A 57671-nucleotide genomic window follows, 5' to 3' on the forward strand; every position below is an offset into this window, starting at 1 on the left:
AGCTGATAGCTGATAGCTGATAGCTGATAGCTGATAGCTGATAGCTGATAGCTGATAGCTGATAGCTGATAGCTGATTTTTTAACCCCCCACCTAAAGCTAAAAAACCTGCTTGCTTAATTTTCCAACTAAGCGTAAAATGCGCGCTCATTTCGGCCTATTTAATATTAATTCCTTGCCTTAAACCGACTGGCTGAAACGGTAGAAGGCTCTATTAACCGTAAGGAATATCCATGCGTCATTACGAAATCGTATTCATGGTTCACCCTGATCAGAGTGAGCAAGTTGCTGGTATGATCGAACGTTATACTGGTTCTATCACTGAAGCGGGTGGTACTATCCACCGTCTTGAAGACTGGGGCCGTCGTCAACTGGCTTACCCAATCAACAAGCTTCACAAAGCTCATTATGTTCTTATGAACGTTGAAGCACCTACTGAAGTAATCAGCGAGCTAGAAACTACTTTCCGCTACAACGATGCAGTGCTTCGTAACTTAGTTATGCGTACTAAAAACGCTGTAACTGAAGCGTCTCCTCTTGTAAGAGAAGAGAAGAAAGAAGCACCAGCTGCTTAATTGTTTTGAGTCCAAGCATGGCGCTTGTTCAGTTGAGTTATTAAGATGAGCCAAAAGCTTAACCCTTACATGAATCAACTGACACTATCTGGAGTTGTTTGTAAAACACCCAAATATAGCCAAAGCCCTGCTGGTATACCGCATTGTATTTTTGTTATTGAACATAAATCAATGCAAATTGAAGCAGATCTTAACCGTAATAGTTATGTGAAACTTCAAGTGGTTGCTAGTGGTAAGCAAATGCAACAACAGACTCAACATTTGCACGTTGGGCAGGCATTGCAAGTGAGTGGTTTTTTAAATCGCCACGAAGGTCGTAACGGCCTTAGCCAATTGGTTTTGCATGCTCAGCATATAGAAAGAATTAATTGAGGAATTTATCTCATGGCACGTTATTTCAGACGTCGTAAGTTCTGCCGCTTTAAAGCGGAAGGCGTACAACAAATCGATTACAAAGATCTAGCTACTCTTAGAAACTATGTTACAGAAAGTGGCAAAATCGTACCTAGCCGTATTACAGGTACTAGCGCTAAATACCAGCGCCAGCTAGCAACTGCTATCAAGCGCGCTCGCTACTTAGCCCTTCTTCCATACACTGACTTACATAAGTAAGCAGCGGATTAACAGTTTTTAAAAGGTGTAGAAACATGCAAGTTATTCTACTAGATAAGATCGCTAACCTAGGTAGCCTAGGTGAACAGGTTGTAGTTAAATCTGGTTTCGCACGTAACTTCCTTTTCCCGCAAGGTAAGGCAGTTCCTGCGACTAAAGCTAACATTGAAACTTTTGACGCACGTCGCGCAGAACTTGAAGCGAAAATCGCTGAACAGTTAGTTGCTGCACAAGCACGCGCTGACAAACTAGAAGCATTAGCTGAAGTTACATTAGTATCTAAAGCGGGTGACGAAGGTAAGTTATTCGGTTCAATCGGTACTCGTGACATCGCTGACGCTATCTCAGCTGTTGGTGTTGAAGTTGCTAAATCAGAAGTTCGTTTACCTCTAGGTACTATCCGTGAGACTGGCGAATTTGACGTTGCAATCGCAGTACACTCAGACGTAACGGCTACTATTAAAGTAATCGTAATCGCTGAAGCTTAATTTTTAATTAAGCCAAAAAAGCCGTGCTCATTGAGCACGGCTTTTTGTTACCCAACAGAATGAACTAACTACTTATATTGTTCGTATATGTAAGTTGTTGTTAGTTATAATGTATTAGAGTAAAAAATGTTTTCGGTGTAGCTTTTTTTCACCGAGCCAAGTCGAAGAAAAACCATCGAGTAGTAGATATACTTTTATTTGTTGTTTTCATTTCGATTACAGTTTGTTGACAGTGACAGCGTTGTCACTGTATATTGTTTGTGCACTGGGCATGGTGTGAAGGAAGTAATTGATGAACAATAAAATGAAAAAAAGTGTATTACAACATGGGTTTACACTCACTGAGTTATTAATAGTTGTTGCAATAATAGGTATTCTTTATAGTGTAGCTTTACCTTCATATACGGAACATATGGAGCGCAGTCGCCGCGCTGATATTCAGCAGGTAATGTTACAATATGGTGCAAGCCTAGAGCGAATATATTCACGTAACGGTGGTTACCCAAATGCATTTAATGCTGCCGTAAATACTGAATTCTATACTTTTTCATATACACCATCAGATAGAGTCCCCGGTGCAGCTGCTGCCGATGATTTTCGTAGTCGAAAGTACACTTTAAAAGCGACTCCTAAAGCAGGGTCAGCTCAAGCGAATGACCGTTGTGGTACCTTAACGTTAACCCATGATGGTTCACAGCTACCTAATTCTAATAGTTGCTGGGGTTAGCCAAATGAACAAAGCCTCAGGTTTTACTCTTGTTGAGTTAATGGTGGTGGTTGGTATCATCGCGATTATGGCTGTGCTTGCATTTCCCTCATTTAGTCAGCAAATAATGCAAGATCGTGTTGTAACAACCGCCAATCAGTTGAACAGTGTATACAAGTTTGCGCGCAGCGAAGCGGTAAAGCGCGACAGTAATGTTAAACTTGTTGTGAGCGGAGATAAATGGCAAGTAAAGGCACCAGTTGATGGAGTCGAAACCTTGTTGCGTGAGTTTGCTATTCAACATCAAGGTATTGATGTTTCATTAGTAGATAAAACGATTATGTCTACTGGTGAGGTTTCGTTAGCAAGTACTATTTTGATTAAAGATGATAACGAAAAAACGACGGACTATTATCTTTGTGTTTTAAAAAGTGGTCAAAATTGGTTAGCTGAAAAATCCACTGGGTGCGCGTAATGAAATCGCAAAATGGTTTTTCATTACTTGAGGTTATGATATCGGTTGTGATTGCGGGTATTGCTTTACTGGGTCTTGCCTCTGCGCAGCTAAAATCTTTGCAGTACGCGACCAATAGCTTCAATTACACTGTTTCTTTAATTCAAGCGCAAAATACCATAGAGCGATTATGGCCTCATATTTGTGAATTGCAAACAACGAACCCTGACCTATTTACGGATGTGAACTTTCGCGCTGCGCTTGAACCACAAATCGCCGACTACACGTTAACCTTACCAGTAGCTTTTGATGATGAAATGCAGGTTATTGTTAGCTGGAATGACGAGCGTATTAAGCAAAATGATCCTTTGGGTTTAGAAAATCAAATCACACTCAATGCCAGTTACCCTGATTTATCGGCCGGGTGCAGTTAATGGTTTATCGTAGAGAAAAGCAATGCGGTTATACATTAGTAGAGTTAATGGTAGCACTTGCCGCAGGGGCGTTTTTACTTGGTGGTGTGAGTTTGGCATATTCAGCCATAAAAGGGACAGTGTTGGTTGGCAAGGAGTTAGAAAACGCGCAAGAAGTTATACGCTACACCAGCAAGGTGTTTACTCGCAGTATTAAGCAAACACCCGTTACACCTGTAGTGAGTGCCGATGGTTCATCGATTACAATAACACAGCCTGCAGGGGTAGTGACTTGTACAGGGAATGTGGCAGCGGCAGATGTGAATGAAGTGTACAGCCTAGACGGTAATAACCTTATGTGCACACTCGGTGCGTTGACGCCTGAGAGGTTATTAACTGGAATAGCGTCGCTAAATTTTAGCATTAACAATGAGCTAGTCACAATCAACGTTAAACCAGAGCAGTTACCAGCCCAATTTGGGAATGCAGTTACTATAGAGCTTGCTGCATCTAATGTTATTCTTGAAAAAGTATACAGTGGTGATTAATGAATAATAAACAGCGTGGCTTTACATTAATAACAGTGCTTATTTTAACAAGTATGGCCAGCATTGTTGTACTTAACTCCTTACGTGAAAACCTTGTGCAAGAACGTTTGACGGGCAACTTTCAAAAGAAGATTAATAGTCGCCTGTTAGCTGAAAAAGGGGTGTTTGAAGAGGCGAAGTTATTAAAACAGGCACTAAACGACAATAAGGCGCTGGATGTCGATGGCTTAATTGCGGCGGCAGGAAATGCGACAGGGAGTGGTTTAATTGGCGATGATGCTATTTATAATGCGACATTAAGTAAAAATGCAGCAGGAGAAATTGAAATTGCTAGTCAAGGCCAGCGATATGGCGGCGATGCGGTAAGTAATCTTGTTGCTCGCTATAAAATGATCCCTGGTGCACCTAAATCTCCCTTTGAGCAAGCCATTGTTGGCTGTGAAGGGGTACTTGTTAATGGCAGTGGTCGTATTGACAGTTACGACTCAGCGGACGGGCCTTATAAAGAAGAAGATGCGGGTACAGATGCACGGGTAGGAACAATTCATCATGACTCCGATGTTTCCTTAAGTGGAGGGTCGCCTATTTGGGGAGATGTGATAGTTACAGGTAATGTGACTTTAAGTGGCAGCTCACCTGTGATGGGGGATATACATGCCAATGGAAGTGTTACTATCAATGGCGGTACTGGTACCGGGGTGCCTGATGGCTACCCAGCTGATACTCGCGTAGCAGGTGATATTTTATCAATGCAAAGCATTGATTTCACTGGAGGCCGTGTTTTAGGTGTATTAAGGGCGATAAAAGATTTAACAATCCGTAATAATGATGACGGTATTGTTGAGAATAGAGAAGCTAATGGTCTCGATATTATGTACGGTGGTAAAGGTAGCTTCCCCAGTGATTTAGGTGCGCACCAGTATCAAGATGGTAAACCTTACTCACATGATGTGTTTAAACAAGTACCAAACATCCAACCAGTCCCTTCGGTTGACCCAAATAACCCAGATCCAAATCATGACTACACAGATCCACGTACTAACTGTGATCCGATTTTGGTTGTTCGTAACAATGAAAGTTTGGCGGGCAGTGATACCCTAAATGGCTTAAATGTTATTGAGTTCTCGGCGTTTAACTTTACAGCAACTCAGGGCACATTTACTAAGTGGCCTAGTTGGAAAAAGCCGATGGGGCAAAACATTACGCCTGTTTCAAGAACGGTTTTTGAGCAACCTAATCAACAAGTTTATGTCTTGGATAGCCTTACAGTTTCTGGTGGGAAACTGACTGTTCAAAGTGGTGATGTAACTTTATATATTAAAAACGACTTTCGGTATAATAACCATCCCAGCAATGGATTTGAGATTGCATCTGGCGCCACACTAACAATTTACATAGAAGGGCGCGTTATTATTGATGATGAAATAACAGCGCATGAGCCTATTTCTTCGGTTGGGCGTGCTGTTTTTAGCATCTTTTCAAGTTACGAAACGCCTGACATGGATCCGCTGGTGTGTCATGGTGTGCCTTCAACAGGCAATAAAGTTGGCGTAGAGCTTTTGTCAAATGCATCTATGTATGCAGCGATTTATGCACCTAGAGCCCATATTCAAGTTAATTCAGATTCTGGTAATGACTTTAATGGCTCCCTGAGAGGTAAAACGGTCTCAACATGCGGTAATGGTGGGATCCATTATGACAAACGTTTAAAAGATATTAGTGCTGGCGGCGGTGGTGCTACAGTACCTAAATTACAGTTTCTAGGTTGGTCATACAAAGCCCCCGAAACTATTGTTGAAGAAACAGAAGAAGAAACAACTCCTTAAGAATATGGCTGCACCCCAATGTAGCCATTCAACACTGGTTATAATGGCGATTTTCTCATTGACCTTTCACTCAGCAAATAAATAATTTAATTTCTTTTAAACCTTTTTAGCCTTGCCTAACGTCTAACTATTCAAGAAACTAAGTAACCTCAACTCTGGGTAATAAATCTATCTCCAGCGGCTACTTTTAACGCTAACTGCGTTGAATTTACTTGCAATAGGCCAGCTATTGACGCGTAAATTCGCCTTGTTATCGCTAAAAGTCTCCGGCTGGAGAATAACGGGAGATTTGTTATTTAATATCAATATGTTATTACATATTTTAACCGGAGTTCAGGTTAAATATGAATAAAACATATTTTTTAATGGCTTGGGTATAAACTCAATTCATAACAACAATTATAAAGGGACAACATCAACGATGTTGATAGATGCTAAAGAGGCTTTTGCACCCCCTTCTGAGGATGCATTAATTGCGCAAGTTAAAATGGGTGATCAACAGGCCTATGCCCAACTGTATACGTTACATGTTAAGCGGGTCTATGCTTTGTGCTTACGTTTACTTGCGGACAAAGAGCATGCAGAAGATGCAACACAAGAGGTCTTTGTTCAGCTGTGGCATAAAATTGCGAGCTTTGAAGGGCAATCACAATTTTCCACATGGTTACATAGTGTAACCAGTAATATTGCGATTAGTTATTTAAGAAAGCATAAAAACTGGCTGCAAAAGGTGGTGAGTTTTGAGCAAAGTGGGATGGATGAACAAAGTGCGACTGATTGCCAAGGGTTAAATGGGCTCGATAAATTAGTGCTGCGATTACCTGAGCGAGCAAGAATGGTGTTCGTATTACATGCTATTGAAGGTTACCGCCATGAAGAAATTGCGACCATGCTTGGAATGGCTGTCGGGTCGAGTAAATCGCAATATCATCGTGCAAAACAGTTATTAAAAGAGTGGTATGAAAATGAGTAAACCAGATTTTGAAACATTCTTAGCTGAGTCAATTAACAACTCAGAGACGCAGATTGCGCCGCAAAAAGATTTATGGCAAGGAATAGAAAAAGCGATTTCGAACCCTGCCACAAAACAGCGTGAATCGTCTATGTGGCCAAAACTTGCTGGAATTGCAGCATGCAGTGTTGCTGCATTATTAAGTGTTCAGCTGGTCTTTAATAGCTCAGCTCAAAACACCAGTGTTGCAATGAGTGACTTTTTTGCAGAGCAAAAACAAACACTATTAGTGCAGTACCAAAACCAGCCTGCGTTAACAGATAACTGGCAACAACAATTAACTGAGCTAGAAGATGCAGAGCGGGCAATTAAGCAAGCATTAGAAAATGAGCCCGAAAATCCCGCATTATTAAAAATGCTGGCGCAAGTTTATCAACAGCAATTAGATCTAATTAATAAGGTGCATGCACCTAAGTGGCAAACAATTTAGGAGTAATAAGTATGAAAGCATTAATCTTAGCGATGAGTATGTTGCCGCTAATGGCAGTTGCAGGGCAAAAAATTGATGAGCAAATTAGCGTACCGGCCAATAAACGTATTTTTATTGATAATCAACGCGGAGATGTGCGCGTTGAAGGCTGGGATAAAGCAGAGCTTAAAATAAGCGGTGAGCTAGATGATAAAGCACAAGGTTATCGTTTAGAAGTTGAGAATGACCGTATTGAATTTATTGTTAAAATGCCACGCAACCAAAACTACGGTTGGAATAGAGGTGATGGGTCAGAGCTTGTAATCTTCATGCCAAAGACCAGTGAACTAGAGCTGTCGGGTGTGAACGTTAATGTTGTGGCTAGAGAGCTTAGTAATGGCACTGATATCGACGTAGTAAATGGTGACATTACATTATCTGCTATTGAAGGGGATATAAGCGTTGAAACGGTTAATGGCGACGTAGATGCGACAAACTTAATTGGTGATATTCGCTATGAAACCGTAAATGGTGAAATTAACGATAGAGACTCACAAGGCAAGTTACGTTTTACAGCTGTAAATGGTGATATTAAATCAACGTCGAAAGCACAAGATGTGCGATTAGAAAATGTTAATGGGGATATCGACTTTACCCTTGATACTATTAAAAAGTTACGTATCAACACCGTTAATGGCGAGGCTGAAGTACGTATTAATCGCTTACTTGATAAAGCTGACATACGCTTTGAGTCAGTTAGTGGTGATGCCGAGTTCTTTTTTCCGGATGATATATCTGCTAAATTTGAAATTGAAGCACATGCAAATGGCAAGATAGTTAATGAGCTCAGCAATGATAAAGTAAAAAAAGCTAAATATGGCCCCTCAAGTGAACTTGAGTTTAGTGTAAATGGCGGCGATGCTGATATTGAAATAGATACAATCAGCGGCCGTATTGAATTACGTAAAAAATAACCTACCACTTTATAGTCAAAGCAGGAAAAGAATTCCTGCTTTGCTATTTTCACAACCTCAGCAAGTCGATAGAATAGAGCTATTCCCTGTTAGTATTGCGAAGTTATGGCTAAACCAGATAAACAAGTCGACACCCTTAAAGTTCCTCCCCATTCCATTGAAGCAGAACAATCTGTTTTAGGTGGCTTAATGCTTGATAACCAAGCCTTTGACCGTGTTGCTGAACTGGTTGTTGCGCAAGATTTTTATACGCGTACTCATAAACTTATCTTTGAGGCGATGGTTGAGCTTGCTGAAATTGGTGATCCGATAGACCTAATCACGATTTCAGAGAGCTTAGAAAAAAAGAACTCACTGAGTAATATTGGTGGTTTTGCTTATTTAGCTGAAATCGCCAAAAATACACCCAGTGCTGCAAATATAGACGCTTATGCAAATATTGTACGTGAGCGTGCAGTGGTTCGTGAAATGATCGGCGTGGCTAACGAAATTGCTGAAGCGGGTTTTAATCCAGAAGGGCGAACCAGTCATGATTTGCTCGACTTTGCAGAAAGCAAAGTATTTAAAATTGCTGAGCAGCGGACAAAAAGCAGTGAAGGCCCGCAGAGTATTCATAATATCTTAGAGAAAACCGTTGATAAAATTGAAGAGCTTTACCAGTCACCGCAAGATGGTGTAACGGGTGTAAGCACCGGGTATGCTGATCTAGATAAAATGACAACAGGTCTACAGCCCTCTGATTTAATCATTGTGGCAGCGCGTCCATCAATGGGTAAAACCACGTTTGCGATGAACTTAGCTGAACACGCCGCAATGACGCAAGATAAGCCTGTACTTATTTATTCATTAGAGATGCCATCTGAGCAAATCATGATGAGAATGCTGGCCTCCCTTGGCCGTATTAACCAAACCAAGGTTCGTACGGGCCAATTAGATGATGATGATTGGGCGCGTTTATCATCCACCATGGGCTTACTGATGGAAAAGGGTAAGATGTACGTGGATGATGCATCAGGTCTAACACCGACTGATGTGCGTTCAAGAGCACGTCGTATTGCTCGAGATCATGGTGGTATTAGTATGATCATGGTCGATTATTTGCAGTTGATGCGGGTACCGAGTTTGTCAGATAATCGTACCTTAGAGATTGCAGAAATATCACGCTCACTTAAGTCATTAGCTAAAGAGCTAAAATGCCCCGTTGTGGCACTTTCTCAGCTTAACCGTACTCTAGAGCAACGTGCTGATAAACGACCAATTAACTCGGATTTACGTGAATCAGGCTCTATCGAGCAGGATGCCGATTTGATCATGTTTATTTATCGTGATGAGGTTTACAACGAAGACAGTACAGAAAAAGGCATCGCTGAAATCATTATCGGTAAACAGCGTAACGGCCCTATCGGTAAAGTACGTTTGACCTTCCAAGGCCAGTTTTCGCGTTTTGATAATTACGCCGGCCCAGCAGTTGATGACGAGTATTAATGCGTTTAGCAGTAGCACAAATAAATTTATCAAACCTTGCGCATAACCTTGCGCAAGTAAAACGATTTGCACCTAATAGCAAGGTGATGGCTGTATTAAAAGCCAATGCCTATGGCCATGGTTTAGTTAAAATTGCACAACATTTAAATGATGCTAATGCCTTTGCCGTTGCTAGAATTGATGAGGCTCTTGCGCTTCGTGCCGGTGGCCTGACAAAACCTATCGTGCTGCTTGAAGGTGTATTTCACCCCGAAGATTTAGCTATCCTGCTTGCTAACAATTTTCAAACTATTATCCATGATGAGAATCAATTAATTGCGCTTGAAGAGGCGCAATTAGAGGCGCCAATTAGTTGTTGGCTGAAAATAAATACCGGTATGCACCGTTTAGGTATTGCGCCATCGCAATTAAATAATTTTTACCAGCGATTAAGCGCAACCAAAAATGCTAACAGCACTATTAATTTAATGACGCACTTTTCGTGTGCAGATGACGTGAGCGATGTAAAAACAGCTGAGCAAATTGCGTTGTTTGACTCTCTCGTTGCTGGTAAGCAACAAGCACATTGCCTAGCTAATTCTGCTGGAATTATTGCATGGCCTGCTGGGCATGGAGATTGGGTACGCCCAGGGCTTATGATGTATGGTGTATCGCCTATGTTGGGGGCTTTAGGCCATCAACACAATTTAAAACCAGTTATGCGCTTAACAACCCGAGTAATAGCTATTCGTGATGTGGATGCAATGCAGTGTGTTGGCTATGGTGGTAGCTGGCACTCTCAAAGCGCAACTAAGTTAGCAGTGGTTGCAATGGGTTATGGTGATGGTTATCCGCGTCATGCGAAGCATGGCACACCTGTAGTGATAGGTAATAAGCGCTATGGTATTGCCGGTAATGTATCTATGGATATGATAAGCGTAGACATTGGTGATAACAGCGAAAATATTAAAGTGGGTGACGAGGTAGTAATGTGGGGCCCTGAATTACCTGTTGAAGAGATCGCGCAATGTGCAACCACGATCCCTTATGAATTATTGTGTAACATTACCCCACGAGTGAGCTATGAGTATCTCGATTAAGGCTATTCTTTAATAAAGTAGATATCAGCAAAGCCCATTCGAGCAAACTCTTGATCGCGAAAGTTACGCACCGCGGCAGATCCTTTCGATGTCATTTCAATTTGTCGTACCATATTTAAATAGTTGGTTAAATCTATACCTTCAGCCGCAGCTATCGCCTGATACATATCTTGATATTTATCTTTGGCGAAGTTAATTTCACGAGGTTGATTTTTAAAAGTGTAGGTAATACGTCGTGCCATGGAATACTCATAATTAAAACTAATAATGCTAATTTTACACCTTCTTTGCCGTCGCCTCTACCATTGAATGACTTGTAAGCAGTAGCGAGTTACAATAAGGTAATTATTTTAATAATGAGTGCGTTAGTAATGAAATTATCTGTTGAGATCAGTAAATACCCACTTCACCAAGACTATATCCCATTTATTAAAGGGTTTATTGACCGTTTAAATACCTACGATGATTTAAAAGTGATCACTAACACGTTATCTACACAAATATTTGGCGACTATGATTTAGTCATGTCTGTTCTTAATACGGAAATTAAGCGCTCGTATGAAGAGTTTGGTAAAGCTATCTTTGTGTGTAAATTTCTCTCTGGTGACCTTTCACCTGAATAAACTTAGTATTTTAGTGAGCCAATAATGGATTTTATTACGCAAACTCTTGCAGGGTTTACTGCAATGTCGCACTGGGAATATATTGCAGTCGCTTTGTCTATGGCCTATCTATTGTTGGCTATAAAAGAAAACTTATGGTGCTGGCCGGCAGCATTCTTTAGCACGCTAATTTATACCATCATGTATTGGAACGGTGCTTTGTTGATGGAGTCATTACTTCATTTTTATTATATGTACATGGCAGTTTATGGTTGGATGGTATGGCGCAAAGGTGGTGCAAATAAGCAAGAGCTGGCCATTACCTCATGGGGTATAAATCAGCATATAGCTATCATTATTGGTACTTCGTTGGTTGCCACTTTACTGGGTTACATAATGACTAATTATACCCATGCAGATTTTGCTTACCTAGATAGTTTTACAACCTGTTTTGCTGTGGTCACCACGTATTTAGTGGCTAAAAAGGTACTTGAAAATTGGCTTTATTGGATAGTGATAGATGCCGCATCAATGTATCTATACTATGAAAAAGGCTATTACCCAACGCTCGCGTTATTCGTATTTTATACAGTAATGGCTGCATGGGGATTTAAAACTTGGTACGAAGAGTACGAACAAGATCAAGCTAAGCCTTTAGCACAACTATAATGAGTAGTGATGAACTTTGATAAAATCAGTGCAGTATTTAGTGCTTTTAATGCTCAGTTAGTTATTACTCATAGTGAACGCTTACATAGTGGTTTAAGCAACGATAATTTTCTCGTTCGCACATCAAGCCGTGGTTATTTGCTCAAGTGTTATCGTGAACACTGGCCTGCAGTCGGTTTAAAGGCTCAAAATAAGTGTGCTGTGTTTGGCGTGTGTTCAACTCCTCTATGGACTGATCAGGCACAACGCATAGCTATATTCGAATATATAGAAGGTTCAACTGCGCAAAGTGAGTTGGATCAGCAGCTAATTAGTAAGCTAGTACACCTTCATCAGTACTGCGTGCTGACTGAACCAATGGATATTAAGTACGAGCTTGATTATTATCAAAGCACAGCACTTTATCAATTTTATCAGCATGACATAGAGCAAGCGTTGGCTAGGATAAAAGCTTTTAAGCGTGATCGTGGGTTTTGTCATAATGATCTGGTTCAAGAAAATATTATAGAGAATGACACTGGAATGTATTTAATTGATTTTGAATACGCCAAAAGCAATGACGTGTACTTTGATCTGGCAGCATTAGCTGTGAGCTTTAAATTAAATCAAAAGCAAAAAGCAGACTTACTTAATGTTTATCAAAACAAGCGCTCAAAAAGCTCTGAGTTTCATCACTCTATAGACAAGCTAGTATGCTATGAAGTGGTTTTTTTAGTGTTGTGTATATGTTGGTACAGCGCACGCAATGTTGATGATAAAGTAACGACTTTACGTGCGCAATTGGATGACTTGATAAGTAAAGTGTAAGTGCCGTCTTTACTGTGAATTAAAGGCCACCAAAGCGAGCAGCTAGCTCTTTGTATTTTGCTACTTCCTCAGCATCAAACTGTGGCTCTCCATTGGCATCTTCAGACTTTGCAATTAATAGGCTCTCTCTGGCTAAGCGTTTAACGCGCTCAACTTTAACCCCTAAAAACTCGGCGACTTGTTCTGTCGACATTAAACTCATAACTCTACTTCCTCGTGGTTAACTATTTCGAAAAGCGGTTTTGAACCGTACAGATGTTACAAAATAGTTATTAATTTTTATCAAGTATAATTTAATAGCTGTTTTTTGTCTTCTTGTGAAGTAAATTATTATAATTAGTGTATTAAATGAGCATATAAGCAACAGATGCTGGCATTTAGCACAAGATGTCTTTATTATTACCCGTGCTAAAGCATCGATATCGCGAGTCGGTGTGGCGGCAACAAATGTGCTCTCGTGGTGAAATGGATATCACGTGGCTCTCCGGAAGCTAAGTTGCAGGTTCGATTCCTGCCGAGAGCGCCATTTGCTTTTCTTGTATGTTAGCTCTCACTTTCTTTTTACACTTAAATTTTCACTCTTTTGAGATCAGTTATGACTTATCAGCCGATTAAGTGTAGTGATTACGATCAGCTTGAACTTTTTTGTATGCAACAAGCTAGGGTCACAATTACAACAACTAACGATGAAACCCTAATTGGTAAAGCGATTAACCTTGAAAACCATAAAGGGCAGGGGGAGTTTTTGCTTATCAGCTGCGAAAAACAAGGCGAACATAAAGTCCGCCTTGATGAAATTAAAGCCATTTCTTATTTTTAAAATAAACGCCTATACCGCCTGTTAGCACAATTAAAAATACCACAAATGCGCTAAACGCGTACGGGCTATCAGTGCCTGGGATCCCTCCTACGTTAACGCCGAGCAGCCCTGTTAAAAAGCCTAGCGGTAAGAATAGCGCCGCAACAACAGACATTACATACATGCGCTGATTGAGCTGCTCAGACACTTGGTTAGTGATTGTTTGCTGAATAATTTGGGCGCGTTCAATGGCACTGTCTAATTCTTCAAGGTATCTTATCAGCAAGTTAGTAGTTTCATTTAGCTTGGCCTTATCCGTTTCTTCTAACCATGCGAAACGATTACTGGCAAGCGAGCTTAATGCTTCCTTTTGTGGCCGTAAATATCTTTTTAAAGCAATAGTCTGCCTGCGTAGCTGTGATAAGCCTTGGTTATCAAAGCGCTTTGTAGGTTCGTCAATCTCACCTTCAAAAATATCTAAAGTATCGTCGAGCTCATCAATCACACTTTGCATTCGAGAGGTTAAACTTTGTGTTAAATGACACACTAATTCAGAAATATTGCACGGACCATCATTTTGCATCAATGAATCCAATACATTTTGTACTGATATCAGGCGACGCCTCCGTGTCGTAATCACAATATCCTCATTAATAAAAAGGCGCAATGACACCATATCTTCAGGGCTTTGTGCCGGGTTAAGGTTTACGCCGCGCAAAAATAGCATTGAGCCTTTGGCTGCTTTACTCAGTCGCGGCCTAGTTTCATCAGCAATAAAAGACTCTAGCTCATAGTCAGTCAACAGCTCGCTGTTTTTTAGCCAGTTAACTGCTTGATCTTCAGAGTAATCTAAATGCAGCCAAAGTTTTCCTTGTTCAGGTTGCCAATTAACAATAGTGCTACTAGTGTCTAGTGTGTGTGCACCGCCTTTGCCATCGAGTAGCACCGCATGAAGTAAGCCATCGAACATAAATTTGTCTCTACTTGTAATAAGGTCGCTATAGTTGTCTAATATTTATACCCAAGCAACCTCAAGATGCAAGTTTCAGTTGGAATTAAAAGCGATTTAGGCAAGGCATTGATTGCAAATAATAGTGGTTCTATTGTTAAAATCAATAACGCAGTATAAGTCGCTTTTAAACCAACCCGTTGGGCGTTTCACAGGCACTTACTCTCATTGTTGTTCCTTCTTAAAAGGGATTGCCATTGTTGCAAAGTAACGCCTTGATATTAAGCCCCTGTGAAACGCTGAATTCTTCATCTTGAGGTGGTTTGGGTATACTCTAGGTCAATTAAAGTTTTTTATCGACAAGAGTAATTTATTTCGTTGGTGTTTATTCGGCAATCGCGTATAAGTCATTTTTTTATTAAAGGGCGCATTTATGACGGCAAAAATTACAGTTGGTTGGCGTGAGTGGTTAAGCTTACCTGAGCTTGGTATAAATAAAATAAAAGCAAAGGTGGACACTGGCGCCAGAACGTCATGCATACATGCTATTAATATTGAAGAATTTAAACGCGACGAGCAGCAATGGGTTCGTTTTACTGCTCAGCCTGTACAAGATAATGAACACACTCAAATTGAGTGTGAAGCAAGAGTAAAAAAAATGAAATACGTAACCAGTTCCAGTGGAGAGCGTCAGTTACGTTATTTTATTGAGACCATGCTCCACGCAGGAGGCGAGAGCTGGCCTATTGAAGTGACATTAACTCGTCGCTCAAGTATGAAGTTTAGAATGTTGTTAGGGCGTACCGCCATGGAAAATCGCATAGTCGTTGATCCGGCTTTATCTCATTTATTAGGTAGTTAAGGTTTTAACTATGAAAATTGGTATTTTATCTCGTAATAAAAATTTGTATTCAACACGTCGTTTAATTGAAGCCGCTACAGAGCGAGGCCATGAAGTTAAAGTGATTGATGCATTACGCTGTTATATGAACATTAACTCAGAGCAACCTGAAATTCATTATCGCGGTGAAAACTTAAAAGACTTTGATGCGATTGTGCCACGTATTGGTGCATCAGTTACGTTTTATGGTTGTGCTGTTTTACGTCAGTTTGAAATGATGAACGTATTTCCGGTTAATGAATCTGTAGCAATTTCTCGTTCACGTGACAAGTTACGTTCATTACAGCTTTTATCTCGTAAAGGTGTAGGCATGCCTGTTACAGGCTTTGCGAGTAAACCTGATGACGTAAAAGATTTACTTGAAATGGTTGGTGGCGCGCCTGTGGTGATTAAGTTACTAGAGGGCACTCAAGGTATTGGTGTGGTGCTTGCCGAAACACGTAAAGCTGCTGAAAGTGTTATTGAAGCCTTTATGGGCTTAAAAGCGAATATTATGGTTCAAGAGTACATAAAAGAGGCCGGCGGTGCTGATATTCGTTGTTTTGTTTTAGGTGACAAAGTAATTGCAGCTATGAAGCGTCAAGCGCAAGAGGGGGAGTTTCGTTCAAATCTCCACCGTGGCGGTAGCGCAACATTGGTACGTATTACCCCTGAAGAACGTAAAACAGCGGTGGCTGCTGCTAAAGCAATGGGCTTGAATGTAGCCGGCGTTGACTTACTTAGATCATCTCGTGGGCCATTAGTTATGGAGGTGAATTCATCACCAGGCCTTGAAGGTATTGAAGTTGCAACAGGTAAAGATATTGCAGGTATGGTGATTGATTTTATTGAGAAAGCCGCTGCGACTAAAGGAACTGCAACACGTGGCAAAGGTTAAGATCAATAGCGCCTTTTCTTTATTGGGCGAAACCGTTGGGGTTGGTGAGCGTAAAACGTTAGCATTAGAGGCCGCAAAGCTTTATACCCATTCGCCTTTGAATATACCGATTGAAGTGGTTAATGGTGTACAAGAAGGCCCAGTATTGATGGTGTGCGCTGCCATACATGGTGATGAACTCAATGGTGTGGAAGTGGTTCGTCAGCTGCTTTCTAAAATTGATGCCAGTCAGTTGCGCGGAACACTTATTGCGGTGCCAATTGTGAATGTATTTGGCTTTATTCATAAGTCACGTTATTTACCTGATCGTCGAGACATGAACCGCAGCTTTCCAGGTTCTATTCGTGGCTCATTAGCAGGGCGAATGGCGCATATGTTTTTCTCACAGGTGGCTGTTCATTGCACGCATATTATTGATTTACATACGGGGGCAATACACCGCACCAACTTGCCACAGATCAGGGCTGACTTGAGTGATGGAGCAACAGCTGAAATGGCCAAAGCATTTGGTACTCCCGCTGTTATTGATGCCTCATTGCGCAATGGTTCACTTCGCAGTGAAGCCGCTAACTTAGGCATTCCTGTGATTACGTATGAAGCCGGTGAAGCGTTACGTTTTGATCCTCTCGCCATTGCAGCGGGTATGCAGGGCGTTGATTATGTTATGCGCCACTTAAAAATGATTCGCGGTAAACGTGCTAAAAAATTACCAGAGCCGATTATTGCAAGCTCAACGAGCTGGGTACGCGCTGAGGTTGATGGTATTGTCCGAGCTCAGGTATCACTGGGTGAGCGAGTCGTTAAAGGGCAAATTTTGGCTTATATAAGCAGCCCGCTTGGGGATTCTGAGCTTGAGTTATTAGCTCCGCGCAGTGGTATTATTATCGGACAACAAACCATGCCACTTGTGAATGAAGGTGATGCTGTGTTTCATATAGCCTATTTTGCTCATGCAAATAGCTTAGTGGAGCAACAGCTAGAAACGTTTATGGATGGTATTAATGATTTGGAAGATGAGCTTAAAACAGCAGAGTTAAATAACTAAATAATTTGCTTTATTAAGGTGTGTAGGACAACTTACACACCTTTTAACTTAGGCTTTTTTTAGGTCCTAGCATACGTTTATTTACCACGGCTTTTGTTGGTTTTGGCTCATTTTTTAATACCATAACAGGTCGTGTAACAAATAAATTGTTCGGATAGATAACACGGTGACCATCGATATGCTCAAGTACTACATTCATTAAACCCATTTCAACGATGCGTCCTTCAACAAAATTAGCGCCATCAATAACGCGTACCCAGTAACCAACGCGACAATCATTTTGGATAAACATTAATAAGAACGAAGTAAGATTGCTTAATAGTGACCAAGCAGCAAATAGCGCCACACCGAGCATCGCAAACAATGATGATCCAAGCACTAATAAACCTCTTAGCTCAATGCCCCAAAACACGAGTACTAAGCATACCATTACAATCGCGAGGATAATTTTTAATAAAAGTTCTGCGCGGTATTTGCGGTGTATATCTACTTTACCTTTTATTGTTTTTTCGAGTAATTTTTTAGTTAACTTTAAAAACACAGGGAAGGATAGTAAGGCAACTAATGTGACTACCCACCTGTACTGCATATTAAAAACATCAAACAGTTCCACTATTACTCAGCTCCAGTTATAAATGTGGTTAATTATCATGTGTGGCAGCCTTTAAAAGGCATTTTTAACAGTCACCAGCCATTGTACAGAATCAACATCATCACTCTTATCTAAGGGAGCTGCAATGTCGATATGAATGACTGTACCTGCATTAGCACGACTCGGTGCCAGCCTCAGGCCAACGCCGATATTTTTTAATACCTGGCCATTGGCACCGTTGTGCTTATCGTTAAACCAGGCTCTGCCCATATCAAAAAAAGCGGCGCCGCCGACTTTAAATAATTGCAGTAAATCATATTCCCAATAATAGCGCTTTTCAAAGTTAATTAAAAAGCTTCGGTCGCCTTGCTGATAATTAAGTGGGTAACCACGCAAGCCATTTTCGCCACCTAGATTAAGCTGCTTATCTGGGGTTAGGTTTTTTGCGTAATCTAAACGTATTTTGGTATACCATGATTGTTTCACGCTGGTGTTTAAGTAATATTGTATTTGGCTGGTGGCAAACAGGTTTTCAAGTTTACTATGTTGTTCGTTCCAGTTCCCTTCTAGGTTGGCATAAAAGCGCCATAAAGTGTTGTCTCCACTAAAGTGAGCTTTTTTAGCATTAAATGAATACACAGCACGGCTATCGTCGTCGCTTAATTCTTCGCTCGAGTAACCAACTAAGGCCTTTATATTCCAACCAAGGTTTAAATCTTCAGTACGGTAAATGCTGTCAAAATTGCGCACTTTAATATAGTGATCTTCAAACCAATGACCGCTTACATAGGGATAACTTAGATTTCGGCCTACTGCCAGAGGAGGGGGCGTTGTTGAGGTATTGCTAAATGAATGCTCTTCAAAGATATAACCTGCATTCAGGCGTTGAGTCCAACTATCTCCTAGTTGTTTGGAGTGACCAAAGTAAAACCGGTTGTAATGTGTTTTTTGCTCAAACTCACTATATACCTCACCTCGCTTGTAAAGAGACTCAATACGTTGGTCAGAATAACTAGTCAAACCATAGCTGTAGGGAGTATCAATGGAATAGAATGGGTAAGTAAGTTCGAGTAAGTGGCGTTTACCATCACTATTATCAGAGTACTCTATGCGACCACGATAGCGCGTTGAAAAAATATTGGGATCGTCATAAACAAATAAGTAGCCCTCGCGGTCAGCATCGCTTGTACGGGAAAATGATAAACGTTTACCCCAACCAAGCAGGTTAGATTCGCGAAAGCCAATACTGGATTTATTTTCACCACCGCTGCGACTGAAGCTTATCTCAGGTAGCAGGGTCCATAGATCTCTGGTTGATACTTGCACATCAATATTGCCATCACAGTTAAGCTTGGCGTTGATACCGGCATCATATAGATAGTTTTGCTTGCGTAATAAACGCTCTGATTCTGATAGTTTTTTAGGTTCGTATTCATCACCCGGTTTAAATAACAATAAATTAGTAATGACATCAGGCTCAGTGGTTATGTGAACGCGATTGGCGAATCTAAAAATAGCGTTATTTTCTTCTTCTAAGTCGGTATTAAATACATTGAGTTGATTGTAGGTGATGTTACCTATTTCAGCGCCAGGTGTTTTTTTTGGAAGTTGTTCGACACCATTGAGCTGGCGTCTTAGGTTTTGCTCTGAAGGGGCGATAGTGCGTTGATTACTACAACTGTTGCTATCAAACTGCTCAGCGAAAGTCTCTGGGCTGTATAAGCCAATACTCATACAGCTTAGCAATATTGTTGTGTAATAACTATTTGCGACCATTTAAACCCTAGAACATGAATTAGTTAGTATATGTATACTACACTACACACTAACTAATTATGTATGTCTAGATCATTGTTGCAGTTGAGTCATAAAATACAATGTTAATGCTGCAAGTAAATGTTCCGCTTCTGCGCCTTCGCCGTTAATCCAAATACTGTTACTGTAGTGCTCAAAATTTAAATTAAAGTTGTGTTGTTCATAATTGAATCGCAGTTGATGACGGTCAGCACCCGCTTCAAATTCTGTAATGGTAATTAGTGGGAAGTGGAGAAATAAGTTAGCCCAAAGCTCAAAATCTTCGTCGTTTGGCATTTCTGTTGGTGAAATGATGATGGCGTTATGCTTATTATCAAGTTGAAAATCTATCATAGTGTTACCGTCATTTAGGAGGTGGCTAGGTAATTACGTATCGCAGTTAAAAATGGGCTGCCGTATTTATTGAGCTTAGTAAAACCAACCCCTGAGACTTTTAAAAATTCGCTGTCGTTGGTTGGCATAAGCTGAGCCATTTCTGCCAGTGTTTTATCATTAAAGACAACATAAGGTGGTACATCATCATCATCAGCAAGCTGCTTACGCAATGCGCGTAACTTTGCGAATAATTTTTTGTCGTAATTAAATTGCGCCAGCTTATCTTGATATACGTGTTTAGCTTGTAGTCGTGGTTCAGCCATCTGTAAGCTGTACTCACTTTTTAAGACAGCACGTGCACCTTCGGTTAAGCGTAACGTCGAGCCTTGAGTTATGTCCTGGCTAAGTAGGCCTTGATGAATCAATTGGCGTAAAATACTCAGCCAAAATTCACTACTGTGCTCCTTACCAATACCATAAGTACTCAATTGGTGATGATTATTATCCCTAATTCGGCTGGTATTCGCGCCTCGTAGGAGTTCCACTATGTAACCTAAGCCAAATCGTTGCTCAGCTCGATAGACACATGAGAGAGCTTGCTGCGCAACTAAAGTACCATCGAAGCTCTTGGGTGGATTTAAGCAGATATCACAGTTACCGCAGGGTTCGCGTTGATATTCACTGAAATAGTTAAGCAGTATTTGTCTACGACATGTTTGTGCTTCGGCAAAGCTTGCCATGGCATTGAAGCGCTGCTCTTCAACGCGACGCCGTTGCTCATCTTCAATATCTTCAAAAAAGCGCCTAACGCGGCCTATATCGGCTGGGTCAAAATACATGATTGCTTCAGCTGCGAGCCCGTCACGTCCTGCTCTTCCTGTTTCTTGATAATATGCTTCTATACTTTTGGGTATGTCATAGTGCAGTACAAAGCGCACATTGGGTTTGTTAATTCCCATGCCAAATGCCACAGTCGCAACTACAATTTGTATATCATCACGGGCAAAGCCTGTTTGTACGAACTGGCGTTGTTCGTTACTCATGCCAGCATGATAAGCAGCAGCATTTAAACCAGCGTCGGCAAGCTTTTCAGCGATATCATCAACACATTTACGGCTAGTGCAATAGATAATGCCACTTTGATTTTGTTGTTCTTTTAAGTAGCGTAGCAGTTGCGTGAGTGGTTTGAATTTTTCTTCAATGGTGTAGCGAATATTAGGTCTATCAAAACTGCCTGTGTGGATGTAAGGTGTTTGCAGCCCAAGCTGTTGCACAATATCGAACCGAGTTGCCTTGTCTGCTGTCGCCGTTAAAGCCATCATTGGTACATGCGCAAAATGCTGCTTTAGTTCACTTAAACGGCAATAGTGGGGTCTAAAGTCATGCCCCCAATGCGATACACAGTGCGCTTCATCAATAGCAAATAAACTGATATTTAAGTGGCTCAATCGCTCTAAGAACTCTCTTTGTAACACTTTCTCTGGGGCAACATACAGCAATTTTATTAGGCCACTATGTAACTGTTGGTATATCTGTTGTTGCTCATCACGATTTAGGCTGTTGTTTATATACGCAGCCTTTACACCGAGAGCTTGCAATTGAGTGACTTGATCTTGCATGAGGGAGATTAAAGGTGAAATCACGACTGTGAGGCCACTCAAAGCTAAGGCAGGTACTTGATAGCACACAGACTTGCCTCCGCCAGTTGGAAGCAGTACAAGCGAGTCCTTGCCATCAAGTGCAGCATTAATCACGGCTTCTTGGCCGTCTCGGAATTCGCTATAACCAAATACTTGCTTTAGTATGGCTGCGGGAGTGCGCACTAAGGCGCTTGAAGTAGGGGCTAGTGTATTCATCGCGGTTATTTTAGAGCTTTTAAGCGACCTTGCATAGGAGCTTTTTATCGCGCTTTCTTTTTAGTTGTGCTTTACTCATCTTACCAGTTTGCAATAGTGAAAAATAACAATGAATAAAACCATGCTAACCAATCAAGTTGCCCACGTTTTTGTTGAGCAAATGCCGTTTAATCAATTTTTACAAATTAGCGTTAAATCACTTAATGCAGAGCAAGCACAGATAACCTTTCCTTGGCAGGATGTATTTATTGGTAATCCTTCGCAAAAAATTCTGCATGGTGGAGTTATCTCCGCGGTACTTGATAATGTCGGTGGTATGCTTGCTGCGGCTTCTATCATTGATAAACTTGAAACGATTGATGTAATCAGTATTCAAAAACAGCTATCAACACTCGGCACCATTGATTTAAGAACCGACTACTTACGACCGGGTAAAGGAGCAGAGTTTACCGCCAGTGCTACGTTGATTCGCTCAGGAAATAAAGTGTGTGTTTGCCGAATGGAGTTACACAATGAATTGGGTGTGCAAATTGCCTTTGGTACAGGGACTTATTTAGTTGGATAAAACACGGCTCGAAGAGTAAACTAGCCGCCTTTTCCATGCTTAGAATAAATTTATGCCAACAAATCCTGAACAACGTAAGGGCGTTATATTAGCCTGTATGGCCTTTTTCATGTGGGGCTTGGCGCCCATTTACTTTAAGTTATTGCAGCACATTTCGGCATTTGAAATACTAATGCACCGCGTAGTATGGTCTGTGTTGTTCATTATCGTTATTGTATCGGTGATGCAGCAATGGCGTAAAATAAAACACGTGATTATACAGCCTAAATTACTGCTTATGTTAGGGCTTACCGCGACTTTACTGGGGTTTAACTGGGGGTTGTTCATTTGGGCTGTTAATAACGACCATATGCTTGATGCAAGCTTAGGCTACTATATTAACCCGTTGCTCAATGTGTTGCTTGGTATGGTGTTTTTAGGTGAGAAATTACGAAAATGGCAAGGTATTGCTGTGGCATTAGCGTTTAGTGGCGTAGTTATTCAGCTGGTGAGCTTTGGCTCCTTTCCTGTGGTGGCATTTTCTCTTGCTGGCTCATTTGCTATTTATGGCTTGTTGCGTAAAAAGCTACCAATAGAATCTTTACCAGGGTTATTACTAGAAGCGGTTATTTTACTACCAATAGCGTTAATCTATTGGTGGTTAATGGCTCCTACATCAAGCTCTAACTTAATGTTAAATGAGTGGTATACCAACTTATTATTAATTAGTGCAGGTGTTGTTACTACCCTGCCTTTGCTTTGCTTTACCGGGGCTGCTAAGCGTTTACAATACACGACACTGGGCTTTTTTCAGTACATAGGCCCAAGCCTAATGTTTATTCTTGCGGTGATGTTTTACGGTGAAGTATTTAGTAACGAGCGAGTGGTGACGTTTGCATGTATTTGGAGTGCGCTGGCTATTTTTAGCTGGGATTCATATCGACAATCACAAAAGCGCAAGCGTGCAGCGGTTCCTGCGCCTGTGAAGCCTGTTTAGGCGATAACTTTATTACGCCCAGACTCTTTTGCCTTGTAAAGATTAATGTCGGCCTGTTTTAATAGATCATCTATCTTGTAAACAGGCCCTTGGGAATACCCTACCGAAATCGTAAACTTAATCTTTTCGGCGCTAAATTTAGGGCTGTTTATTTCAATAAATTGTCGAAATTTCTCAAGTAATTCGATTGCTTCTGACTTTGCTGTGTCTGCAAAGTAAACCGCAAATTCTTCCCCGCCCAAACGCGCGACTAAGTGTTTGCTGAAATGTTTGGCAAAACAAACAGATAAACCTTTAAGTACCTCATCGCCAGCATCGTGACCATGGGTGTCGTTAATTGATTTAAAGTGGTCAATATCTATCATGGCAAGGGAGGTTGCTTTCTCTTGCTTTTTTAAGTGCTTTAACGACTTATTTGCTTCTTCAAAAAAGTAACGGCGATTAGGGAGTTTTGTTAGGTAGTCAGAGTTAGCTTGTAGTCGAATAGTCGCTATATTCTCAAGCATATCGACGTTTTGGCTTAATCGACAATAAAACTCTTCATTGTTAAATGGTTTTCGTAAATAGTCATTCGCCCCACTTTTTAAAAAACGCGCCGACAAGTGTTCAGCATCTGAACCGGAAATACCTATGATAGCTTTTTCATCATTGCTATAGAGCCTACGAATTTCACTACATAATTCATCACCATTCATATTTGGCATTTCGTTATCGGTGATGATCACATCAATGTCAGGTGTTTTAGCAAGCACCTTTAACGCTTGCTCACCACTGTCAGCTTGGAGTACTTGGTATTTGTGTCGTTTAAGTAAGCTCGATATATGGCGCCTTGCTGATAAGGAATCATCAACAACTAGTACTTTAATATTTTCGTTTCTAGGTAAACGTAACAGTTGTTTTGAGAGGTATTGGTATGCTTGTTTATTTTCTTTAGTGATGTAATCAATGATTGGGTACTTTTCAACGGTATCCCGTGTAGCAGAATCTAAACTGCCAGTCATTACAATCGTGGGGATTTCTGCACCAACGGTACACGGCACAGCTTCACCATTTTGGGCATCAGGTAAGATAAAATCTACTACAGCGCAAAAATAGTTGTTTTTTTCAATGTATTCGACTGCTTGTGCAAGTGAACCAGCAATATCAACATCATAGCCTGCTTTGATTGCAATGTGCTTTTGTACCATCGCAATCGTTGGCGTGTCTTCAATAATTAAAATTTTTCGTGTCACGTATCACCTTGATACTAGTTTACTTGAGCAAATATAGCTGCTAATACAAGTTTTAACTGTTAAAACACAAAAAAGCAAATGCCATTACACTATTATTTGTAAACTGACGGGATTTATACCCCGTCAGCATCGAAATGATATGTTGGACTTTGTGGCAATGGGGTGGATATTTTTGAGCGACCAAACAAGGTATGAAATTTGGTTTTACAGGTTGTTATCTTCAAGTATTTTAACCATGCTCTTTCAATGGCATTACTAACAGCAGACTCACCATTGATAACCTTTAGAAATTGTTCTTGAATTTCATTTTGTGGTATGAGGGTTTTGTTGTATAACCCACTAAGAATAATTCCATGTTGCTCTAGGATACTTGCTTCAAGTAATGTGAAATTACCACTGCGGCTAAATCCGCGAGGGAAGTTTTTGTCATCATAGAACTGACGTTGGCTTACAAATGCTTGGCGAAGTACTGAAATATCATTGCTCATGGCTGTTTCCTCATGCCCTAATTTCATGCTGGAGTATGGAGCAAGTTGCATGGTTTTTTAAGCGAGAAATTTTTATCGTGAGGATAAATAATTGGATATCGATTTATTAAAAACGTTTGTAGAAGTTGTACGAACAAGACATTTTGGCAAAGCGGCCGAAAATTTATACATAACACAGTCGGCAGTCAGCTTTCGAATACGTCAGCTTGAGCAGGGGTTGGGTGTAAATTTATTTATTCGTCAGCGCAATAACATTCAGCTAACGGCCCCTGGTGAGCGATTATTACCCCATGCACAAATGATTATTACCGGTATGCAGCGAGCGAAAGTAGACGTTGCATTAGCGGATAATATGCATAAACAGGTGAGTTTAGCGGGAACTCCCAATATTTGGGATGCTTTTTTACAGTTTGGTATTACCAATATAGTATCCGCTATGCCCGGTGTTTCACTGGTTGCTGAAGTCAAAGCGCAACAAGAAAGCACGCGACTACTACTTGAACGGACACTGGATTTAGCTATTTTATTTGATCCGCCAAAAGTAGATGAGCTGGTGGTGGAGCGTATTTGCGAGCTTCCTATTATTCCGGTTAGTGCTTATGAAGCAGCTGCAAACGAAAACTTTTTTGACAACAAATATGTTTATGTTGACTGGGGAACTACGTTTTCACTGTGGCACGCTCGCCAGTTTAATGGTCGCACACCACCTTTCTTTAGAACAAGCACAGGAAGAATCGCGTTAGATTTAATTTTGCAATGTGGCGGAAGTGCGTTTATACCTGATGTATTGGTAAAAAACTACATCGAAGCGGGTGAATTATTTGAAGTTCCTGATGTTGAACATACTTCAAGGGATATTTTTGTTGCTTACCATAAAGATAATGAACAAAAACAATTGCTTGAAAAGCTAGTGAATTTGCTGATTGAGTTAGGGCCAAAGCTAGGCCAATAGCTTAACGAGTAACTATGACAGTTACGTGTCGCTAATTGTTCTTTTTTATTAAACAAATGAGGCAGAAATGTTTCTGCTGTAATATTTCTGTCATTAAATGCGGGCAAACTGCAGCTGTTTTAAAAATTAGTTTGTTGCGATTATGAGGTTGTTAATATGAAATTTGTAAATTCTAGTCTGTTGCTAACAGTATTGGGTGCTTTATCTTTTTCTGCATCAGCAGATGTAGACGTGTACGGTAAAGCGAACGTTACGGTGCAATCATCTGATGATGGTGAGGGTTCATTTACTGAGATTAAGAGCAATAACTCTCGTTTTGGTCTTAAAGGGTCTGAAAGCTTAACTGACGGCCTTGAAGCTGTTTATAAGTTTGAGTTTGGTGTAGATGTATCTGATGCCGATTCAAAAGGTGACAAAGATAATATTACTGCTCGTAATCAATATGTTGGTCTTAAAGGTGGCTTTGGTCAGGTTGTAATTGGTCGTAACGACACTGCAATGAAACAGTCTCAAGGCAAAATTGACTTATTTAATGATTTAGAAGGTGACCTTAAAAATTTATTTAAAGGTGAAAACCGCCTAGGTGATAGCATCTCTTACGCTTCTAATGACCTAAATGGCTTTAAAGTTTTAGCCTCTTTTATCGCTGAAGATTCAACCGATGGTGACAACGGTTATTCAGTTGCACTAACGTATGGTGATTCAGGCCTTAAGAAAAGCGACATTTATGCATCAGTTGCAGCTGACAGTGAAGTGAATGGCTATGATGTTGTTCGTGCTACTGTTCAAGGTAAGTTAGGCGAATTTAAACTGGGCGCTATGTACCAAACACAAGAAAAAGTAGATGGCAGCAGTGAAGCTGATGGCTACTTAGTGAATGCAGCATACAAACTAAACAGCAATACTTTCAAAGTTCAGTACCAAGTTATCGATTTTGACCAAGGTGACACTAAAACAGCTATTTCAGCAGGTGTTGATCACAAACTTACTAAAAACACGAAAGTATTTGGTTTCTACTCTAACTTCGATATGGATAGCTTAGTAGACCAAGATTACATTGGTGTTGGTATCGAATACAAATTCTAAACTATCGTCACTTTTAATAGTTGATAATAAGCCCAGCCGAATTGCTGGGTTTTTTTATGCTTGAAGGTGTTGTTAAGCTAGTGCGTAATCAGATTTCCCTGCCAACCAGCGGTGGATTAATTTATCCACTAAGTTAGGGTGTGTTCTAAGTAATTCTGAGGCAATAGGTCTTACTTGGTTTAAGATATACTTATCACGGCTTAAATCGGCGATTTTAAATTCGGCTAACCCTGTTTGCTTGGTACCGAGCACTTCACCAGGCCCTCTTATTTCTAAGTCTCGTTCAGCAATAACAAAGCCATCGTTACTATCACGTAGTACTGCTAAGCGTTTTTGCGCGGTTGCTGAAAGTGGTGCATGGTAAAGCAATACGCAGTGGGAGGCGGTGGCTCCACGGCCAACACGTCCGCGTAATTGATGTAACTGAGCAAGCCCTAGACGCTCTGGGTTTTCAATAATAATTAAACTGGCATTAGGTACATCGACACCAACCTCTATGACAGTCGTTGCAACTAACACATGGATATTACCGGCTTTAAAGTCGCTCATGATGGCTTGTTTTTCAACTGACTTCATTCGACCATGAACTAGGCCCACAGAGAGTTCTGGGAGTGCTTGAGTTAGCTGTAAGGCTGAGTCTTCAGCCGCTTGACACTGAAGCACCTCAGATTCATCTATTAAAGTGCATACCCAATAGACCTGTCTTCCTTGCTCAGTGCAGGCCGTTTTAACCCTTTGGATAATTTCTTCACGCCTGAGATCAGGTAAAGCTACAGTTGTTATTGGAGTCCTGCCAGGGGGTAACTCATCAATGATTGAAGTTTCTAAATCGGCATAGGCCGTCATTGCTAACGTTCGAGGTATGGGTGTGGCAGTCATGACCAATTGGTGTGGGTAGCAGTCACCAAAGCGACCTTTTTCTCTTAGCGATAACCGTTGATGAACGCCAAAGCGGTGCTGCTCATCGATAATAATAAGGACGAGGTTATTAAAAACGACTTGTTCTTGAAATAGAGCGTGAGTACCTACAATCATTTGAGCTTCGCCCGAGGCTATTTGCTCAAGTGTGGTTGCACGTTCTTTGCCTTTGGTTTTTCCACCGAGCCACGCTGTTTTTATTCCTAGAGCAGAAAACCACTGTGAAAATGTAATGCCATGCTGCTCAGACAATATCTCGGTTGGCGCCATTAGTGCAACTTGATAGCCTTGTGCTATTGCTGTTAAGGCACTTAATGCGGCAACTAAGGTTTTACCCGAGCCAACATCGCCTTGTACTAAACGCATCATTGGATAAGGGTGTTGTAAGTCATGCTTAATTTCGCTCACTACTCGGCTTTGAGCATTCGTAGGTGCAAATGGGAGTTGCGAAAGAAAATCTTGCTCTAGCGTATTCGAGGGAGTTAATTCGACTGCTTTAACTTGCTGACCTTGCTGGCGTAATTTTAATAAACTTAGGTTTTGTGCAATCAGCTCTTCGAAAATAAGCCGTTGTTGCGCAGGGTGTGAGCCGAGCTCTAACGCGCTGATATCGGCGTCATTACTCGGTCGGTGCAGTATATGTAGTGCGTCCGTTAGCCCCATCCCAGCATGTTGGAATTTATCTGGTAGCAGTTCTTCAACGTGATATTTGTCTAAAAGTGCAATGGCTTGATCGCTTAATGCTCTAATTGAAAGTTGTTTTAACCCTTCTGTTGTAGAATAAACGGGTGTCAGTGTGCTGGCGGTAGGTTGCTCCGCGGGTGAGTCGCTGATGCTATATTCTGGGTGCGTCATTTCAAAGCCAACACGGCCACGGCGTACTTCACCAAAACATCTAATGATTTTCCCTGTATCCATTGCATTTTTTTGTGCGGCGCTAAAGTTAAAAAACCTCAGTGTAAGTCTGCCAGTCCCATCGTTAACTTGGCACACTAGCATACGACGTTTGCCAAATGTGATTTGGCTAGTCTCTATCGTGGCTTCAATACTCACATGGCTGTGAGCTTGTAATTCATTTATTGCATATATTCGCGTGCGGTCTTCGTAGCGAAGAGGCAAGTGAAAGAGCATATCTTGTACAGTGAAAATGCCTAATTTTTTTAGGCGTTCAGCCATTTTGGGCCCAACACCTTTTAGTTCGGTTATCGGAAATCGACTTAAATCGGGCTTTGACAAAATAGGCTCAACACTTTAATTTTTAGATTGTTTTTGAGTTTACGTGCGAATAGGCAAGGCATCAAGTGTGTTTTAGTGTCTGCCAAAAAATCTCATCAGCCACAATTTCTCCGTTTTCATCAAGTGCAGGGTATGGCAGGGGTTTTTCTTTGCATTTTTGCGCAATTATAGGGTGGCAGCCTTCAAATAGCATGGTGTGTTTTATGCGTTCATCTAGCATATCGCGATCATATAAGCCGGCCTTTAGGCGCTGATGTTGTGCTTCGAATAAAATTAACGCTGCAGCAACCGACACGTTCAGTGATTGCGCCATTCCTTGCATTGGAATAATGATATTTTTATCTGCATGAGCGAGTGCCTTGGGTGAAATCCCAGTTTTTTCCTGACCCACAATAATAGCAGTTGGTTTTGTGTAATCAATATCGCGGTAATCAACTGCATCTGGACTTAAGTTGGTCGCGAGTATTTGTACATCTGGATTGTGTTTACGCATGCTAGTGACTGCATCATCAATATTTTTATGCAGATGGGTGTCAATCCAGTTTTTACTGCCACCAGAGGTATTATTGGTCAGCCATTTTTGCTTTTCAGGCCATACTGCATGCACATGATGGCAGCCGACAGCGTCAGCGCTTCGTACAATGGCGGATAAATTATGGTGCTTGTGCACATCCTCTAAACACACGGTTAAATCTGTTTGGCGACGATCCAATACATTTTTAACGCGATGAAAGCGTGTGTTTTCCATCATTTACCTTTTCTATTAGCTTTAAAGTAGCGAGATTATACGCCAATTAGTTCCTCAAGGCATTACGCTGCGGCTAATCGGGTTTTGTAGTGATATAAGCGTTTCAGTCGATTGAATTGCTTCAATTGCCTGAATTTTATTGATCAGTACATCCTGTAGGTGATCGATTGAGCGAGTCATCACTTTTATAAAAATACTGTAATTACCCGTGGTGTAATAAGCTTCAACTACTTCTTCAAGCTCTTTTAAAAGTAATAGGGTTTGCGGGTAATCACGGGCATTATTTAAGTTAATCCCTATAAAGCAGCATACATCATAGCCTAGCTGTTTTGCGTCAATACTAACTTGAGTACCAGTAATAATACCTGCCAACTTCATTTTCTCAACGCGGACATGAATTGTGCCTGGACTGACCGCAAAACGTTTAGCTAATTCTGCATAGGGAGCGCGCGCATTATCCATTAATGCGTGAAGTATCTGTTTATCGAGATTATCGATTTGATAATTTTCCATATAAATAAGCCGCTTTAATTATCGTATTTTTGTTTTTTATACCATTAAATTGATTGTATTGATATTTAAAAGGTCTTTTTGTTATCGGTTATTGAATTTAATTGCTAAATGATTAAGGATTGTTTTATTGAAGTTTGTCGCAGCGACAAAATAAGCAAGTAACAATAACTGGGAATGAGGCCAATTATTATGAGTTCACACTATGTGCAGCAACAGCAGCAAATAAGTAAAGTTAAACAATTTTTTTCACAGCAACTGGAAAAACAACTTGGTTTAATTGAAGTTCAGGCACCAATTTTGGCAAAAGTAGGCGATGGGATCCAAGATAACTTAAGCGGTACTGAAAATGCGGTTAGTGTGAGTGTTAAAGCGATTCCTGGCAGTCAGTTTGAAGTAGTGCACTCACTAGCAAAATGGAAACGAAAAACGTTGGCTCAATATGGTTTCGCTGTTGGAGAGGGGTTGTATACCCACATGAAAGCACTGCGCCCTGATGAAGAATCTTTGAGCCCAATTCATTCTGTATATGTTGATCAATGGGATTGGGAAAAAGTGATTTGTGCAAGCTCTGAGCGCTCTTTAGATAAGTTAAAACAGACAGTTCAATCACTGTATCAAGGCTTAAAAGCCACTGAAAAGTTTGTTGCTGATGAATTTGGCATCGGTGGTTTTTTACCAGCAGACATTACCTTTATTCACTCTGAGCAGCTACGCCAAATGTATCCTGATTTCACAGCAAAACAGCGAGAAAAAGCCATAGCTCAAGAGTACGGGGCGGTCTTTTTAATAGGCATTGGTGGTCAACTAGGTGATGCAAAAATACATGATGTGCGAGCACCAGATTACGACGATTGGTCTAGCGCGACATGTGAGCAATACAGCGGCCTAAATGGTGATATTATTGTATGGAACCCTGTGCTTGAAGATGCGTTTGAGATTTCATCTATGGGTATTCGAGTTGATGCCGAGGCCCTTATAAAACAACTTGAGATTACCGCAGATCAAGCAAGATTAGAATTTGATTGGCATAAGCAGCTTTTGGCAAATGAATTTCCGCAAACAATTGGTGGTGGAATTGGTCAGTCACGTTTAGCAATGCTGCTTTTACAAAAACCACATATAGGACAGGTTCAAGTGGGTGTTTGGAATGAACAATTAAAACACCAAGTCGCTGATATTCTATAGATCCCAAATAATTATGAGATTCAGCAGCATCGCCACTGAGTCTCATTAGCTGGTTTTAAATTCAACTTCAATTTTACCTTCCTGTAATTTTACATTACATGGAGGGTAATTACGGTTAGTTTTTAACACCTTATCAAAAATATGAATTTCTACACCGGAATGAAGTACTTTATTTACTGCCAAATTAGCATTACAAAGTATGTCATGTAAGTGTTGTTCTAATTTCGATAGGCGCTTTTCAAGTTGTTCGGCTTCTTGGCAATAGTGCTGCTGTGTTGCGCCAATTTTAGCGAGAAGTTGTTTTTTCTTTTCTATATCTTTTACTAAATCTGCTTTTTCAATCGCTGTTTGTAAGGTATCAAGTTGGCTATCTGTTTTTGCTAATTCCTTAAAGCAATTATCAGTTTCTTCAGTGATCTCTTTTCCTGAAGTGGCTAAGTTGATCTGCATTTTAGCGCCAGACTCATTACCTATTTCGCCCGCGATTATCATTCCTGCATCAAGTATTTCACCACCAAAAATTTTTCCTTGTGGATTATCTTTTTGACCAACTTGCAATAAGTGAGTTGCTTTCATCACACAATGACTTGATTGACGATCTATAAAGATGTTTTCACCACTTAGATAACTATACTGTGCGTGTGATAGATAAATATTACCTTGGCTGATTATTTTGCAAGAGAGCGATTTATCATCAAGCTGGTGGCCAATAACACCTTGCTTGATGGTAATACTGCCTTGTGCAATTAATTCTCCTGACTCAACCGTGCCCATTACTGTAATGTCGCCCTTGGCGGTAACTTTCATTCCAGGTTCTATATTTTGTGTAACGATAACGCTGCCATCAAAATTAATATGGCCGCTTTTAACATTGACGTCTTTAACTGTGTAAATGTCATCAACGCGCATACCATTAGCTATTTCTATAGGTACACCTGAAATAGTAGAGACTAACTCTAACGGATTGGTTTTTGATATTTCTGTTCCATCACCAGCGACCAATGAGAAGCTTTCACCTGGTTTAGCTGGGAGTGAATCACCTGTAACCGTAAAGCCTTCTTTACCTGGCGTCGCCGGTATTTGTTGTAATAGCACTGTACCTGGCTCTACACTGGCAAGCTTACCAAAATCACGCATGTCTACTGTTCCATCTTCACGTAGTTTTGGCGATTTTAAGCGTTCTTTTAGAGTCTCTACATGGGGAACTAGCCGCGATGATTGCCCATCAACTGGAAGCCGGCCTTTAGCAAGGACGCCTTTGGCAGTTTGACCTGCTGCCAGTTCAAACTGTTGTTGTAATAAGTGTTCTAAAAATGCTTGTTTATAACCACGGGAAACACCTGACTTTACTAATAGTTGTTTAGCCGTGTCTAGATCGAGTATGTTCCCACCTTCGGCTAAGGTTAACTCACCTGTAGCAAGCATCTTCTCATCATCAATAGTTACGACAAGCTTAGCGTCATGTTTGCTAGCAACAACAAGGGTGCGTTCGTTATTTGGTGCATCGAAATAGGCTTTGATTGAGTCGTGCTCTACTCGATACTCGCAAAACTGCGAGCGCTCAAGAGCCTCGGTTACGAAGGCCGCACTAGGAGGTGAATGCTCTACAACATCCAGTAATACATTTCCGTTATGGGCAAGCTTAAACACACATTATCCTTTTACACTACTAAAGTTAAAGGTTATCAAAATTTATAACCATAGAGTGCTAGAGAATTTATGAACTGTCAAGGTATTAGGAAAGGGGAGAAAGTTGGTTATTGCTGTTGGCAAACACTTGTTTAGTCATAACATACTTAAACAAGTGTTTGAGTCACAATGCTAGTTTGTTGAGGGCAGTTCCATAATGCCATCAATCTCAATTTGTACGTTTTTAGGTAATGCGCGAACACCTATCGCAGCGCGTGCAGGGTAAGGCGCTTTAAAGTACTGGCTCATTACTTCATTAACGGTGGCAAAGTTTGATAAGTCAGTAAGGTAAATGTTCACCTTTACTAAGTCTTGTATCGTGCCACCTGCTTCAGCACAGACTGCGCTGATATTTTTAAACACTTGATGCGTTTGCTCTGCAAAGTCTTCTGATACAACTTCCATGGTCGCAGGGACAAGTGGGATTTGACCTGATAAGTATACTGCAGTGCCTACTTTTACTGCTTGGCTATAAGTACCGATTGCAGCAGGTGCATCATCGGTAGAAATAAATGCTTTATTCATGATTTTCCTATTTATTTTTTTCGATAGACTTTTTGCACATCAGGCATAACCCTGATTCGGCGCATAATATTGGCAACGTGAACACGATTTTTCACTGTTATGCCAAGGTCTATCACATAGAGATTACTTTCTTTTTCGTCGGTGGCTATTTCTACAATGTTTGCTTGCGTGGTTGCAACTACACTGGTTAATTTAGCCAGTGCACCTTGATGGTTAATTATTTCAACACGCAGTGCAGCTATATATTCTTTTTCCGGGTTATCATCCCATTTTACTACTAGATATTTAGAGCGCTCAGATTCCCAGCCACGAATATTTTTACACTCTTGGCGATGCACAGTAACGCCTTTGCCTTGGCTAATATGTGCAGTAATTGCATCTCCGGGGACTGGGCGACAACATTTAGAATAGTTAACCAACATTCCTTCTGTGCCAATTATTGTAGCTTTGGCGTTTTTAGCTATGTCACTTAAATCTTCATCGTCGTTTTGTAATAAGCGTCGTGCAATAAGCATGCTCATTAAATTACCAGCGCCAATTTCGACTAACAGTTCTAATACGGTATTTAAGTTATGTTCGTTCAGTACGCGAGTTATATTTTCATCAGGTAAATCGTTTAGGTTTGATTCACCCAATGCTGAGTCGAGTAACCGACGACCCAGTTGTAACGCTTCTTCGTGGTGTTGATTTTTTAAATAGTTACGAATACCTAATCGTGCTTTACCAGTCACAATAAAGTTAAGCCATGTTGCATTTGGATGCGCGCCAGAGCTGGTAATCACCTCTACAGTTTGACCGGTATCTAATGCTTTACTTAACGGATGAGGCTTACGATTAACCCGAGCTCCAACACAGGTGTTACCTACATCAGTATGAACAGCATAAGCAAAATCAACGGCTGTAGCACCCATGGGTAGCTCGACTATGCGGCCATCAGGGGTAAATACGTAAATTTCTTCAGGGAATAATTCGGTTTTAACGTTTTCAACAAACTCAAATGATGAGCCTGCACTTTGCTGAAGTTCAAGTAGACTTTGCATCCACTGACGGGCACGTTGTTGCGCTGTATGGCCTGCGCCGTCACCTGACTTTTTATACATCCAGTGTGCAGCAACACCTTTATCAGCCATGTGATCCATATCGTGAGTTCGAATTTGTATTTCGACAGGGATACCATGAGGTCCAACTAAAGAGGTGTGCAGCGATTGATAACCGTTAGTTTTAGGCACGGCAATATAATCTTTAAAGCGTGTTTCTATTGGTTTATAAAGGTTGTGTGCAACACCGAGAACCCTATAACAAGTGTCCATGGAGTCAACCGCTATTCTAAAGGCGTAAATATCCATAACTTCATTGAAAAGTAGTTCTTTGTTTAGCATTTTTTTATAAATACTATACAAATGCTTCTCACGACCTGAAACACCTGCTTTTATACCAGCCTCTTCTAGGCGTGCTGTGATCTCAGTCTGAATATTGGAAATGACTTCTTTACGATTACCACGTGCTTTTGCTACTTCGGATTTAAGTGCGCGATGACGCATAGGATAGAGTGCTTGAAAGCCAAGATCCTCTAACTCATTTTTAATGTCATGAATACCTAAGCGGTTAGCGATTGGCGCATAAATCTCAAGCGTTTCACGTGCTATACGACGACGTTTATCAGGGCGTAAAGCCCCTAAGGTGCGCATGTTATGAGTACGGTCGGCAAGTTTGATTAAAATAACGCGAATATCCTGCGTCATGGCCATAATCATTTTACGATAGTTTTCAGCTTGGAATTCTTTTTTATCTTTAAAGCTGAGTTTATCGAGTTTACTAACCCCTTCAACCAACTCCGCGACAGTGTCACCAAATATATCGGCTAAGTCTTGTTGACTAAAGTCGGTATCTTCAATTACATCGTGCATTAATGCAGCCATGAGGGTCTCATGGTCTAAATGCATGCCAGCAAGAATATGAGTAACTTCAACTGGGTGAGTAATATAGGGTTCGCCGCTAGAGCGAGTTTGCCCCTCGTGCGCTTCGCGAGCGACAACATAGGCTTTTTGTACCAGTTCTACATCTGCCGATGGCAAATATTCTGATATTTTCTTTTTTAGACCTTCAAAAAGATACATTCACACTCCAATGTTCTCGTGAAGCAAATAGGTAACGGTATGTTAAGAATATACGATGAAAAGAAGGGATTGCCAACGGCTAGAGTAGAAATACTACGCCGTTGGCGAAATCAGACCGGGAAGTCAGATTATTGGTTGCCACCAACGATAGCAGCAACGGCAGCCATCTCAGCCGCTTCTTGGTGTTGTTGCTCTTCACGATCAATAACATCCATTGATGAGCTATCAACTAAACCAAGTTCAATTTCACGTAAAGCAACAACTGTTGGCTTATCGTTTTCAGGGTCAACTAGTGGGTTTTTACCGCCCACAGCAATTTGGCGGGCACGACGAGCCGCAACTAAAATTAAGTCAAAACGATTACCAATTGCATCTACTGCATCTTCAACAGTTACGCGAGCCATCTTCAGCACTCCAAATAAATTTTTAAGCAAAGACGTAGTTTACTGCACCCAGTAAGATTCGCCAATAGCTAGTGGTTAATTTTTATCTATAAATATATAAACAGCTATTTTATTAAGTCAGTAATAAGGCTTTGATGGCGAACAGACTGGCACTTTAAAGATAAACGCTTAGCAAGCACTATTGTTTCTATCTGTGTTAATGCCGTGTCGAAATCGTCATTAATTACAACGTAATCATACTCGTCGTAATGAGAGCTTTCTGACTGTGCTTGTGCCATGCGCCCAGCAATAACCTCTGCTGAGTCTTGACCACGATTGTTTAAACGCGTTTCTAGCTCTTCTTTTGACGGAGGCAAAATAAAGATAGTTTCAATATCATCAACTAGTTTGCGCATTTGTTGTGCGCCTTGCCAATCAATATCTAAAAATACATCAATGCCCGCAGCAAGTTGCTCTTCGATAGCTTGTTTAGATGTGCCGTAATAGTTATCAAATACTTGAGCCCATTCAAAAAAGTCATTTTTATCAATGAGCGATTTAAATTCATCAACGGATACAAAGTGGTAATGCACACCATTGTCTTCACCTGGCCTAGGTGAGCGAGTTGTGTGTGATACAGACACTTTCATATCGCTATGTTTTGCTAGCAATGCATTGATTAAGCTTGATTTACCAGCACCTGAAGGGGCTGACAGAATAAATAGATTTCCGCGATTATGTGCCATGCTTGTTACCTAAAATAAACAGGCTTAGCGTTAATGGAGCTAAGCCTTAATTGCATTATTGTACTGTATTTATCTTACCTTACTCAACTATCAACCAAGTTGACCGCTATTAAACTCTGCTTGCCGGATCTTTTCGAAAAAGACTCGCATAATGCAAAAAACTGAGTTGCAAGATGCATTTTTGAATATTAGAGAATTTATTTAATGTTAAATTTCAAGTGGTTAATTTTTGGAATGAAGCCTGCAATTGTTTGCTTACTTAACTATTGAGGGGTATCTAATGAAATTAACCTATTTAGCAAAAGCATGTATATTGCTACTCCCATGCACCGCGTATAGCCAGTCATTTGATACGTGTCCAAGCCAAGCATTCTTAATGCAAGATGCAAATGCTCAGCTCTACGGAATAGACTTGGTCTCTGCAAAGCCGACCGTTTTGGCTTCCCAATTAGTCTTTTCCACTGAAGCGAATAACGAAAGCGTCAACGCAATTGGCTTCAACTATAAAGATCAGTACCTATATGGCTTTAGTCGGCAAACACCTAAAAGTGTAGTGCAAATTGGCAGTGATTATGAAATGAATCGCCTTAATATCACAGGTCTTCCAGACACTAATTTTTATGTTGGGGATGTACGTGTCACAGGCCAGGAGTCTTCGCAAAGCGCTGCATACTATGTTTATTCGCCGAATTTTGGGCTGTATGAAATCGATTTGGATAGCGACTTAAACGCTCCTATCACCGCTAAGCTTATGCCAGGTACTGCTAATTGGAAGTTAGGAATTTATGACTTTGCGTTTCATCCCCAAAGTAACTTGCTTTATGCGGTTGAATCAAATGGCGACTTACATGAAATAGATGTCGATGCGAACACCAGTAAGTTTATAACGCAGCTAGACATTGGCACAGATACAGGGGCTTTCGGGGCAGCCTATTTTGATATTAATGGTCAATTTTATTTTAGTAATAATAAAAGCGGTAAAATTCATAAAGTGGATTTAAGTACCAGCCCTGTTGTGGATTACACGCCGGTGGCCAATGTATTTACGTCTGGGCCTAAATCAAGTCAAAATGATGGTGCCCGTTGCGCCATTGCCGAAGTTAAAGTTACTGATAGCTCAATAGATTTTGGTGATGCACCTTACCCGTATAACACCAGTTTAGAACAAAGTGGCGCAAGACACTTATTCGATCCTAATAGTGATAATAATAATTTGATTTTTTTAGGTGCAACGGTTGATGGCGAAAATATCAATACCGACAGAGATCTTACTGCCAACTCTGTAGATGCCTCAGATGACGGTGTTAGTTTTGTAACCGCGTTTTCTGCTGGGCAATCAAGTCAAATTATTGTGAATGCCTCAGCGGGCAGCTTTTTATATGCATGGTTTGATTGGGATCAAAATGGTGTATTCAGTGAAGCCGAACGAATGGTGACTAAGACTGTTCTGAATGAAGGCGATAACAGTATTTTGGTTGATGTACCTAATAACACAAAGTCAGGCCAAACGTGGGCACGTTTTAGGGTTACAGATGGTACTGAGGCGTCGTTAATTACTGCTACAGGTGGAGTATTAGGCGGCGAAGTAGAAGATTATGAAATTACCACATTTGCCAGTGCAGTCTATCCAGGTGAAAGCGATTGGGTCACCCTTGCCTATGAGGACAAGTGGCCATTTGCAGGTGACTATGACTTCAATGATGTTGTTTTAAATTATCGCACTACGCAATTAATTGAAGGTAGCGACGTTGTTGGTTACAAAATTGAAGGTCAACTAATAGGAATAGGCGCAACTTATCATAATGGGTTTGCTGTTAGCTTAAAGGAAACGATAGGCAGCAACACATTGACTATTTTGCGCAGCGAGGTTGATGAAGAAAACATTACTTATGTTATTGATGGGCAATTACAGAACAATCAAGTGTTAGAAGCTGGACGTGAGAATGCTATTTTAATCTTTATGCAAGACACTTGGGAACATGTGGCTACTCAAACAGGATGCAGTTACTTTAGAACACAAAAAGATTGCGATGTGGATACTAAAGTGTCGTTCTCAATGACAATTCCTTTAAAGACGGCTAAGGCTAAATCCATTTCACCAGGTACATTGTTAGACCCATTCATTTTTGCAAGTGAGGGGTTTTACCATGGTGACTTTTTAGTTGGTAAAGAAGCGCGTAGTTGGGAGGTTCATATGAAAAACCAGCAGCCAACAGCTGCGTTTGATACTGCTTTGTTTAAATACGCGCAGAGCGACGATGTGAGCGAGCCTACTAGCAACCTATATTTTCAAACTGAAAATGGTCTACCGTGGGCAATTGAAGTTGGAACACAGTGGTTACATCCTCTTGAAGGAGTTGATATCACAACTGCCTATGACCGTTTTGCTAGTTTTGCGGAATCTTCAGGGCAACAAAATTCACAATGGTTTAAAAATTACAATGTAGCCAATGTTGTAGAAGGGGAGCAATAATGAATAAATTAACGATTATCTTATGTTTTTCAGTGTGCTTGATTGCGTGTGGGGGAGGTGGTGGTGATGAAAAAGCAACAGCTTCATCAGTACAACCAACAACAGCAACAACAACGACTAGCACGACATCAACAACGGATACACCAACAGCTGCTACAGAATCTGGCTCAACTGGGATGCAAGGGTTAACCATCGCGAATGATTTCAATTTATCGACTAAGTTTGAGCTGGATATAGACGTAAACCTTAATGCGGGTGATCAACGGGCTTATCTAAACGTGTGCTACAAAAAAGATCAGTCAGATCGTGCAGATTACAATAACTGTGTTGTTAGAACGCCTTTAACTCAAGGTGTGATAGATACAAAAGTGGTAATGAGTCGTCAAGACATAGAGTTAGTCGCTGAGATTTGGTTTTATGATTCCAGCACTGAGCCATTATCATATTCATGGCAGTATGACTCACAGCAGCAACAGCAGTTATTCGAGATTCGCTAGTACTGAGTAATGGTTAAAAATATGAAAGAATATACTTAGGTATATTCTTTTTTCTATGCGAAAAGGTGTATAGAAAATGGTTGATTATATTGAGCAAAAAAAGTCCATAGAGGGCTGGCAAAAAAGCCTATTAAAGTGGCTGGGAATTGTTGTTTGCATTGTGTGTATTGCCTGCGCATACATTCCCTTTGAGAGTTACTATGGCGATCTTCTTATTTCGTTGAGAGTGCCTTTATTAAGCTTCACAGTAGTGTGTAGTTTATTATTGATGCTGACAAAATCAAAAAGGTTTGCCTTACTAATACTTTTTGCGAGTGCTGTGGGGCTGGGTACTTTGATCCCTTTGCCATCATCATCACAAGTAAGCAGCCAAGACTCTATTAACATTAAGCAAATTAATCTTAGCTATACCAATCCTTTTATTGCAGAGCACTTGGCTGCGCTTCAAAACCAAACATGGGATATATTAATCTTACAAGAGTTCAGTGATTTGAATCGCCATTTACTTCGCCCATTTTTAACGCAGGCTGATTTATTTGGCTATCGAGAAGTTGAAGGGATACCTTATGGGATCGTGGTTATTTCACGTTTACCTATCGTTTATAGGCAACAAATAAAGCTCGATGGTGATCGGCTTGGTTATATAAAGCTGCGTGTGTTATTTAACAAAAGGATGATTACAACTTATGTAGCTCACCCACCTTCACCCAGAACGCGACAACATTGGCACAATAGAAACCGTTTATTGGCCTCAATTAACGCATCTGTACTCAGTGAAAAAACACCTTGGTTAGTTGCTGGCGATTTGAATACCGTGCCTTGGTCATACTATTTTAATTTTGCACAAGCAAACAGCTGCTATAGCGAAGCGAACGCTTACATTAGCTTTACTCCCTTTAACTTTATTGATTCGATGTTTACAGGATTACCCATTGATCATTGTTTATTTAGCCGTGAGTTGTCGCTTGAGCACTTGTCAGTGACTCCTTTTAAAGGCAGTGATCATAAAATGTTGAGTTACGCATTAGCAGTGAATTAAAAGCTAAAGATAAATAAAAAACGTGCCTATAATCAGCACGTTTTTTTGTAAGTCGATTAGCTGTTTGTTAGCTTGTTGAGATTGAGCTCTTTAAGTCATGTAATAAATGGCGAAAATTTCGTTTATGTGGAAACAGAGTAAAAGCAGCCGTGGCCGTTGATAACGCTTTAAATTTACTCCCTATTTCACGATAATATTCACCGTAACACTCTAAAATACGGGCTTGTGCTTTTACTTGTGCAAGTAAGCCAGCATCATCTTTACAACGTGATACAATTTCTTTCATCGCATTAAGCCTATTGGTTCTATTTGCTGTGATTGAGCCTGCTCGCATTAGGTAGTCCATCGATACATTAGGTGAAAAAGCAACATCACCAATCCGAGCTAGTTTTAACCAACAATCCCAGTCACTTGCGCTGTTTAATGCATTGTCAAACCGGCCAATGTAGTTAATAGTAGAGCGTTTCACCATAACAGAGGATGTGCCTATAACATTGGCGTATATGAGCAAATCCATCGGTGATTTTAAGTTTTGATAGCCAAGATCATTATGATCTATGTGCTTTGCAAATTCAGGCCAAAATGAAAAGCAATCTACAATGGGTTCATACGCTTCATTTACATGCATATAATTGGTAAAGCTTAGTACGCAATCTTTATGCTGTTGCATGTAGCTTAGCTGTTCAAACAGCTTGTCATCTGTCCAGTAATCATCGGCATCTAAAAATGCAATATACTCGGCTTTTGCTGCACCAATGGCTCTGTTTCTGACATTGACGACGCCTGTATTCTCTTGTTCTAAAATCACCAGTTGTGGAAAAGTTTGTTGTGCTTCTTTTAGCCACTCAAGGCTGCCATCAGTTGAGCCATCATCAACAATAATAATCTCTACATCTACTTTAGATTGTCTAACAACACTACTAATCGCTTTGGCTAAATACTGTTTACAGTTGTAGTTTGGAATAATAACACTGATATCTACGCTCATAATGTTTACCTTGTGAGGTTCAAATTAACTTACAAGGGTATACGCAATTTAGGCGCCAACTATTTTAATGGCTTAGCGCAGCGTTTTTTGTCTAATGCTTTGCATATTGCAATATATGTTCGCAAATTGGGTTTTTAGTCGCTATTTTATGGGAAATAACGTGGGCATGGTTCTTGCGAAATAACAAGTTAGTTATTATTAGGAGCATTCACCATGAAACATATCGGCATTGTAGTCCCTGCATTTCACGTACCTTCAGAAACATTTGTGGTAACCGAAATTAACGCGCTTGTTAGAGCAGGGCATAAAGTAAGTGTTATTACATTTGAAAACTCTGATGAGTCTAGCAATATCGATAAAAGCGTTAACGTTATCGTTGTAAAAAGGTCGCTACCTGAAGCCGTGAAATTTGCTTCAGCGCACCCAGGAAAATTTATAAATACAGCATTAATCGCAACTAAATTTAAATCAATCTCAACACAGTCATTATTGGGCTTTGGTGCAAATATAGCTGCTATTATAAAACAGCACAAAATTTCGCACATACACTGTCACTTTATGCATGCACCATTGGCCTACGCAATTGCGGGTAGCAAAATGGCGGGTATCAGCGTTTCTTCTATCGGCCATGGCCATGATGTGTATGTTAATTATTCAGATTTAAAGCTTAAACTTTCTCTTTGTGATTTTTCAGTGGCAGTTTGCCAAGACATGGTTGAGAAACTGAATGAATACAAAGCAGGTAAAGTTGAGTTACTTCATTGCGGTATCGATTTTAGTTTATTCAATTCTTCGCCAAACCGCTTAAGCGAGTCAGTAAAGTTACTTTTTGTAGGTCGATTAGTTGAAAAAAAAGGATTGCAGTTTCTATTTCCTGCAATCAAAAAATTAAGTACTAAGTACCCCATTTCTTTAGATATTGTAGGAGATGGTCCATTATTAAATGATCTTAAATTTTTATGCGAAAAGCTCGGTATAGAGAATAACGTGCGGTTTCTAGGTCGCAAAACACCGTTTTGGTTGTCAAAGAACGCCTGTAATTATTCTGCTCTTGTTGCACCTTTTTGCGTGTCGCGTAACGGTGATAGAGACACAGGCCCTGTAGTTTTAAAAGAAGCGATGGCCAGTGGTATACCTGTGTTAACCACTGAATTGATGGGAACGAAAGAGATAGTTAATGATGCGGTAGGTTATAAGTGTGAGCCGTCTAGTATTTCTGGCCTAGAAAAAATACTCAGGGAGTTTTGTGAATTAAGCCCATACCAGAGATATGCAAAAGGGGTAAATGCAAAACGTTTAGCCGCGAGTAAGTTCAATGCGAATGCACAAGCTAAAAAATTATCGCAATGGGTGCAAAAAGCACAGGGGTAGAGTATGAAAGGAATAAAGCAAATTGCCTACTTTGGACTATCAACCTTACTTCTTAAAGGGTTAGGCTTTGTTTTATTGCCTATTTCAACACGGTTATTAAACCAAACACAATTTGGTGAGTTGAATTTTTTAGTCTCTATTTCAGCTGTTATGTCGTTGCTTTTATGTTTAGGATTACCAGAACTTTTATTTAAACAACAAATGCAAAGTGAAGTCCATAAGCGTGCATTATTTAGAGATGCACTACTACTGTGTAGTGTATTAAGTTTATTGTTTGTTTTAATTCTCTGGTTTTTTATTCAGCCTATAAGTGAACTATTACCTATTTCTTTGTCATTAATTGACTTGCAGTTACTCGCCTTAAACTTAGCTTTTTCGTCACTTTTATCACTCGTTTTTTGCTTTTTTAGATATTACGAAATGGCCAAGCAATTTTGTTTTCTGGCGGTTTTGCAAGGGGTGGGCCAAACACTCTTAACCATTGTTTTACTCTACTTAGGTTTAGGGGTAACAGGGGTAATGGCATCAGGAGCGATTGCAAGCTGCGTTGTTTTAGTCATTTCACTTGGTATTATTTTTTCAAGGATTAACATTGATTTTAAACAAGTACCATGGAGCATTTCACGCAAAAATGGTTTGTTTGTATTAAGTATTTTAGTGTCATCGTTATTTGTATATGCCAATAACGGGGCCGAAAATTGGTTTATTGCAGCTAATATAGGGAAGGAGAAATTAGCGCAATATTACGTTGCTTTGCAATTTGCAGTGATGACCTCATTCACTTTTGAGCCGATAAGAATGTGGTGGTTCTCCCGCCGATTTGATGAATTAGCCTCTAACCCTACACGTTATGTGTACTTATGTGAACTTAGCCTTGAGATAGGGATTGCACTGTGCGCATTAATGCTGATTGTTACGCCACATCTGTTTATTTTTGTGCTACCTCAAAGCTATTTACTCAATGCTTGGTTGTTACCTTGTCTTATTTTTATTGTTGTACTTCGCCATCATAGTGACTTATTAAATATAGGCTGTTATATCCATTCGAATGGTGTATTTGTTTCGGTAATTAATGGCCTGAGTGCTGTGTTTGTTTTGGCCTTACTTACCTTTTTAGTGCCTCTATGGGGAATATTAGGTGCCGTTGTGTCGTTGGCTTTGGCACAAACTTTAAAAACTGTTTTATTCTTTGTGGTGAGCCAAAAGCTAGAAACCTTAGCATTTAATTTTTATCAAATAGTGCCAAGCTGGGTGTGCTTTTTAAGCATTTTTGCGTTTGCTGTGATTGACGTAAGCTATGCTGTGAGTATCCAGTGCCTTATTTTTACTTGTTTACTGATGATTTTGGCTAACAAGTATAAATCTCTATTAACCAATACCGTTGAGCAAGTAACGAAAAGGAATGCACATGGTTAATTGGTATAAACAAAATAATTTATTAATCAATGGGCTGTTGGTCACTGTTTTAGTTTTGGTGCTGTATTTCTTATTTGGTCCAATCGCCGCTTTTGCATTATTACTGCTGCCCTTTGCAGGCTTTTTAGCTGTTCGTTTAAGTACCGTATTTGTCATCCTGTTTATCCTCTTTAGTTATTTTAGAATCCACGAAGCATTTGTGGTGCTCATGCCATTAAAAATCCCGAAATTGCTGGCAATAGCTTCATTACTGGCAATTGCATGGCATTTGTTTATTTCCAAAACATTAAAGCCTCACTGGAGTTCTACTCACTTGATATTTGTGATCTGGTTTGCATGGCTAACGGTGTGTGTATTTTCAGCGTCGAACAGAGGCGTGGCCATTGAATATTGGTCAGGGGTTTTAGTGAAAGTGTTTATTATGGTGTTTGCTATTAGCTGGTGGTTAACCCGTTTCTCTCACTTTAGCTTTGTGAGGCTAGGAATTATGATCTCAGGAGTCACGATTTCTTTAGTCGCACTTAATAACAAGATGAATGGAGTAGGGCTTGTTGAAGGTACTCGGGTAACTATTTCACGTGAATACCGTTCGCAACTAGGAGACCCAAACGATCTATCTTTGGTGCTTATGTTTCCTGTTTCTTTTTTAGCGGCGGAGTTGTTTGATACACATGCGAATAAGTATCGACGTATTTTTGCTGGGATTGGATTAATTTTAGCTATTTCAGGTGTTATTGCAACGCAAAGTCGAGGCGGGCTTTTGGGTATTGCGGCTATTTTAAGTTTCTTCTTATATCAAAAGGTTAAAAACCCTGTGGTCGTAGCTATGTTTGGCGCGGTTGGTATGTTAGCGATGATGGTGTTTGCAGGGATTTCAGATCGACAAAGTGGAGGTGCAGCCGAGTCGGGTGTTGATGAATCAGCCATGGGGAGAATATATGCTTGGCAAGCGGCGATTAACATGGCGATTGCGAACCCATTGACAGGTGTTGGTGTAAATAACTTTTTTGTTAATTATTATTTTTATAGTCCGCATTGGGATGGCAAGAATCATGCAGTACATAGCACATGGTTTCAAGTTTTAGGTGAAACAGGATTTGTAGGAATGTGTATATTTGTGTTGGTGATTGCTGCCATCTACCGCAGTTTATCAAGGGTATTCTGTATCAATAAGCTTAAGTTTAATCCTGATGTTGCTGTTAATGCCAACGCATTAAAGGCCGGTTTAATAGGGTTTATGGTGGCTGGCACGTTTTTAACACAAGCTTTTACATGGCCTCTTTACATTATCTTGTCTCTGACTATTGCACTTGAAAGGCTAACAGTTCAAAACAATAAGGAATAATCGCATGTTGACACAATTAAAGCATTGGCTAAAAAGTAGTGAACACCCGCTGGCATCCTCATTTTTTCGTTTTGCAAAAGCGCTTCGCAATCCGCAAATGATAGTGATACCGCTGTTTCACTCTGGATTATTCCATCTTCATAATTTGGTTAAGCAGCTATGCCATGAGCTACTGCGTGTTTTATATTTTACGCCACTTTTTAAAAGCCAAATTTCAGGTTCAAAGAAGCGCTTGTATGTTTACTCGGGTATGCCGCAGATTCTTGGCGAGCTTGAAATTGAGTGTGGTGATGATGTTAGAGTCTCTGGTATTAGTACCTTGTGTGGCCGTTCTTGTGGGTATACTAAGGCTAAATTAACCGTGGGTAATAACGTTGATATCGGTTGGCAAAATGCGTTTTCTGTTGGCCGCACTATCATACTTGAAGATGATGTTCGATTAGCTGGCAGAGTGTTCCTTGCAGGCTTTCCAGGGCATCCTGTTGACTGTGAGCGTCGAGCTGCAGGGGAAAGCGATAATGAGTCGCAGGTAGGCGACATTATCATCAAGCAAGGTGCGTGGTTGGGGACCGGAGTTACTGTCCTTGGTGGAGTAACAATTGGTAAAGGAGCCATTATAGGTGCAGGTAGTGTCGTTACCAAAGATGTGCCAGCATATTGTATTGCAGCTGGTAACCCTGCAAAAGTAGTAAAAAAGATAGAGGGTGACGCATGAAATTTATCGTTTTCGCAGAAGATTGGGGCAGTCACCCAAGTAGCACTCAGCATTTATTTTATGAGCTTGCAAAAGAGCATGAAATTCACTGGGTGAACTCTATTGGAATGCGTAAACCACGTTTTAGGCTGCATGATATAAAGCGCGTTTTTGACAAAGTTTTACAAGTATTCAAACCTACCAAAACACAGTCACTTGCGACACCTAAGAATATGACTGTCTATAAATTGCCTATTTTACCTTGGCATGATAACCGATTTATTCGTTCTATAAATAAACGTATTTACGCTCACTTTTTCAAAAAGCAATCAACTGCAACCCCCGTAACTTATTGGCTAAGTGTGCCAACAGCGCATTATCTTGTCCAAACACAGCCACAAGATAAAGTGATTTATTATTGTGGGGATGACTTTTCAGCATTAGCGGGAGTTGACGCAAAGCTTGTTGGCCCTTTTGAAAAGCAATTAATTGCAACCGCAGATTTAATTTATGTCATAAGTGATTTTTTAATGGCAAAAATGCCCGCGGATAAAACTAAAATGTTAAGCCACGGTGTGAGCGTTGAGTTATTTAGTGAAAGTACACACAAGGCCGATGAAATCAAAGCATTCAATGCGCCAGTGATTGGCTTTTACGGCAGTATAAACGCATGGCTTGATATTGACTTACTTGAGGCACTTGCAGCAGCAAGACCAGACTACCAATTAGTATTAATAGGTCATATTGTTACTGATGTAGAACGGCTATTAAGTTTCAAAAATGTAACGCATATTCCAGCAGTAAGTCATGAGCGTTTAGCATCTTTCTCTGCACATTGGAGTGTATCTATTTTGCCTTTTGTGATTAACGATCAAATACGAGCTTGCGATCCCCTTAAGCTAAAAGAATATCTAGCCGCAGGCAAACCTATTGTTACAACAAATTTCCCCGCAGTAGAGCGTTATGCTTCCCAGCTGTTTATAGCTGATACTACACAGCACTTTATTGATCTGCTTGATCACGCATTGAGACTCAGTGAGCCACAATTAAGCGGCTTGGAGAAGGCACAGCAAAACATCGCAGTCCAGCACAGTTGGCAATCTAAGGCGAGTACAGTAATCAATGATACAAAGCGGCTAAACCACTAAAATTTGTACGTTAACGTAATATTGGCGCGCCCTGTGCAACTACCTAGTAAAGCCGATTATTAGCAGTAAAAGATTTTTATTTTGCAAATAATCGCTCATTTATGCATAGCAAAATGCAAATATATAGGTAGGGATTATGTTAGTTAGAGAGCAAATAAAACGGTTACTTTATTTGGCTTTGTATGCAATGTATACACGGGCTAAGCTTTTTGTGCTGCCTTTAGTGATTGTACCTATTGTGGTTATATTATTGGCCGTAACGGCACAAAAAAAATATACAAACCACGCTACCATTCTTATTGAAGAGTCGGCGTTACTTAATCCTTATTTAGATGATTTATCTTTTTCATTTGATTTAACCAATCGTATGGCAGCCCTAAGAACCTTAGTCATTAGTCGTAAGGTGCTTATTGCCGTTGCACGCGAAACCAATTTAGTTCCTCAAAATGCAAGCCCTGCGGCAATTGAAAAGATACACCAAGAGTTGTCTCAGTCACTTTCACTTTCATTAGTCGGTGATGAACTTGTTCGTGTTAACTTTATTTGGCATGAACCATCACAAATGAAGCCCGTGTTGGAGAAAATTGTTGAAAAGTTCATTGAAAGCTTATTGGCTCCAACTAAAGCCTCACTGGATACCTCTGAGCAATTCTTTTATCAACAGCTCGTTAGTTTACGCCAAGAACTTGAGCTATCTGAAGAAGAGTTAGCAGCATTTAAAGCTGAAAATAGTAATACGCTCCCCACTGTCCTTCATAGTAACAGGCAGACTTTTGATAAGTTATTAAGTGATTTGCAGCAGAAGTCAATTGTTGTATCAGGCGCTAAAGCCAAGCTTGATGCGTTAACGTCAAAAATGGGTCAAGCAAACCCTATTTTAGGACGCATAGAGGAGCGAATTATTACGGCTGAGTCTGAGTTAAGCATTTTAAAAACGCGTTACACAGACAAGCACAGTAAAGTAATTTCTAAACAGCGCGAGCTGATCAGTATTAGAGCACGTCAACAAGCTTTAATCGAAAGTGGTAAGCACTTAGATGCCTCAAACATTGAGCAGTTATGGCAAATGGCTAATACGCTACCTACTAATAAAAATAATGAAAGTAACGTGCTTGTTTCACAAATACTGGCGTTAGAAGAAGCAAAAAATCAATTACATCAACATCAACAAGAATTCGAAATGCTTGACCAACAAGTTAATGAGCTCAGTCAGCGTCTACTTGTCACTAGTGATGTTGAAAAGCAATTAAGAAAACTTGAGCGTGATTACGATGTTAAACAGTCGTTGTACAAAGATATGTTAGGGCGATACGAAATGGCTAAAGTCACCGGTAAACTAGTCAAATACGAAGGCCCAGATAAAGTCAAAACGATTGAGCGCGCTTATAGTCCGACCCAACCAATTAATACCTCAATGATGGTTGCCGTTATTTTAGGTGTTGTATTAGGGATTTTTACAAGTGGAACATGTGTTTTCGTTGCTACGTTATTCGATAGCCACTTAAAAGATATTCAAACTATTGAGAAGTTAGCGGCCGTCGATGTGGTAACTATCTTGCCCATCGTAAGTAAAGAAGAGCTCTATACGAACTCACACTCAACGATGAACTTATTAAACAAGGGGAATTAATATGAATGTTTTACATTTGGTTCAGCATTTTAAAATTGGCGGCTTAGAGAAAATGGCTGTAACGCTAATGCAAAAAAGTCAATTTGCTCATAACAGCTTGATTGTTTCCCTTGAAGGTAAAGAACAAGATGCATTAAAAGAGTGGCCTGCGCTTGCACAGTTTGGACATCAAATGGTGAGCTTAAATAAATCACCTAAATTTGATTTTTCCGTACTTAAAAAGCTAACCCGATTAATCAAAGAGCACAATATAGATGTGATACACAGCCATCACATAGGACCTATGCTTTATGCCAGTTTAGTATGCCTGACAAACAAGAATGTGCGCCATGTTTCAACAATCCACGATGCATGGTATTTAAATAATTTTAAGCAGCGCTTAATAACAAAGATATTAAACAGCCTTACCCAAATTAATTGGGTTGCCGATGCTCAAGTAGTGGCAAATGATTTTTACCAACATACATCTATCAAGGCTGATAAAACTATTCTTAATGGAATTGATTTTCATCAGTTTACTGATATCAATGAAACCAATGCACGTAATTTGCTCGGGCTACCTTTAGATAAAAAACTCATAGGGTGTTCTGCTCGATTAGAGCCAGGAAAAGGCCATGCGGATTTAATACAGTTACTCCCTGAGTTAGATAGTGATATTGAGTTAGTGTTTGCAGGTAATGGCAGTTTAATGTTGTCGCTGCAAAATGCAGCTTCAGTGCTCGGTGTGTTTGAGCGGGTGCATTTTTTAGGAAATGTACAGCATATGGAGCAGTTTTACTCTGCAATTAATGTGATGTGTCTTTATTCGCAAAGAGAAGGGTTACCGCTGTCTATATTAGAGTCAATGGCGTGTGGAAAAGTCATTGTGGCCAGTAATGTTGGCGGTATTAGTGAAGTTGTTACGCAGGAGCAAGGAGTACTTGTTGGGTTAAATGATCTAGTTGGTTTAAAAGTTGCTCTATTAAAAGCGTTAAACATGAAGCAAGGGCAATGTATCAGAGAACATATCTTCTCAATTGCCGATGCAGATCAAATGAGCAAAGCATACGATCATTTTTATAATGGTTTGGCTTTATAGGGGAAACGTTATGTCGGTCTTATTTACTATATGGGTAATTTTAATTGTATTGGTTTTGTACCATCACGTGGGTTATTTAGTTGTTTTAAAACTTTTTAGTAATGAACAACATAAGGAAGATAAACCCCTTGTAACTCCCACCACACGCTTTGGAATTTTAATGTGTGCTTACAATGAACAAGCTCATATTAAAGAGAAGTTATATAACTTAGGGTCAATGCTTTACGATACTCAGTATTATGCAATTCATGTTTACCTTGATGGTTGCACAGATAAAACGTACCAAGAAGCCATGATTGCTCAATCGCATCTTGCAAAGCAAAATGTTAATTGTCATTTGCATTTTAGCAAAGAGAATAAAGGCAAGGCATTTGGCATCAATGAATTGATCAAACTTACTAAGCCAACTTACGATGCATTATTATTTACCGATGTTAGCGCTTTATTAAGCATAGATGTATTAAATAAAATCGATACAGATTTTAAAAATCCAGAGGTAAATGTAATCACAGGGGTGTATGTGCTTGATGAACTTGCCTCTGCACAGCAAAAGCAGTACTGGCATTATCAGAACAAAGTAAAAAGTATGGAATCATCACTTGGGGCTGTTATCGGGATGCCTGGCGCTATGTTTGCTATACGCTCTGAGGCTGCTGAGCTTTTAGAGGGTGGCACTATCAATGATGATTTTATTCTTTCGATGAAGGCGCTGCAAAAAGGCGGTAAATCGCAGGTTAATAGTGATATCAATATTTTAGAAAGAGAGTGTGACGAACAAAGCCATGATAATGCAAGAAGAGTGCGAATTGGTGCCGGGAACTGGCAACAAATAAAAGCATTGTTTGCTTTACTAAACCCCAAGCTGGGTTGGGTAAGCTTTAACTTTTTTTCACATAAGGTATTACGTGGACTCATGCCGATTATATTATTGAGTGTTTATGTATCAACGTTTACCCTCGCATTTTTGTCCAGCTCAGTATTACCCTCACTGTTAAGTATGTTGATACTTGCTGTTCATGGAGTTGGCGTAATTAAACGCCTATTTAATATCAAAGCTAAATTGCCAATTGTAGACAGCGTTAACTACCTTATTAGTGCTTATGCGCTGGCGCTTTGGGGAATTGTTAAATTCGAACGTGGAGACTACAAAACTCATTGGCAGCGTGTGCATCACTTAAATACGCAAAATAATGCGCCGATCAAAACGATAAAACGTGTCATTGATATCATCGGCTCTGCAACTGGGTTAATTCTATTATTGCCTGTTATGATTGGGGTGGCGCTAAGCATAAAAATGACATCGAAAGGACCTGTATTGTTTAAGCAACAAAGAGTGGGGGAGAGTAGAGATGATTTTGTTGCCTTGTTTGATGTGCTTAAGTTCCGCTCTATGGTGGTTGATGCTGAAAGTAAAAGTGGTGCCGTTTGGGCAAGTAAAAATGATCCTAGAATCACGCCTGTAGGGCGTTTTATTCGCAAGACTCGGCTAGATGAGTTACCGCAACTTTGGAATGTACTGATCGGTGATATGTCATTGATAGGTCCTCGTCCTGAGCGCCCAGTATTTTATTCAAAACTGGAAAAAGATATTCCTTATTTTTGCCAAAGAACATACGGTATAAAACCAGGTATATCAGGCTTAGCGCAAGTAATGAATGGTTACGATGAAAGTATTGATGATGCGCGAAATAAAATTGGTTGGGATTATGCTTATATGCTAAGCACGTCATCAGCGCGTAGTTGGTGTTACATGGAGTGCAGTATTTTGTATAAAACCTTTGTTGTTATCTTTACAGGAAAAGGTCAGTAATTATTTTTCGCATAATGCAAAAGCACACTTAAAAAGCGATTGCATTATGCGTATTAAGCCAGACTTTATTAAACGTTAAAATAAAAAACACTAAAATTCAACTGCTTATATTTGGCACTCTTCTTGAATTACTTTAAGAGTCTTTAAACTTAAAAGGTAATAATCATGATTAATTTAGCCAGCGATACAGAGCAAAAAGTTTTAACACTTCCTACTGATTTCTCAGGTTTCGCAGTTGATGAACTAAAAGATAAGTTTGAGTATTTTGTAGAACAGGATGCGAGTTCGGTTATTCTTGATTTTTCAAACACGGAATTTATCGACTCTTCTGGAATTGGTGCTATTGTTTTTCTATACAAAAGAATTGAAAAACAAGGTAATTCATTATCTTTACTGAATGTAACGGGTCAGCCGTTTAAGCTAATGAACCTGTTGAGAGTAGATAAAACAATTCCGTTTATTGACTCAATTTAAATGGACTAAGGAGAGTATAATGAGATCTTATTTCATCATTGCCATTATTTTGTTTGTAGGTGGGTGTTCTTCTTGGCCGGAGCACGGTAAAGGGGGGCTAGCTGAAAAATATCAAAACTATCCACTAGAAGATGAATTATATGATTCTAATTATACGCAACCTGAAGATGTAGTAACCAGTGAGTTTGAGCATTTAGTGCTTAAACTTGAATTACTTAAATCACAAGACATCAAGGCGTGCATGCCTGCACAACTACTAAAGGCGCAAATATACGAAAACCGTATTCGTCGATTAATTGCAGCTCAAATGTGGCAAGATGCTGAACACGACTTACTACTTCATTATCATGCACTAAATCAGCTTACTAATCATTTTGATACTGTTCGTAAACTCACTGATTGCGCATCAAAAGTTACCACCAAGCCTGCGCTTGTGAATGTTAAAAAGCAATTATCAGAATTGCTAAACAGTGACAACCAATTTGCATTTAATGCGTTCGAGATAACGCCTAAATATGCCGTGAGAGTAGCCCAAGCAGCAGATTTAATTAAACAGTTAGAAAGTATCAACATTTTATTGGTAGGTCATACTGATAAATTAGGTACAACGAATAGTAACTATGAACTTGCTCTAAAGCGTGCAGAAACAGTAAAGCAATGGTTAGTAATATATGGGGTGCCTAAAACGAGTATTACCACACTTACTCAAGGGAGTTTAAAACCGTATAGTGACAATGCAATTCAAAATGAAAGTGCTCGTCACTCAGACCGCAGAGTTGAAGCAATAATACTCGATGCAAATAACACGAATCCACAAGATCAAAAAGAAAAAGCATTGGTTAAATGGACAAAAATTATTGCAAGTAAAAAGGAGTAGTGCCATGAAAACCATTTTTACTATGCTGATATTACTATTTTTGGTTACCCCTGGTGCTGCAAGCACAGCTGCTGACGAACTTGAAGTGCAAGTAGGTAACAAACTGTTTTTGTATATACCAGGAGAGGCTGAGTTTGATGGATTATTTGAGGTAGATAAAAATGGTCAAATCAACATCCCTGAAATTGGCCAATTTAACGTTGCTAATAAAACCACTGCGCAAATAGAATCTGAATTAAAGCCGCTGTTAACAGAGCTATATGTTGCCATTGATGACTTTTATGTGGAGGTGCGTAGCCGCGATATTTTTATTAACGTGTTAGGCTATGTTATTAACCCATCTCAAGTCAGTATTCCAGATGATGGCAATATTCAAATGGTTATTGCAAAAGCCGATGGCTTAAAGCCGGGTGCTCAGCTTGATAGGCTGCAGATAAGACGTGGCGATGAGGTTATTGAATTTAACTACAAGGCCTACTTAGACACAGGCAATATTAGCCTATTACCCAAACTTAAAAGTGAAGATACCGTATTTGTGCCTGTCTCACCTTTATTAGGCAATGTACAAATAGATTTTGATGCCCAAACACTTAGTGCTACTGGGGATGCCAGCGACAAAAGCGCCATCACTATTTTAGGCGAAGTACATAACCCAGGGAGCTTTTCATTTAAAGAAAAAATGACAATTTTAGATGCCCTAATGCGTGCTGAAGGCGTAACGCGTTATGCCGACGTGACCAAAATAAGAGTTATTTTAAATGAAACCCCCGTCATATTTGATTTAAAAGCCTATCTTGATAAACCTGTCAATAGTATGCCTGAGCTAGAAGCAGGTTCGACTATTTATGTGCCCATCATGGTAGATGATGTGAATACGACCTCACGTACAGTTTACATTATGGGAGAGGTGCAAAAACCTGGTGCCTATGAAGCGGCTGACAGTACTAATTTTTTAGATATTTTAGCCAATGCTGGCGGGCCTACACGGTTTGCTGAAACACGTTTGATTAAAATATTGACCCCTCAGGGGGAAAGTATTTTATTTGATTTACAAAGTTACAGTGAAGGCACACAAACGGTTAAGGTGCCAGATCTTAATCCGGGTGATGTCATATTTGTGCCAGAGAAAACAGACGTAAATGAAAAAAGCTGGTTAAAAATCCCCACTAAACGTGCAATAAAAATCATCGGTGCTATTCAATCGCCAGGACGTTATGAATGGAGTGATGAAATGGACTTTACCGACTTGCTTGCGCATGCTGGTGGACCAACCAAAGGGGCGAATATCAATGACATTAAAATAATTCGAGACGGTGATGTGACCCAACGTTTTGATTTAGAAAAATATACAATTACTGATGGACGAACCTCTTTACCTGATTTGAATGCAGGCGATACCATTATTGTGGAAGAGTTACCTGTTGACCCTGCTGACAATAAATCTCAGTGGATACGCCAAGATTCCAGCAAATCAATTTATATTATGGGACAAGTGGGCTCTCCAGGGCGTTATGCGTTTAATGATAATATGCACTTCATTGATATTTTGTCAGCTGCCGATGGGCCAAATGCAAATGCAGACATTAGAAATATCCGCGTAACACATCGCAATAGTAATCGTGCGCGAGTAAGTAAGTTAGATTTAGCACTTTATTTTGAAACAGGTGATGAAACATTATTTCCGCATGTTCAACCTGGCGATACTATTTTTATCCCAGAAAAAAACAAAGACTGGTTACGTACACCTAAAGAGCGGGTTGTACGTATTATGGGCGCGGTACAAAAGCCAGGGCGTTATAACTTTGACGATACAATGTCTATTCTTGATGTATTAGCGGAAGCTGGTGGGCCACTTAATTCAGCATTAATTGATAAAATTGTAGTAGTTAATCATTCTTGTTGTAAAGAGCAGTCAAGAGTCTTTGATTTAGAAGCGTTTATTAAGTCACCTAACTCAGCAAATATCCCTGTATTGCGAGCCGGTGACACACTTTATGTGCCAGATAAAGGACAGGATTTGCTTAGTCAATTTAAAGATAATTTCCTCGATTTTATTACTATTATTGCGTTGTTGGTAAGCCTATGAAAATTATACCTGAGCAGTACCATGAGTTAGAAACAATCTGTAACACCATTAAAGATAGTGATGCGCGATGTGTCACGTTTATTTCATTGCACGGTGCAGAAGGTTCTTCAAGTGCTTGTATAAGCACCGCAAGGCGCTTACAGAGTCAAAATCAATCAGTGTTAATTATTGATCTTAATCCGATAAGTTCATTTAACATAGATGAGCATTTACCAAACTTAACGAATGAGTGGCGATTCGATGATATTTCATGTCAGCTCAGTGTATTACCTTACAAAGAAGTAAATGTACTGACGATAAAAAACTTATCAGCCATTGAATCAGCAAAAAATAAGCATGTTTTAAATGAAGCAATTATACGTTTAAAGCAAGAGTACGATTATATCTTGCTGGATATGTCGCCAGCTTTAAAGCTTAATCGTAATAACGTACCTCTACATTCCATTAGCCTCTGTAGTGATTTAACCTTGGTAACTGTGGGGTTGGGAATCAATGATGAAGAATCATTGTGCGAAGGAATTCGTGAACTAAAACAGGCAGGGCATAGTAATATCAAAGTCTTAGTTAGCCAGCATGATTTTGCACCTTTAGGTGAAAGGATATTGCAATTTTTAGAAAGTAGAAAAGAGAAGTGGCCTAAGTTGTGTTCACTATTAAAAAATAAAGTGCACAAACAGAAATGGTTATTTAAACATTATTGAGGGCCGCATGGATATTTTATTTGAACGACGTTTTGAATTACTTTGGCCAACATTAACAGAAATACGCCAAGTACTTAAGCATGTGCTAGGCGCATTATCTGTTAAGCGCGATGAGGCTGATGCCGCCGGATTAGTTGCAACGGAATATTTAACTAATCTTATTCGCCATAATGAGGGAAGTGAGCAGTGGATCACCGTGCGTATAAGTCAAATAAGTAGTGATTCATATCACTTAACTTTTATTGATGAGTTGAAACCGTATAACTTGTTTGAAAAAAATAACTCCAATTGGAAAATAGACTCTGAAGAGCTGGTGGAAGGTGGGATGGGGGTTGAACTGATTCGCCACTATTTCGCTGATGCCTCGTATGAAACAATCGAGTTGAAAAACTTTTTTACTTTTCCTTTAACCCAGATAGATAAACGACCTTGCATTATTTATGTTGATGATGATGTAACGCAGCTTGCACTGATGAAAGCCTATTTGAAAGACAAGTTTCAGGTTATTACATGTGAAAATATTGAGGCAGGTTGGCAAGCAATATTAACGTCAGATGCAAGTATTTTATTGCTAGATCATAAGCTTAAAAATGGCACGTGTGAGCCACTATTAGAAAAGTTAAATCGGTCAAATCTTAAATCTCAATTGTCGGTTGTTATGCTAACCGGTGATGATAGTGAAGAAGTTATTAGCAAAATTAACCGTTTAGGTGTTGATGATTACTTAATTAAACCCGTTAAGAAAAATAAACTATTACAAAGTATTGAACGTGTTACACATCGGTTTGCTTATTTGTCTTATCAAAGTACGTTTGGTCAAGCTCCAGCAAAAGTTCATCTTGCGAATAAAAAAACAGCGCATATTTTTGGCTCCATTA

At 40.0% G+C, this 57671-nt stretch carries 60 protein-coding genes and 1 tRNA gene (1 of these 61 running past the window's edge); 43 read left to right on the top strand and 18 right to left on the bottom strand.

The genetic code is table 11. The annotated features are described in order from the left end of the window. Nucleotides 1-232 precede the first annotated feature (232 nt). From rpsF to alr, 14 genes are all read left to right on the top strand, one after another. Nucleotides 233-574, top strand: coding sequence for a 30S ribosomal protein S6 (gene rpsF, locus ACHUE3_RS17610; RefSeq protein ID WP_036980061.1), 342 nt, complete (start codon nt 233-235; stop codon nt 572-574). 69 nt (nt 575-643) lie between these two features. Then, nucleotides 644-946, top strand: a complete 303-nt coding sequence (gene priB / locus ACHUE3_RS17615; protein ID WP_135473388.1) for a primosomal replication protein N — start codon at nt 644-646, stop codon at nt 944-946. A 12-nt stretch (nt 947-958) separates the two neighbouring features. Further along, nucleotides 959-1186, top strand: a complete 228-nt coding sequence (rpsR, locus tag ACHUE3_RS17620) for a 30S ribosomal protein S18 (protein ID WP_002962753.1) — start codon at nt 959-961, stop codon at nt 1184-1186. A 35-nt stretch (nt 1187-1221) separates the two neighbouring features. Beyond that, nucleotides 1222-1674 carry a 50S ribosomal protein L9 gene (gene rplI, locus ACHUE3_RS17625; protein ID WP_058548074.1) on the top strand — a complete coding sequence of 151 codons (453 nt, stop codon included), beginning with the start codon at nt 1222-1224 and terminating at the stop codon, nt 1672-1674. A gap of 292 nt (nt 1675-1966) precedes the next feature. Then, nucleotides 1967-2401, top strand: coding sequence for a type IV pilin protein (locus ACHUE3_RS17630; RefSeq protein WP_394193634.1), 435 nt, complete (start codon nt 1967-1969; stop codon nt 2399-2401). Between the two features lie 4 nt (nt 2402-2405). Further along, nucleotides 2406-2855: a GspH/FimT family pseudopilin gene (locus tag ACHUE3_RS17635; protein ID WP_394193635.1), complete on the top strand. Its 450-nt coding sequence runs from the start codon at nt 2406-2408 to the stop codon at nt 2853-2855. Next, on the top strand, nt 2855-3268 hold the full coding sequence (locus tag ACHUE3_RS17640; RefSeq protein ID WP_394193636.1) for a type IV pilus modification PilV family protein: 414 nt from the start codon (nt 2855-2857) through the stop codon (nt 3266-3268). Before ACHUE3_RS17635 ends, ACHUE3_RS17640 begins: the two co-directional genes overlap by 1 nt. Continuing rightward, nucleotides 3268-3795 (top strand): PilW family protein, encoded by a 528-nt coding sequence (locus ACHUE3_RS17645; RefSeq protein ID WP_394193637.1) that lies wholly within the window; start codon nt 3268-3270, stop codon nt 3793-3795. Before ACHUE3_RS17640 ends, ACHUE3_RS17645 begins: the two co-directional genes overlap by 1 nt. Then, nucleotides 3795-5621, top strand: a complete 1827-nt coding sequence (locus tag ACHUE3_RS17650; RefSeq protein WP_394193638.1) for a DUF7305 domain-containing protein — start codon at nt 3795-3797, stop codon at nt 5619-5621. Before ACHUE3_RS17645 ends, ACHUE3_RS17650 begins: the two co-directional genes overlap by 1 nt. Before the next feature lie 421 nt (nt 5622-6042). Beyond that, complete coding sequence (locus ACHUE3_RS17655; RefSeq protein WP_394193639.1) at nt 6043-6594, top strand: RNA polymerase sigma factor; 552 nt, start codon at nt 6043-6045, stop codon at nt 6592-6594. After that, entirely contained in the window at nt 6581-7063 is a 483-nt protein-coding gene (locus tag ACHUE3_RS17660; RefSeq protein ID WP_394193640.1) for a hypothetical protein, read from the top strand. Before ACHUE3_RS17655 ends, ACHUE3_RS17660 begins: the two co-directional genes overlap by 14 nt. Before the next feature lie 11 nt (nt 7064-7074). Continuing rightward, nucleotides 7075-8016 carry a DUF4097 family beta strand repeat-containing protein gene (locus ACHUE3_RS17665; protein WP_394193641.1) on the top strand — a complete coding sequence of 314 codons (942 nt, stop codon included), beginning with the start codon at nt 7075-7077 and terminating at the stop codon, nt 8014-8016. 105 nt (nt 8017-8121) lie between these two features. After that, nucleotides 8122-9501: a replicative DNA helicase gene (gene dnaB / locus ACHUE3_RS17670; RefSeq protein ID WP_394193642.1), complete on the top strand. Its 1380-nt coding sequence runs from the start codon at nt 8122-8124 to the stop codon at nt 9499-9501. Continuing rightward, entirely contained in the window at nt 9501-10580 is a 1080-nt protein-coding gene (gene alr, locus ACHUE3_RS17675) for an alanine racemase (protein WP_394193643.1), read from the top strand. Before dnaB ends, alr begins: the two co-directional genes overlap by 1 nt. Before the next feature lie 2 nt (nt 10581-10582). Here alr and ACHUE3_RS17680 read toward each other — a convergent pair whose 3' ends face one another. After that, nucleotides 10583-10822 carry a DUF2960 domain-containing protein gene (locus ACHUE3_RS17680; protein ID WP_087531146.1) on the bottom strand — a complete coding sequence of 80 codons (240 nt, stop codon included), beginning with the start codon at nt 10820-10822 and terminating at the stop codon, nt 10583-10585. A gap of 129 nt (nt 10823-10951) precedes the next feature. On the opposite strand from ACHUE3_RS17680, the gene ACHUE3_RS17685 reads away from it, so the two are divergent. Genes ACHUE3_RS17685 through ACHUE3_RS17695 form a run of 3 tightly spaced genes read left to right on the top strand, consistent with a single transcriptional unit; the run spans nt 10952 to nt 12658 of the window. Next, nucleotides 10952-11203: a hypothetical protein gene (locus tag ACHUE3_RS17685; protein ID WP_058560330.1), complete on the top strand. Its 252-nt coding sequence runs from the start codon at nt 10952-10954 to the stop codon at nt 11201-11203. 24 nt (nt 11204-11227) lie between these two features. Beyond that, nucleotides 11228-11851: a nicotinamide riboside transporter PnuC gene (gene pnuC / locus ACHUE3_RS17690; protein WP_394193644.1), complete on the top strand. Its 624-nt coding sequence runs from the start codon at nt 11228-11230 to the stop codon at nt 11849-11851. A 9-nt stretch (nt 11852-11860) separates the two neighbouring features. Beyond that, complete coding sequence (locus ACHUE3_RS17695; protein ID WP_394193645.1) at nt 11861-12658, top strand: phosphotransferase; 798 nt, start codon at nt 11861-11863, stop codon at nt 12656-12658. 19 nt (nt 12659-12677) lie between these two features. On the opposite strand, the gene ACHUE3_RS17700 is transcribed toward ACHUE3_RS17695, so the two are convergent. Next, complete coding sequence (locus tag ACHUE3_RS17700) at nt 12678-12860, bottom strand: hypothetical protein (protein WP_058560327.1); 183 nt, start codon at nt 12858-12860, stop codon at nt 12678-12680. Between the two features lie 249 nt (nt 12861-13109). On the opposite strand from ACHUE3_RS17700, the gene ACHUE3_RS17705 reads away from it, so the two are divergent. Further along, nucleotides 13110-13184 (top strand) — tRNA-Arg (locus ACHUE3_RS17705). 69 nt (nt 13185-13253) lie between these two features. Then, nucleotides 13254-13478, top strand: a complete 225-nt coding sequence (locus ACHUE3_RS17710) for a Rho-binding antiterminator (protein ID WP_394193646.1) — start codon at nt 13254-13256, stop codon at nt 13476-13478. Here ACHUE3_RS17710 and zntB read toward each other — a convergent pair. Continuing rightward, nucleotides 13456-14427 (bottom strand): zinc transporter ZntB, encoded by a 972-nt coding sequence (gene zntB, locus ACHUE3_RS17715; RefSeq protein WP_394193647.1) that lies wholly within the window; start codon nt 14425-14427, stop codon nt 13456-13458. The genes ACHUE3_RS17710 and zntB overlap by 23 nt on opposite strands. 412 nt (nt 14428-14839) lie before the next feature. Between zntB and ACHUE3_RS17720 the strand changes: the two genes are divergently transcribed. The 3 genes from ACHUE3_RS17720 to ACHUE3_RS17730 are packed head-to-tail and all read left to right on the top strand — an operon-like array spanning nt 14840 to nt 17229. After that, the gene (locus tag ACHUE3_RS17720) at nt 14840-15268 is read left to right on the top strand and encodes an ATP-dependent zinc protease family protein (RefSeq protein ID WP_394193648.1); all 429 of its coding nucleotides are present in this window, start codon (nt 14840-14842) and stop codon (nt 15266-15268) included. A 10-nt stretch (nt 15269-15278) separates the two neighbouring features. After that, complete coding sequence (gene rimK / locus ACHUE3_RS17725; RefSeq protein ID WP_099296208.1) at nt 15279-16184, top strand: 30S ribosomal protein S6--L-glutamate ligase; 906 nt, start codon at nt 15279-15281, stop codon at nt 16182-16184. Beyond that, the gene (locus ACHUE3_RS17730; protein ID WP_394193649.1) at nt 16171-17229 is read left to right on the top strand and encodes a succinylglutamate desuccinylase/aspartoacylase family protein; all 1059 of its coding nucleotides are present in this window, start codon (nt 16171-16173) and stop codon (nt 17227-17229) included. The genes rimK and ACHUE3_RS17730 overlap by 14 nt, the downstream gene beginning before the upstream one ends. A 43-nt stretch (nt 17230-17272) precedes the next feature. Here ACHUE3_RS17730 and ACHUE3_RS17735 read toward each other — a convergent pair whose 3' ends face one another. From ACHUE3_RS17735 to recQ, 4 genes are all read right to left on the bottom strand, one after another. Continuing rightward, complete coding sequence (locus ACHUE3_RS17735) at nt 17273-17818, bottom strand: mechanosensitive ion channel domain-containing protein (RefSeq protein WP_394193650.1); 546 nt, start codon at nt 17816-17818, stop codon at nt 17273-17275. 75 nt (nt 17819-17893) lie between these two features. Further along, complete coding sequence (locus ACHUE3_RS17740) at nt 17894-19597, bottom strand: POTRA domain-containing protein (protein ID WP_394193651.1); 1704 nt, start codon at nt 19595-19597, stop codon at nt 17894-17896. Between the two features lie 72 nt (nt 19598-19669). After that, nucleotides 19670-19969 (bottom strand): DUF3630 family protein, encoded by a 300-nt coding sequence (locus ACHUE3_RS17745; protein WP_394193652.1) that lies wholly within the window; start codon nt 19967-19969, stop codon nt 19670-19672. A gap of 14 nt (nt 19970-19983) precedes the next feature. Then, nucleotides 19984-21807 carry a DNA helicase RecQ gene (recQ, locus tag ACHUE3_RS17750; RefSeq protein WP_394193653.1) on the bottom strand — a complete coding sequence of 608 codons (1824 nt, stop codon included), beginning with the start codon at nt 21805-21807 and terminating at the stop codon, nt 19984-19986. Between the two features lie 109 nt (nt 21808-21916). Here recQ and ACHUE3_RS17755 point away from each other — a divergent pair, with 109 nt between their 5' ends. Continuing rightward, entirely contained in the window at nt 21917-22372 is a 456-nt protein-coding gene (locus ACHUE3_RS17755) for a thioesterase family protein (RefSeq protein ID WP_394193654.1), read from the top strand. 52 nt (nt 22373-22424) lie between these two features. Beyond that, nucleotides 22425-23348 carry an EamA family transporter RarD gene (gene rarD / locus ACHUE3_RS17760; RefSeq protein WP_394193655.1) on the top strand — a complete coding sequence of 308 codons (924 nt, stop codon included), beginning with the start codon at nt 22425-22427 and terminating at the stop codon, nt 23346-23348. Here the strand turns inward: rarD and ACHUE3_RS17765 are convergent. After that, complete coding sequence (locus tag ACHUE3_RS17765; RefSeq protein ID WP_394193656.1) at nt 23345-24580, bottom strand: diguanylate cyclase; 1236 nt, start codon at nt 24578-24580, stop codon at nt 23345-23347. The two genes, rarD and ACHUE3_RS17765, sit on opposite strands and share 4 nt — an antisense overlap. Nucleotides 24581-24693: 113 nt before the next feature. Next, nucleotides 24694-25068, bottom strand: coding sequence for a MaoP family protein (locus tag ACHUE3_RS17770; protein ID WP_394193657.1), 375 nt, complete (start codon nt 25066-25068; stop codon nt 24694-24696). A gap of 91 nt (nt 25069-25159) precedes the next feature. On the opposite strand from ACHUE3_RS17770, the gene ACHUE3_RS17775 reads away from it, so the two are divergent. Further along, on the top strand, nt 25160-26020 hold the full coding sequence (locus ACHUE3_RS17775) for a LysR family transcriptional regulator (protein WP_394193658.1): 861 nt from the start codon (nt 25160-25162) through the stop codon (nt 26018-26020). Between the two features lie 156 nt (nt 26021-26176). Further along, entirely contained in the window at nt 26177-27106 is a 930-nt protein-coding gene (locus tag ACHUE3_RS17780) for a porin (protein WP_394193659.1), read from the top strand. A 72-nt stretch (nt 27107-27178) separates the two neighbouring features. Here the strand turns inward: ACHUE3_RS17780 and recG are convergent, their stop codons facing one another. The 3 genes from recG to asnC all read right to left on the bottom strand — a co-directional run bounded on the left by recG (nt 27179) and on the right by asnC (nt 30521). Then, entirely contained in the window at nt 27179-29260 is a 2082-nt protein-coding gene (recG, locus tag ACHUE3_RS17785; RefSeq protein WP_394193660.1) for an ATP-dependent DNA helicase RecG, read from the bottom strand. A 61-nt stretch (nt 29261-29321) separates the two neighbouring features. Next, nucleotides 29322-30008 (bottom strand): tRNA (guanosine(18)-2'-O)-methyltransferase TrmH, encoded by a 687-nt coding sequence (trmH, locus tag ACHUE3_RS17790; RefSeq protein WP_394193689.1) that lies wholly within the window; start codon nt 30006-30008, stop codon nt 29322-29324. A gap of 54 nt (nt 30009-30062) precedes the next feature. Beyond that, complete coding sequence (gene asnC / locus ACHUE3_RS17795; protein ID WP_394193661.1) at nt 30063-30521, bottom strand: transcriptional regulator AsnC; 459 nt, start codon at nt 30519-30521, stop codon at nt 30063-30065. 189 nt (nt 30522-30710) lie between these two features. On the opposite strand from asnC, the gene asnA reads away from it, so the two are divergent. Next, a complete protein-coding gene (gene asnA / locus ACHUE3_RS17800) occupies nt 30711-31706 on the top strand; it encodes an aspartate--ammonia ligase (protein WP_394193662.1) in 996 nt (331 codons plus the stop codon). Between the two features lie 45 nt (nt 31707-31751). Here asnA and ACHUE3_RS17805 read toward each other — a convergent pair whose 3' ends face one another. The 5 genes from ACHUE3_RS17805 to gmk form a co-directional block, all read right to left on the bottom strand. Then, complete coding sequence (locus ACHUE3_RS17805; protein WP_394193663.1) at nt 31752-33356, bottom strand: DUF342 domain-containing protein; 1605 nt, start codon at nt 33354-33356, stop codon at nt 31752-31754. A 171-nt stretch (nt 33357-33527) separates the two neighbouring features. Then, nucleotides 33528-33920: a RidA family protein gene (locus ACHUE3_RS17810; RefSeq protein WP_394193664.1), complete on the bottom strand. Its 393-nt coding sequence runs from the start codon at nt 33918-33920 to the stop codon at nt 33528-33530. A gap of 11 nt (nt 33921-33931) precedes the next feature. Beyond that, on the bottom strand, nt 33932-36037 hold the full coding sequence (spoT, locus tag ACHUE3_RS17815) for a bifunctional GTP diphosphokinase/guanosine-3',5'-bis pyrophosphate 3'-pyrophosphohydrolase (RefSeq protein ID WP_394193665.1): 2106 nt from the start codon (nt 36035-36037) through the stop codon (nt 33932-33934). A 128-nt stretch (nt 36038-36165) separates the two neighbouring features. Beyond that, complete coding sequence (gene rpoZ / locus ACHUE3_RS17820) at nt 36166-36441, bottom strand: DNA-directed RNA polymerase subunit omega (protein ID WP_058560306.1); 276 nt, start codon at nt 36439-36441, stop codon at nt 36166-36168. A gap of 104 nt (nt 36442-36545) precedes the next feature. Beyond that, nucleotides 36546-37166: a guanylate kinase gene (gene gmk, locus ACHUE3_RS17825; RefSeq protein WP_394193666.1), complete on the bottom strand. Its 621-nt coding sequence runs from the start codon at nt 37164-37166 to the stop codon at nt 36546-36548. Nucleotides 37167-37446: 280 nt separating this feature from the next. Here gmk and ACHUE3_RS17830 point away from each other — a divergent pair, with 280 nt between their 5' ends. From ACHUE3_RS17830 to ACHUE3_RS17840, 3 genes are all read left to right on the top strand, one after another. Then, complete coding sequence (locus ACHUE3_RS17830) at nt 37447-39639, top strand: LruC domain-containing protein (RefSeq protein WP_394193667.1); 2193 nt, start codon at nt 37447-37449, stop codon at nt 39637-39639. Continuing rightward, nucleotides 39639-40136 carry a hypothetical protein gene (locus tag ACHUE3_RS17835; RefSeq protein ID WP_394193668.1) on the top strand — a complete coding sequence of 166 codons (498 nt, stop codon included), beginning with the start codon at nt 39639-39641 and terminating at the stop codon, nt 40134-40136. The genes ACHUE3_RS17830 and ACHUE3_RS17835 overlap by 1 nt, the downstream gene beginning before the upstream one ends. A 76-nt stretch (nt 40137-40212) precedes the next feature. Continuing rightward, entirely contained in the window at nt 40213-41175 is a 963-nt protein-coding gene (locus ACHUE3_RS17840; protein ID WP_394193669.1) for an endonuclease/exonuclease/phosphatase family protein, read from the top strand. Nucleotides 41176-41242: 67 nt separating this feature from the next. On the opposite strand, the gene ACHUE3_RS17845 is transcribed toward ACHUE3_RS17840, so the two are convergent. Continuing rightward, nucleotides 41243-42163 (bottom strand): glycosyltransferase family 2 protein, encoded by a 921-nt coding sequence (locus ACHUE3_RS17845; protein ID WP_394193670.1) that lies wholly within the window; start codon nt 42161-42163, stop codon nt 41243-41245. A gap of 213 nt (nt 42164-42376) precedes the next feature. Between ACHUE3_RS17845 and ACHUE3_RS17850 the strand changes: the two genes are divergently transcribed. The 13 genes from ACHUE3_RS17850 to ACHUE3_RS17910 all read left to right on the top strand — a co-directional run. Further along, entirely contained in the window at nt 42377-43534 is a 1158-nt protein-coding gene (locus ACHUE3_RS17850) for a glycosyltransferase (protein WP_135473330.1), read from the top strand. A 3-nt stretch (nt 43535-43537) separates the two neighbouring features. Beyond that, nucleotides 43538-44950: a lipopolysaccharide biosynthesis protein gene (locus ACHUE3_RS17855; protein ID WP_394193671.1), complete on the top strand. Its 1413-nt coding sequence runs from the start codon at nt 43538-43540 to the stop codon at nt 44948-44950. Further along, nucleotides 44943-46295, top strand: a complete 1353-nt coding sequence (locus ACHUE3_RS17860) for an O-antigen ligase family protein (protein ID WP_394193672.1) — start codon at nt 44943-44945, stop codon at nt 46293-46295. Before ACHUE3_RS17855 ends, ACHUE3_RS17860 begins: the two co-directional genes overlap by 8 nt. Nucleotides 46296-46299: 4 nt before the next feature. Continuing rightward, entirely contained in the window at nt 46300-47010 is a 711-nt protein-coding gene (locus ACHUE3_RS17865; RefSeq protein WP_394193673.1) for an acyltransferase, read from the top strand. Next, nucleotides 47007-48137, top strand: a complete 1131-nt coding sequence (locus ACHUE3_RS17870; protein ID WP_394193674.1) for a glycosyltransferase — start codon at nt 47007-47009, stop codon at nt 48135-48137. Before ACHUE3_RS17865 ends, ACHUE3_RS17870 begins: the two co-directional genes overlap by 4 nt. A gap of 136 nt (nt 48138-48273) precedes the next feature. Next, a complete protein-coding gene (locus ACHUE3_RS17875; protein ID WP_394193675.1) occupies nt 48274-49767 on the top strand; it encodes a GumC family protein in 1494 nt (497 codons plus the stop codon). 1 nt (nt 49768) lies between these two features. Further along, entirely contained in the window at nt 49769-50845 is a 1077-nt protein-coding gene (locus tag ACHUE3_RS17880; RefSeq protein ID WP_394193676.1) for a glycosyltransferase, read from the top strand. Nucleotides 50846-50855: 10 nt separating this feature from the next. Continuing rightward, complete coding sequence (locus ACHUE3_RS17885; RefSeq protein WP_394193677.1) at nt 50856-52655, top strand: sugar transferase; 1800 nt, start codon at nt 50856-50858, stop codon at nt 52653-52655. A gap of 165 nt (nt 52656-52820) precedes the next feature. Continuing rightward, nucleotides 52821-53129, top strand: coding sequence for an STAS domain-containing protein (locus tag ACHUE3_RS17890; protein WP_099296238.1), 309 nt, complete (start codon nt 52821-52823; stop codon nt 53127-53129). Between the two features lie 19 nt (nt 53130-53148). Beyond that, entirely contained in the window at nt 53149-54006 is an 858-nt protein-coding gene (locus tag ACHUE3_RS17895; RefSeq protein ID WP_394193678.1) for an OmpA family protein, read from the top strand. Between the two features lie 4 nt (nt 54007-54010). Further along, nucleotides 54011-56092, top strand: a complete 2082-nt coding sequence (locus ACHUE3_RS17900; protein WP_394193679.1) for an SLBB domain-containing protein — start codon at nt 54011-54013, stop codon at nt 56090-56092. Then, nucleotides 56089-56793 carry an AAA family ATPase gene (locus ACHUE3_RS17905; RefSeq protein WP_394193680.1) on the top strand — a complete coding sequence of 235 codons (705 nt, stop codon included), beginning with the start codon at nt 56089-56091 and terminating at the stop codon, nt 56791-56793. The genes ACHUE3_RS17900 and ACHUE3_RS17905 overlap by 4 nt, the downstream gene beginning before the upstream one ends. A 7-nt stretch (nt 56794-56800) precedes the next feature. Beyond that, nucleotides 56801-57671, top strand: partial view of a SpoIIE family protein phosphatase gene (locus ACHUE3_RS17910; protein WP_394193681.1) — the 5' portion only. Its footprint extends 590 nt past the window's final position; only the first 871 of its 1461 coding nucleotides appear in the window; its start codon is at nt 56801-56803; its stop codon lies beyond the right edge, outside the window.

The sequence above is a fragment of the Pseudoalteromonas atlantica genome (assembly GCF_043641955.1).
Lineage (GTDB): Bacteria > Pseudomonadota > Gammaproteobacteria > Enterobacterales > Alteromonadaceae > Pseudoalteromonas > Pseudoalteromonas atlantica_A.

What these genes read in the sequence shown, in the direction of transcription:
- ACHUE3_RS17650 (WP_394193638.1), top strand. Translation starts at nt 3,795, where the DNA reads ATGAATAATAAACAGCGTGGCTTTACATTAATAACAGTGCTTATTTTA.
- asnA (WP_394193662.1), top strand. Translation starts at nt 30,711, where the DNA reads ATGAGTTCACACTATGTGCAGCAACAGCAGCAAATAAGTAAAGTTAAA.
- gmk (WP_394193666.1), bottom strand. Translation starts at nt 37,166, where the DNA reads ATGGCACATAATCGCGGAAATCTATTTATTCTGTCAGCCCCTTCAGGT.
- priB (WP_135473388.1), top strand. Translation starts at nt 644, where the DNA reads ATGAATCAACTGACACTATCTGGAGTTGTTTGTAAAACACCCAAATAT.
- ACHUE3_RS17840 (WP_394193669.1), top strand. Translation starts at nt 40,213, where the DNA reads ATGGTTGATTATATTGAGCAAAAAAAGTCCATAGAGGGCTGGCAAAAA.
- ACHUE3_RS17860 (WP_394193672.1), top strand. Translation starts at nt 44,943, where the DNA reads ATGGTTAATTGGTATAAACAAAATAATTTATTAATCAATGGGCTGTTG.
- ACHUE3_RS17735 (WP_394193650.1), bottom strand. Translation starts at nt 17,818, where the DNA reads ATGCAGTACAGGTGGGTAGTCACATTAGTTGCCTTACTATCCTTCCCT.
- pnuC (WP_394193644.1), top strand. Translation starts at nt 11,228, where the DNA reads ATGGATTTTATTACGCAAACTCTTGCAGGGTTTACTGCAATGTCGCAC.
- ACHUE3_RS17695 (WP_394193645.1), top strand. Translation starts at nt 11,861, where the DNA reads ATGAACTTTGATAAAATCAGTGCAGTATTTAGTGCTTTTAATGCTCAG.
- ACHUE3_RS17720 (WP_394193648.1), top strand. Translation starts at nt 14,840, where the DNA reads ATGACGGCAAAAATTACAGTTGGTTGGCGTGAGTGGTTAAGCTTACCT.
- ACHUE3_RS17655 (WP_394193639.1), top strand. Translation starts at nt 6,043, where the DNA reads ATGTTGATAGATGCTAAAGAGGCTTTTGCACCCCCTTCTGAGGATGCA.
- ACHUE3_RS17780 (WP_394193659.1), top strand. Translation starts at nt 26,177, where the DNA reads ATGAAATTTGTAAATTCTAGTCTGTTGCTAACAGTATTGGGTGCTTTA.
- ACHUE3_RS17880 (WP_394193676.1), top strand. Translation starts at nt 49,769, where the DNA reads ATGAATGTTTTACATTTGGTTCAGCATTTTAAAATTGGCGGCTTAGAG.
- ACHUE3_RS17770 (WP_394193657.1), bottom strand. Translation starts at nt 25,068, where the DNA reads ATGAGCAATGATATTTCAGTACTTCGCCAAGCATTTGTAAGCCAACGT.
- rpsR (WP_002962753.1), top strand. Translation starts at nt 959, where the DNA reads ATGGCACGTTATTTCAGACGTCGTAAGTTCTGCCGCTTTAAAGCGGAA.
- rimK (WP_099296208.1), top strand. Translation starts at nt 15,279, where the DNA reads ATGAAAATTGGTATTTTATCTCGTAATAAAAATTTGTATTCAACACGT.
- trmH (WP_394193689.1), bottom strand. Translation starts at nt 30,008, where the DNA reads ATGGAAAACACACGCTTTCATCGCGTTAAAAATGTATTGGATCGTCGC.
- recQ (WP_394193653.1), bottom strand. Translation starts at nt 21,807, where the DNA reads ATGAATACACTAGCCCCTACTTCAAGCGCCTTAGTGCGCACTCCCGCA.
- ACHUE3_RS17745 (WP_394193652.1), bottom strand. Translation starts at nt 19,969, where the DNA reads ATGATAGATTTTCAACTTGATAATAAGCATAACGCCATCATCATTTCA.
- ACHUE3_RS17875 (WP_394193675.1), top strand. Translation starts at nt 48,274, where the DNA reads ATGTTAGTTAGAGAGCAAATAAAACGGTTACTTTATTTGGCTTTGTAT.
- ACHUE3_RS17645 (WP_394193637.1), top strand. Translation starts at nt 3,268, where the DNA reads ATGGTTTATCGTAGAGAAAAGCAATGCGGTTATACATTAGTAGAGTTA.
- ACHUE3_RS17855 (WP_394193671.1), top strand. Translation starts at nt 43,538, where the DNA reads ATGAAAGGAATAAAGCAAATTGCCTACTTTGGACTATCAACCTTACTT.
- ACHUE3_RS17700 (WP_058560327.1), bottom strand. Translation starts at nt 12,860, where the DNA reads ATGAGTTTAATGTCGACAGAACAAGTCGCCGAGTTTTTAGGGGTTAAA.
- ACHUE3_RS17885 (WP_394193677.1), top strand. Translation starts at nt 50,856, where the DNA reads ATGTCGGTCTTATTTACTATATGGGTAATTTTAATTGTATTGGTTTTG.
- ACHUE3_RS17665 (WP_394193641.1), top strand. Translation starts at nt 7,075, where the DNA reads ATGAAAGCATTAATCTTAGCGATGAGTATGTTGCCGCTAATGGCAGTT.
- ACHUE3_RS17905 (WP_394193680.1), top strand. Translation starts at nt 56,089, where the DNA reads ATGAAAATTATACCTGAGCAGTACCATGAGTTAGAAACAATCTGTAAC.
- ACHUE3_RS17660 (WP_394193640.1), top strand. Translation starts at nt 6,581, where the DNA reads ATGAAAATGAGTAAACCAGATTTTGAAACATTCTTAGCTGAGTCAATT.
- ACHUE3_RS17685 (WP_058560330.1), top strand. Translation starts at nt 10,952, where the DNA reads ATGAAATTATCTGTTGAGATCAGTAAATACCCACTTCACCAAGACTAT.
- ACHUE3_RS17755 (WP_394193654.1), top strand. Translation starts at nt 21,917, where the DNA reads ATGAATAAAACCATGCTAACCAATCAAGTTGCCCACGTTTTTGTTGAG.
- rarD (WP_394193655.1), top strand. Translation starts at nt 22,425, where the DNA reads ATGCCAACAAATCCTGAACAACGTAAGGGCGTTATATTAGCCTGTATG.
- rpsF (WP_036980061.1), top strand. Translation starts at nt 233, where the DNA reads ATGCGTCATTACGAAATCGTATTCATGGTTCACCCTGATCAGAGTGAG.
- ACHUE3_RS17640 (WP_394193636.1), top strand. Translation starts at nt 2,855, where the DNA reads ATGAAATCGCAAAATGGTTTTTCATTACTTGAGGTTATGATATCGGTT.
- zntB (WP_394193647.1), bottom strand. Translation starts at nt 14,427, where the DNA reads ATGTTCGATGGCTTACTTCATGCGGTGCTACTCGATGGCAAAGGCGGT.
- ACHUE3_RS17680 (WP_087531146.1), bottom strand. Translation starts at nt 10,822, where the DNA reads ATGGCACGACGTATTACCTACACTTTTAAAAATCAACCTCGTGAAATT.
- ACHUE3_RS17835 (WP_394193668.1), top strand. Translation starts at nt 39,639, where the DNA reads ATGAATAAATTAACGATTATCTTATGTTTTTCAGTGTGCTTGATTGCG.
- spoT (WP_394193665.1), bottom strand. Translation starts at nt 36,037, where the DNA reads ATGTATCTTTTTGAAGGTCTAAAAAAGAAAATATCAGAATATTTGCCA.
- ACHUE3_RS17630 (WP_394193634.1), top strand. Translation starts at nt 1,967, where the DNA reads ATGAACAATAAAATGAAAAAAAGTGTATTACAACATGGGTTTACACTC.
- ACHUE3_RS17870 (WP_394193674.1), top strand. Translation starts at nt 47,007, where the DNA reads ATGAAATTTATCGTTTTCGCAGAAGATTGGGGCAGTCACCCAAGTAGC.
- ACHUE3_RS17890 (WP_099296238.1), top strand. Translation starts at nt 52,821, where the DNA reads ATGATTAATTTAGCCAGCGATACAGAGCAAAAAGTTTTAACACTTCCT.
- ACHUE3_RS17850 (WP_135473330.1), top strand. Translation starts at nt 42,377, where the DNA reads ATGAAACATATCGGCATTGTAGTCCCTGCATTTCACGTACCTTCAGAA.
- asnC (WP_394193661.1), bottom strand. Translation starts at nt 30,521, where the DNA reads ATGGAAAATTATCAAATCGATAATCTCGATAAACAGATACTTCACGCA.
- rplI (WP_058548074.1), top strand. Translation starts at nt 1,222, where the DNA reads ATGCAAGTTATTCTACTAGATAAGATCGCTAACCTAGGTAGCCTAGGT.
- ACHUE3_RS17900 (WP_394193679.1), top strand. Translation starts at nt 54,011, where the DNA reads ATGAAAACCATTTTTACTATGCTGATATTACTATTTTTGGTTACCCCT.
- ACHUE3_RS17710 (WP_394193646.1), top strand. Translation starts at nt 13,254, where the DNA reads ATGACTTATCAGCCGATTAAGTGTAGTGATTACGATCAGCTTGAACTT.
- ACHUE3_RS17845 (WP_394193670.1), bottom strand. Translation starts at nt 42,163, where the DNA reads ATGAGCGTAGATATCAGTGTTATTATTCCAAACTACAACTGTAAACAG.
- rpoZ (WP_058560306.1), bottom strand. Translation starts at nt 36,441, where the DNA reads ATGGCTCGCGTAACTGTTGAAGATGCAGTAGATGCAATTGGTAATCGT.
- ACHUE3_RS17865 (WP_394193673.1), top strand. Translation starts at nt 46,300, where the DNA reads ATGTTGACACAATTAAAGCATTGGCTAAAAAGTAGTGAACACCCGCTG.
- ACHUE3_RS17740 (WP_394193651.1), bottom strand. Translation starts at nt 19,597, where the DNA reads ATGGTCGCAAATAGTTATTACACAACAATATTGCTAAGCTGTATGAGT.
- dnaB (WP_394193642.1), top strand. Translation starts at nt 8,122, where the DNA reads ATGGCTAAACCAGATAAACAAGTCGACACCCTTAAAGTTCCTCCCCAT.
- ACHUE3_RS17895 (WP_394193678.1), top strand. Translation starts at nt 53,149, where the DNA reads ATGAGATCTTATTTCATCATTGCCATTATTTTGTTTGTAGGTGGGTGT.
- ACHUE3_RS17810 (WP_394193664.1), bottom strand. Translation starts at nt 33,920, where the DNA reads ATGAATAAAGCATTTATTTCTACCGATGATGCACCTGCTGCAATCGGT.
- ACHUE3_RS17635 (WP_394193635.1), top strand. Translation starts at nt 2,406, where the DNA reads ATGAACAAAGCCTCAGGTTTTACTCTTGTTGAGTTAATGGTGGTGGTT.
- ACHUE3_RS17830 (WP_394193667.1), top strand. Translation starts at nt 37,447, where the DNA reads ATGAAATTAACCTATTTAGCAAAAGCATGTATATTGCTACTCCCATGC.
- alr (WP_394193643.1), top strand. Translation starts at nt 9,501, where the DNA reads ATGCGTTTAGCAGTAGCACAAATAAATTTATCAAACCTTGCGCATAAC.